The organism is Aquimarina aquimarini (assembly GCF_900299535.1).
In the GTDB taxonomy this organism is placed as follows: domain Bacteria; phylum Bacteroidota; class Bacteroidia; order Flavobacteriales; family Flavobacteriaceae; genus Aquimarina; species Aquimarina aquimarini.
On sequence record NZ_OMKE01000035.1, the window covers coordinates 115,343 to 158,199 of the forward strand.

Here is a 42,857-nt window from a genome sequence, read left to right on the forward strand (position 1 = left end):
CCATCAATCCACCTAATTATCGTTGCTTTATATGTATACATGTGATTAAAAGTACTACATTTTTGGGTGTAAAAATGTAATTTAGTTCAAAAAAGGGTTTAAAAAAGCATTAAAAAATCATTACAACAAACTGTATGCTAGGTAATTATAAAATACAACTACATTTTTAAGGTCAAAAATGCATGGTGATTATATATAGTAATAAAATGAAGTTAAATAGAATGTTTATAAAACTATAAGTTTTGTTATGTAAGTTGTTTTTGTATATCTTTTTGAAATACGAAAGCTTTAAGCATTGCTTTTACACTAGTAATATCTTCATTATTTAATAACTGTACTTTGTGGAATAGTTGTAGTAGTTCTTCATCATTAAGTTTATTATTTACAATTTGCTCATCAGAACCATAAATAAGTGAATCTGTAGACACTTCTAAAGCATCAGCTATCTTTTTAGCTACATCAATGGTTGGTGATGTTAAATTACGCTCATATCTTGATATATGTGTAGCGTGTACATCTATCATCTTGGCAAGATCACCTTGTGATATATCTTTCTCAGCACGTATTCTCTTTAAATTATCGCCAAATGACATAAGTGTAAATATTAATAGATAAAACATCAAAAATGTTATACAAATGTAGATAATTATGAACATAAAATATAACAGAGTTAAAAATAATAACCAAAGTATATATTTTTAAATAAACAAATTATATATATTTGTAGTCAAATATGACTATTAAAATATTTTTAGGCTATGTTAGATACAACCCATCCACACAACTACAGTTATATCACCAAACACTTAGAAATCCATATTCTAGGCGGTATCAAGTTCAATAATCTAGAACGTATGCGAGTTACCTTAAGCATACAAAAACCTAAAAACCATAATGTACTAAGACATAGTATCGATTTATATAATGATAATACCATAGAACGCTTAGTAAGAAAAGTAGCAGAACGTATAGAAATCGGTACATCAGTAGTAAGACAGTGCCTCCAAAATCTCACAAGTGAGTTAGAACAATATCGTATTGATCAGATTGATAAAGAGCGTCAGGAAAATGAAAATTATATACGAGAACTAGACACAAAGGAGAAACAAGTAGCTACCAAATTTTTAAAAAGCAACGATTTACTACAAAAAACCAATGAACTCATTGGTAAAAGTGGAGTTATTGGTGAAGAAACCAACCGATTATTAATGTACCTAATCTTTACCAGTAGAAAAACCAATAACCCCTTACATTGTATCAGTCTTGGTAGTTCAGGAGTTGGTAAAACACATCTACAAAGTAAGGTTGCAGAACTCATCCCCGATGAAGATAAAGTAGAAATCACGGTATTATCAGCAAATGCCTTTTATTATTTTAATCGTACAGAATTACAACATAAGTTAATCTTAATCGAGGACTTAGATGGTGCAGAATCTGTACTGTACCCATTACGGGAACTACAATCTAAAAAGAGGATTACCAAAACGGTAGTTCATAAAGACAGAAAAGGCACTACCAAAACGATACACCTTACTGTAGAAGGCCCTGTAAGCGTATCAGGTTGTACCACACAAGAAAGTATTTATGAAGATAATAGCAACAGGAGTTTTTTATTATATATCGATGAATCTAGTGAGCAAGATAAAAAGATCATGCACTACCAGCGTACCGAGTCGGCAGGACGAATAAATAAACAAGAAGAATGTAGTGCATCCAGATTTTTACGCGATGTACAACGAATGCTAAAACCTATCAAAGTAATCAATCCTTATGCAGAATATTTAGAATTACCAGAATCTGTATTTAAACCCAGAAGAACCAACAGTCACTACTTACAGTTTATAGAAGCCATTACCTTTTACTGCCAATATCAAAGGGAACGTAAATACGATGAACAGACTGGAGAGGAATATATAGAAACTACCGTACAAGATATACAGCAAGCTAACAAGCTGATCAAAGAAACACTCTTGCGTAAAAGTGATGAAATCACAGGAGCATGCCGTAATTATTTAGAGGAACTTAAGAAATATTTACACCAGAATACACAAACCACTTTTACAGCCTTAGAAATCCGTAGACGCTTAAAAGTAAAAAAGACCACCCAATGGCGGTATCACAAACAACTGATAGAGAGTTACTACCTCAAAAAACAACCTAAGAAAAAAGGTCAAACCAGTATCAAGTATGAAATCACCAACCCTAATGAATATAAAGAACTAGAACAACAGATCACCGAAGCATTACAGGAATGTGTATCAAAAATAGATAACCTGTCGGACTCCGACCGTTCCACTGTTCCAACGTGTTCCACTCCGAAAACGGAACAAGCAACTAAAACAAAAAGAGCGAGTTAAACTACTTTTTGCCTCTCGTTCCGCAAAATCCTAAAAAACACATACCGTATAAAAAAATTAGTCGAGAGCCTCGACACGTAGATCTTATGAAAAAACTGAAACTACATAATACATCTTATAAGTGCCTCTTAGAGGCTTTTGAGCAATGGCTGGATATCTTAGGCTATAATGAGCGAACAGTATATTATACCCCCATCTTTATGCGAGAGTTCTTCCACTGGTTAGAAACCCATAATATCCAGCAGTTAGACCATATTACTATCGATACTGTAAAAGCCTATTACAAATATTTAGGAGAACGCAGTAACCAACGTACTAGCGGAGCATTAAGCAAAGCCTATCTCAACAAACATCAAAATGCCCTTAGAAAATTTAGGGAATACCTCAAAAAACACGGAGCAAGAACCTTCAAAATACACCTTCGCCTAGAAAAGAAAGAAAGTGCTATCAAAGATATCCTTACCCAATCAGAGATCAAACAACTCTTTGCAGTAACCAGTTATAGCAGTACATACCAGCGTACCCGATTACGAGACAAAGCCATCCTTGTTATATTATACAGTTGCGGTTTACGTAGAACAGAAGCTGTAAGTCTTGATATTAATGATATCCTTTTTGATGCAGGGCGTGTGTTTGTACGGCAAGGCAAGAATTACAAACAGCGTTACGTACCCATCAACAAACACAACTTACGAATCTTAGAAGATTATATCTACGAAGCACGCCCCCTATATAATGGTAGTCATGGTACAGAAGCACTACTGATTAATAAATACGGAAATCGACTACAAGGTAACTGTCTAGCAAAACGACTACGCCATTTATTAACCCTTGTAGATACTCAAAACTTAAAAGAAAAACACATTACCCCTCATTGTCTCAGGCATAGTATTGCCACCCACCTATTACAACAAGGCATGCATATAGAAGATATACAACAGTTCTTAGGGCATAGCTCTTTAAAATCCACACAGATATACACCCACTTACTCGAATCATTATGAAAGATTATTATACATACCTAGAAGAACTACAACATAGTGAGCGAACCATAAAAACCAATCTCTACAATATTGATAAGCTCAAACAATGGTGCAAATCCAAACGTACCAAACCAACATCATTAACCTACAGGCAAGTACTCAACTATATCAATCACCTAAAAACTACAAATCAACCCCAAACCATTAATAGGCATATCTGGGCGATCAAACATTATTACACCTATCTGATAGAACAAGGGTATCGAACAGATAATATTGCAGAAGGGTTAAAAGTAAGAGGAGAACACAAAAAAGTGTTCCATAACTTACTTAGCAGTGATGAACTAGAAGATCTATTTTACAGCTATCAAACCGATAAGATCTGGAAAGACAATTTTTATTACAAAGCCACGGCAAAGCGTAATAAAGTAGTGGTAGGATTACTAGTCTATCAAGGATTATTATCTAATAATTTTAAATCATTAGAAGTTGAGCATGTAGACCTACGCAGAGGAACCATCTACATCCCAAGTACCCGACGTAATGCATGGCGAAAGTTACCCTTAAAATCGTGGCAGATTATAGAACTCAAAGAATATATAGAAGAAATACGACCAATCATACAAGACCATGTAAATACTGATAATGAAAAGCTGTTTCCACTAAACACCCCACAGTTCAATACCATTTTACACCCGATCTTAAAAAAGCTAAAAACCTACAATCAAAAAGTCATCAATAATACCCATATCAGAGCCAGTGTTATTGTAGGATGGTTAAGGCACTATAATATCAGACAAGTACAGCAAATGGCAGGACATCGCCATATTAGTTCTACAGAATCATACAAACAAGATAATCTAGAAAGTCTGCACGAAGCTATAGATAAGTTCCATCCATTACAGTAAAACAGAATCCATATAAAACCATAACTTTATACCCTCACACAATGAACATCCGAGTGAAGCCAAATACCAAAATAGAAAGTCCCGAAGAATTATACATAATCATGCAACGCATCCTAAAACGGGAGCAAAAAACAGACCGTGACCGAGAACACTTCTGGACAATCAGCCTAAACAATGCCAATACCGTACTCAATATAGAACTCGTTAGTATGGGTAGTGTAAACACTACGATTATAGAACCGATGGAAGTCTACAGCATCCCCTTGCAGAAAAGAGCTACACGAATTATTTTAGTACACAATCATCCTGCGGGCACACTAAAACCATCCGACTCAGATAAAGACATTACCAATAGACTGATACAAGCAGGGAGGATATTACATATAGAAGTTTTAGACCATGTAATCATTACCGAAGCATCCTTTTACAGTTTTACTCAAAGTGGCCTACTCCAAGAATTAGAAAAGAGCCTTGAATATGTTCCAGCCTACGAAATCAAGGCACAAGGAAAAGAAGAAGGGCAACAGGAAAAAGCTAGAGAAATGGCAAAAGCAATGAAAGAAGAAAATGTTGATATAGAAACCATTATGCGCTTTACAGGATTAAGCAACGAAGAAATTACCAAATTACAATAACTTACGTCAATATGAGTGAAGAAATCACCATTCCAAACGAAATAATCACTAGTAAAATATACCTGATTAGAGATCAAAAAGTAATGTTAGATAGGGATTTAGCAGAGCTTTATGGGGTAGAAACAAAACGGTTAAAAGAATCTGTAAGAAGAAATACAGAGCGTTTTCCAGAAGATTTTATGTTTGAAATGACAAAAAATGAGTTCCAAAATTGGAGGACGCAATTTGCGACCTCCAAAACAGATCAAAAAGGTTTACGTTATGCTCCTTTTTGTTTTACGGAGCAAGGAGTAACCATGTTATCTTGTATTTTGAATAGTAAAAAAGCTATTGAAGTGAATATCCGAATTATTAGAGTGTTTACCCAAATAAGACAAACCCTAACCGATACTCTAAATGTACAACTAGAAATCGAAGAAATCAAAAAAAAACTTACCAATCACAGTAAAAATATAGAACTGGTCTTTGATTACCTTGATGAGCTCAATAAAAAATTAGACACACCTGAACCCAATGAGAGAAAGAAAATTGGGTACAAGAAATAACCAACCAATTTATAATCTGATAATTAAATAATTAAAAAGAATTTAAAAGGAAAAAACGTACTGATACACTACAAGCTTTTAAAAGACTGAAATAAATTTAAAAAGAAAAGCTTCGCTACTCCTTACAGTCGTAGCTTGCTAAACATAAAAAATCCCAGATCGACAGGTCTGGTTTTTTAGTTAAAAGTCAGTAACAGATCATTAGTTACGGGCTGTACAAAGGAGTTCGTCTCGTCACTCCGCAAGCTATTTTTTGTTATTCCACAAGTGCTGAAAAAAGCACTTGTTCCATACCGTTACAACTTCCTCACCTCCGGTCGGTAGTCTCCACTACAAACAAATAGCCTTGCTCTATTCCTCTCTCACCCGTAGCTACTCTTTTGCTTAAAAACAATAAGGTACGCTATCGCTGAATAATAAATTAAGCAAAACCGCTACTACATGGGCTACGCCGCTTAGTCGCAACCTAGCCAATTTTTTATGTGGAAGTTAATATCTGATAAAGAAGAAACATAAATAATCGTCTGGCACACAAAACCACTACGTTCCCTTTTGTGTGTCGGTTGCTCCACTACGCTTTGGCTACGCCCTGTCTTTTGCGTACACGCAGTATCTTCAATCGGCAGATTGCCTAAGATCAATCTTGAAGCTGAAGTACAACAGCTTCAGCCGTTGCGCACTCCACCTTCAAGATTAATCGATCACTCATACGGCTAGCAATACGGAAATTACTATTTTAGCATAGCAGACAGATAGATGACCGATAGAACGTTCTTATTTTTTGCTTGATATAAAGGCTGGCCGTGTAAAAAAAGGGTATACCGCTTGTTTTTTTACGTAACTGTATACACAGGTAATTATGTCTATAAAAATGACCAACTCCAGTATTTTAGCACACCCGAAGGATATGCAACACCAAATGGTACAGGATATCGATATGTGTACAATTATAAAGACCATTTAGGGAATACACGTTTAAGTTATACTAAAAATGATGCAGGTACTCCTGAGATTGTAGAAGAAAGTAATTATTACCCCTTTGGATTAACTCATAAAGGATATAACAGTTCTGTATCTTCTTTAGGAAACTCTACAGCGCAATTATTAAAGTTTGGTGGGAAAGAACAACAAGACGAACTTGGACTTGATTGGATAGATATTACAGCGCGTAATTATGATCCTGCACTGGGTAGATGGATGAATATTGATCCGTTAGCAGATCAAATGAGAAGGCACTCATCTTATAATTATGCTTTTGATAATCCAATTTATTTTATTGATCCTGATGGGATGGCGCCTGAAGATGTTATTGTCTTATCTTATGGACAAACTCCAAGAAAAAACCACACATCAGGTCATCAAGCACTTTTAGTTGGGGATGATAAAAATGGTTGGGTATTTATATCAAAAGATAAAGATGGAAGTTATACCGATTCAAAAGGAGAATTAGTGAACGACCAATATACTATTAAGGAATTTGCTTCTGTTGAAGAGTTTGCTAATTCTGAATACAATACTTTTAAAGAAGATTACGATGATGGAGAAGGCTTTAAATATTCTGAAAAAGATAGTGATAATAATATTCGTCAAAGATTTAAAGAAGGTTTTGAAATTGAAACTACTACAAAACAAGATAGAGCTATTATAAACGCAGCAAGTTCAGAAGCTAAAAAACCATTTAGTTTAACAAGTAGTAATTGCACTCACACTTGTAAAAAAGGTTTAGATGCAGGAGGTTTAAAAAACGGAGAAGTTAGCTTAAAAAATGTTAATCTAAAAGGACAATCATTCATACTACAATCACAAAATTATTTCCCTACTGCAAAACAAGCTGAAATAGAAAGAAGCAACAAGGGAAAAGATGTTGATCATAAATTAATTCCAAATAATTAAAATGAAAAAAAGATTAATTATACTATCATTACTTATTATTGCTTTCTTTGGTTTATATTATCTAGTAACAGTTAAATTAAATAATAGTGGGCAGTTTGTAAATTACCATTATTACCCTTCATCTTCTGTTAAGGAATCTATTTCTAGTGAAAATTTTCTAAAAGAATTACCTATAGACTCTATTATTATAGAGGGAGATGAAAATTTTAGAAATATGGTAAGTTCTGATTTATTATTTTGGATTGATAAATTTAAGGTTAATGAATCTTATGGTATATTAAATTTATTTTCACATAATTATATTGATAATGAAAAGAAAATATTAAGAGTTTCTTATAAAGAATCAAGAAAATCACAAGATTTTAATTACGATGATTTAATATGGCTTGAATATGATGGTAAATTAATTGAAAGTATAAACCTTACTAATGGAAAAGGATATGTAAATGGGGATGTTGCAATACTGAATTTTTTTAACAATAAAGATAAAACCGAATATTTAGGAACTGTAAAAATACCAATTAAGTATAATAAAAGATAGTAACTCCGCTACCGCGAAGCCAATGTCATTAAGTTAAGGAATTATTTTATTGATTTTCATATTGTTATAACCCGAAGGATATGCAACACCAAATGGTACAGGATATCGATATGTGTACAATTATAAAGACCATTTAGGGAATACACGTTTAAGTTATACCAAAAATGATGCAGGTACTCCTGAGATTGTAGAAGAAAGTAATTATTACCCCTTTGGATTAACTCATAAAGGATATAATAGTTCTGTATCTTCTTTAGGGAACTCTACTGCTCAATTATTAAAGTTCGGAGGGAAAGAAGAACAACAAGATGAACTTGGACTTGATTGGATAGATATTACTGCAAGAAATTATGATCCTGCACTGGGTAGATGGATGAATATTGATCCTTTAGCAGATCAAATGAGAAGGCACTCACCTTATAATTATGCTTTTGATAGCCCATTAATGTTTGTTGATCCTGATGGAATGGCTGCATACTGGGTTCCAGATCAAAATGGAAATCTCAAAGCTGAAAAAGGAGATAATGCTGCAACTTTGGCTACACATTTGAATATATCTGAAAATGATGCAAGTGATTTAATTGATAACCAGAAATTAGAACGAGAAAATTATGTTGAAACTGATGCTGCTGTAGTTGAAGGACAGACGTTAGATATCGATAATAATATGACAAGATCTGTAGAAAATTCTAATGGCCCTACAACAGAACAAATACAATCAGGAGATACATCAATAAAGCCAGATAGAGTTAATGATTTATATAATTGTGGTGGTTCTTGTATAGCGGGTGTCCAAGGAAAAGAGATTAACCCTGAGAATGCAGGTGTTCAAAATTTCTTTAATCCAATGGCTACTGGAGAAGGTAAAACTGTTAGAGATTCTTTTGAGCAAGTAGATTCTTTAGACGATGCACAATTTGGAACTACTGTAATTGATTGGGGAGGAAAGCACTCAGCAATTTATTATGGATCAAGTAAAGATGGAACACCATATGTGTATTCTAAAAATGGAGTTAATGCCAAACCTGGCGTTTTTAAATTAAGTGAAGTAAATAAGATATACAATGCAGATAATAAGATACAACCAACTTATCATAACTATAACCCTAGTAATTAATTTAATTAGTTGTTCTAAAGCAGGTGATAATAATCATAAGTTAAAGGAGGTGAAATTTCACTCAAAAGGCGAAACAGTTGTTATTAAAAAATACTCTCTACATACCGAAAAAGGGGGATTGTATTTGCTTATTGATAATGATGTTAAGCGAGATAAGATTTTGAAAGTATTGGATATAGATAAAATATCATTGTTTACTAATGATACAATCTATTATGCATTGCCTTATGATGTTTTATCAAGTCAATTGCCAACATCTACTTTTTCTTTTGCTTTAAAAAACAACTCTGAAAAGTTACAATATTATAATGATCCAAAAGGAGAATTAATATTAATTGGTAATGAAGATCAGCTTAACTTGTTAAAATAAAAAATAGATTTAAATATATATAAGCCACTCAGCAATGAGTGGTTTTTTTATTATAGGAAGATTTATTCTTTGTATAGTTTGGCTACCTTTTTATCAATCAGGTAATCAGACATATTAGTGTCATTATAGATCACTTCTGCAATGTATCGAGCATACTGATCTTTGTTTTGTTTGGTGGTGGTAATGGTAACAATCGCTCCCCGCTACCGCGAAGCTGTGCTTCGTGACGTCAAAGATTGGCGAGTAAGAGTAAACAGTACGAGTAAATAAAAGCAAAGAACCAGTTACAGCAATGTAGCTGGTTTTTGTTTTAAAGTATAAATCTATCCTCAATAGGGGATTCTATGAATAAAAAAACAACACATAACCAACAAATTACCCCTCCTTCTTCTTAATAGATCAGAATACAATTCTCATATTTTTTTATTTTTTTTAGCCAGTTTCAAAAAATGGTACTTATCTGCTGTAATATTGCATATCACATCTCTAACAAACCATATATGATAACAGAAAGATATCCGTTTTTACCTGTTTAGCTGATCTAAAGCGAAAGAAATGAAAAAAGCAATGAAAACCAAAGAGTGTACTATAACCGAGATAACAAAACTTACTGAATTAGGTAAAAGATGAAATTACCAAGCTATAATAACTATTTATCAAGCAAAAAAATAGAATGACTCAAAAAAGTATTATACCTAGTGAAACAATAACCAGCAAAATATACCTAATCAGAAACCAAAAAATAATGTTGGATAGGGATTTAGCAACTTTATATGATGTAAAAAACATCAGGTTACGTGAACAAGTCAAACGGAATATAGAGAAGTTCCCTGAACATTTTATGTTTAGGCTAAATGAATCCGAGGTTGAAATTATGGTATCGCAAAATGCGATACCTTCCAAAAAACATCTTGGAGGTTCTTTGCCCTATGTATTTACCGAACACGGAATTTTACAACTAGCCAATGTATTAAAAAGTGATAGAGCCACTCAAATGAGTATTAAAATCATTGAGATTTTTGTAAAAATGCGAGAAATGCTAACTGATAATCTAAGTGTAAAACTAGAAATCGAAGAAATCAAAAAGAAACTTACAAATCACAGTAAAAATATAGAGCTGGTCTTTGATTATCTTGATGAACTCAATAAAAAATTAGACACACCTGAATCCAATGAGAGAAAGAAAATTGGATACAAGAAATAATTAAAAAAATAAAGAATTTAAAAACTTAAAGAATGAGTAACGATATAATTATTCCAAACGAGATAATCACTAGTAAAATATACCTAATTAGAAATCAAAAAATAATCTTAGACAGTGATCTATCAGAACTTTATGAGGTAGAGACTAAACAACTAAAAAGACAAGTAAGAAGGAATATTGAGCGTTTTCCTGAAGATTTTATGTTTGAACTGCCTAAAGAAGAGTTCGAAAACTTGAGGAGCCAATTTGGCACCTCAAATTGGGGAGGAACAAGATATATGCCGATGGCATTTACAGAACAAGGTGTTGCCATGTTATCTAGCGTGCTCAATAGTCCTACAGCCATAAAAGTCAACATACAGATTATTAGAGTGTTTACCCAAATAAGACAAACCCTAACCGATAATCTAAGTGTACAACTAGAAATCGAAGAAATAAAAAAGAAACTTACCAATCACAGTAAAAATATAGAGCTGGTCTTTGATTATCTTGATGAACTCAATAAAAAATTAGACACACCTGAATCCAATGAGAGAAAGAAAATTGGATACAAAAAATAATTAAAAAATAAAGAATTTAAAAGCAAAGCTCATTCATACACTACAAGCTTTTAAAAGACTGAGATAAATTTAAAAAGAAAAGCTTCGTTGTAGATAAAATTCTATAATAGGTAAGTTCAGTTCTATAGAGAAATACATTCGTTATTATAAATCATCTCCTGAATATTAATAATAGCAGTAATAAAACCTTCTTCCCTGCTGCCCCTCAGTACAGGCTAACGCTATAATTTTTCTAGTAGCGATTACCAGTAAATAAATGATAAAAACCGTTACAGCAATGTAGCTGGTTTTTGTTTTAAAGTATAAATCTATCCTTTCCAGAGTTTAGCAACGTTTTTATCAATCAGATAATCAGACACATTAGTATTGTTATAGGTTGCTTTTGCAATGTAGCGTGCATACTGGTCTTTATTCTATATGACAGTAATGGATCTTAACATAACTTAACAATATATTAGCATTTACAACACCAAACACCCCCCTCTTTAGCACAAATATAATATTACATATAAAGTCATTAATCTTCACTTCAATGTTATGCATATATAAAAGTACACCATTCGTATATTTTTTTTTGTCAAAACTATGTGAACATCCAAATTAGATCGCTCAACCAATAAAATTGGTAACGCGTTAACAATTAAATTAATTTTTAAACTCAACTTAATGAACAGAACAACTAAATGTACAATAAAGAAGCCTCTTTACAAGAAGGGCTTAAAACAGCTGGTCATGGTACTAGCCTTTATTCTTGGCTACACCAGTATCGCTCAGATAAACTCTGGAGGAAGCCACACAACAGCCAACCATTCTAAACAAGTAATAGGGTATGTTCCTAATTGGGACGCATGGAAAGACTCTAAATTTGATGTCCTTAAAAAATCGTTGAATCATTATAATATAGATTATTCACAATATACCATTCTTAATTTTTCATTCTTTGGAGTAGCAACAGACGGATCATTACATAGTGGAGATTTAAGAAACAAAAAAATCTATGCCCCTGGAGAAGTACAACAGCCAGGAGATATCTTACATCCTGATGCCAACAGTAGCCATGACAAAGCTTTTGTATTAGGCCAACCAAAAGAATTTTGGGGTTGGGACGAAAAACTAAGAGCTTTAGGTTACGAGCCTCATCCAGAAGGAGCCTATAAAGGATGGGTAAAAACAGCTACAGGAGAACAAGGAACTTGGCCTCTAGAAGAATACCTAGAAGCTAGTATGATTAAAATAGCGCATGAAAATGGTGTAAAAGTAATGGCATCTATCGGTGGATGGAGTATGTGTAAACATTTCCCAGAGATGGCTGCAGATGTTACCAAAAGAGCACGATTTGTTGCAGACTGCAAAAAAATAATCGATGAATACGGATTTGATGGAATTGATTTAGACTGGGAATATCCAGGACCATTTGATGGAATGAACTTTACTGGATCTGTAGCAGATTACAAAAACTTTACAACCCTTGTAAAGGAAATAAGAGCCGCCATCGGACCAGATAAACTGATAACTGCTGCTATGTCTGCCTCTCCTGCTAAATTAAACGGCCTAGAATGGGCTGAGCTAGACAAATACATGGATTATTACAATATGATGACCTATGATTTTAATGGTGGATGGTCTAACAAAGCTGGACATAACTCTCCATTATATGACTACCCAGAAGCAGAATATCAAGATTTTTCATTAGATGCTACTTACAAAAAATTAGCCGCATTAAATGTAAACCTATCAAAGGTAAATCTAGGAGTTGCTTTTTACGGAAGAGCAGTTACTACAGAAGGTAGCCCAGTGTTAGGAGGAAAAACAAAAAAAACTCCTCAGGTATTTGCAGTAGATGGCCCTGTAGATTCGGCCTCTGACCTTGTTAATTTTAAAGACATGGAAGGAACCCCTTACTACACAACAATCTTAAAAGAATTAGCTTCGGGTAACTGGACAGAAAACTGGGATGATACGGCAAAAGTGCCTTACCTAACTCATAAAACATCTAACTCTTTCTTAAGTTATGATAATGAACGCTCTTTATCTTTAAAAGCAGAATATATCAAAAACAAAAAACTAGCAGGATGTATCGTTTGGGAAGTATTTAGTGATTTTGTAGTTGGCCCTGAAACCAAAAAAATAGGAAAGTATCCATACTGCCCTGCAACAAAAGCTCCTTTGGCTAATGTAATCAATAAGGCTTTTGCAACTGGAGTTATTGATACCAATAAAGCTCCTGTTGTAAGTATCGTATCTCCTACTGCCCAGCAAAACATTGAGCAAGATGCTCCAAAAGAGATTACTCTTATTGCAGAAGCTAGTGATGTTGATGGAACAGTAACATCAGTAACTTTTGAAATCGGAACGCAAACACTAGCAAGTACATTAGTAAACAACCAATATACTGCTACATGGACACCTGTAGGCTTTGGTGACTATTCATTGACTGTTACTGCTACTGATGACAAACAGGCAACTACCAAAAAAACAGCAGCTTTTTCTGTTTCTAAAACAGTGGGTACAACCAATCAAGCTCCTGTAGTAAAATTTATAGCTCCTACAGCACAGCAAGATATCAAACAAGCTACAATCAATGCAATTACTCTTATTGCAGAAGCTAGTGATGTTGATGGAACTATTGCTTCTGTAACCTTTAAAATAGGAACGCAAACACTAACAGCAGCTTTAGTCAACAATCAATACACTGCCTCTTGGACACCAACAGCATTTGGTGCGCAAACAGCAACGGTAATTGCTACAGATGACAAAAATGCTACTGCAGAGCAAACAGTAAACTTTACTGTTTCTAAAACTACAACCACTCCAGAAGGAGAACACCCACTAGTATCAAGAGCTCAATGGGATGTTTTATTCCCACACAGATTCGGGTCAAAACTTGTAGGAGATATCTATGTAATCGATCCTAAAGATGATTTCTATAGCTATGATGCATTTATAGAAGCTATTAAAAGAATGAAGAATATCGAAGTAATGTTTGAAAGAAGATGTGGTACCAATGCATACAGAATAACTCGTACAGACAAAACTACTGGAGCCTCTTTATTACTGAGAACCGATGTTGACTTTGACGCACCAAGAAATTTAGAAAAAGAGATCATTATAGATAATGTTGATTATGCTTCATTCTTAGAAGAAGGAACTTTAGAAACTAGAAAAAGAGAGCTTTCTGCCTTTTTTGCAAATATCTCTCACGAAACTACAGGAGGATGGGATACAGCACCAGGAGGAAGATTCTCTTGGGGATTGCATTTTAATGAAGAAAAAACAGATGCTCCTTATGTAGCCGCAAACGATCCTCACTACCCAGCAACACCAGGTCAATCATACAAAGGAAGAGGACCTATCCAACTTTCTTACAATTTTAACTATGGAGCTGCCAGTCATATCATCTTTGGAGATAAACAGATCCTATTAGATAATCCAGGTAAAGTACTTGAAGACTCTGCTTTAGCATTTGAAACAGCTATCTGGTTCTGGATGACACCTCAATACCCAAAACCATCTGCACATTCAGTAATGGCAGACACTTGGGTTCCTAATGAATTAGATATCGAAAAAAACAGAGTTCCTGGACTAGGAATGACTGTAAACATAATCAATGGAGGTATCGAATGTGGACACGGAGGTGCTTCAGAAAAAGGACAAGTAGCAGACAGAATTGGATATTACGAACGTTTTACCAGCATCTATAATATCGGAACAGATATGGACGGCGTAAACGATTTATCAGACTGTGGTTGTAAAGATATGACTAAATATGCGGGTAATTCTGGAGGTGACTTTACCGCTGAGCCATGTGCACAGAAACCTGCAATTACCTTTATATCTCCAACAAACAATCAATTAATTCTACAAAACACCTTTGCTCCTGTTGCTGTAAATATAGAAGTAGATCAGAAAAACTCTGTTCTAAAAACACTTACAACAACTATTGGTACTCAAACATTCAATGGTGCTACTTTTTCATGGACACCTAATGGATACGGAAGTCATATCATGACTTCTAGTGCAACTTTTGAAAATGGAAAAACTGCCACAGCTACCAACAAAGTAATCATTTGGGATGGAACTAATCTTGATTGTAATGAAATCCCAGAATGGATTAATGTTAGAATCTATAAAGACAAGGATAATTATGTAAGATACAATAATGCAATCTACAGAAACAAGTGGTATGCACCAAACGGTAGTACTCCAGGAGTTGATGGGGTTTGGGAACTAGTAAAAGAATGTACTGGATCACCTAGCTCTGCTCCTTCAATAACTGAAGTTTCACCTGCTAATTCAAGTGTTATAGAACAGCCTCAACTAGCTAGTATTGCATTAAAAGCATTAGTAAACGATAATGTATCCGTAAGTAGTGTTTCCTTTATGGTAAACAATACTGCAGTTACTGCTACTCAAAGTTCTTCTGGTGAATATACAGCCAACTGGACTCCTACTGCTTTTGGGCAAGTTACTTTTAAAATAACTGCTACCGATGGTGAAGGTTTATCTTCAGAAAGTAACACTACTTTTACCGTTAAGAAAAAAACTACTGGAGGAACAACCTGTGGTGATGTTACTGCATGGGAAGCTAAAGTATACTCAGCTTCTGGTCAATTTGTAAGTTATGAAGGAAAAGTATACAAAAATAAATGGTATGCTGAGATCACTGATATTCCTGGGGTAAATGCTGTATGGAGCTATGTAAGAAACTGTAATGAAACACCTTCTTATACAGATTATTGTGGATCACAACCATGGATTACTACCCAAGCTTATAGTAAAGATGATAAAGTATATTATTCAGGAAAAATATACCAAGCAAAACATTGGACAAAAGATAGCGCACCAGACACAAGTAACGAATGGAATTTTGTGTCAGATTGTGTTTCTACAGGTTCTATTACAGCTAATCTATACCCTACTGTTGTCTCTGATCAGGTTAATATCAGTGTAAATTCTAAAAAGAATAGCGCTTTAAAAATAGTACTTTATGACTATTCTGGAAAAACAGTACGAACCCTTGTGGATCAAAACATTTCTAAAGGAGATTCTACTTTTACAGAAGATCTATCTTCTTTAAGAAATGGTATATACATCTATAAAATTTACATAGATGGTAATGTCAAAACAGAACGGTTAATCAAAAAATAATTATAACCATAAAGGCAACTAGTTCAATCAATGAATTAGTTGCTTTTTTCCCCTTACTGTTAACTAGTATGAACTATCACTAGAATTTTTCTAGTAGTGATCATCGGTAAGCAGCACAAGTAAATAAATGATAAAACCAGTTACAGAAATGTAGCTGGTTTTTCTTTTAAATCTATTCTTTCTGAAGCTTAACAACTTTTTTGTCAATAAGATCATCAGACTTATTCATGCTATTAAAGTATATAATTATATACTATTATTAGTCTATAATGAGGAACTCAAAAAAATAATGTAACAAAAAAGTCTTATCTGATCTAAAAGAAAACCATGGATATAAGCTAATTATTAAAGTAGAATTAGATATTACTGAAGCTCTTGATTGGTATGAAGAAACAACTACACCACTACCTATGATACTTTGCAGTCAAAATCTATAAAAAGCATGTTTATTTACTCTCTATTTTCTCAATCGTCTTATTTTTTTATCAAAAATAGGTCGTTGCAAGAAATACCATTTTAGCTTAAACCCAAATTCCATATATTCAAAACCTGCAGCAGTAGCAGAAGCAATATTACTATATTTACCATACAAAGTCGTCTTAAAACGATCAGAAAACCGATATCCAAATTTTGCTTCTGCTCTAAAAGTGGAAGATCCAGGATCTTCCTCTACAAACTGCCTTCCTAATGCTGCACTAGCGGTATAAAACCATTTTTTTGTAGGATCGCTTACAACTTCTGCAAAGATTTCACCCAAATTAAACTCTCCAGGGCTGAAATAGATAGTAGGCACTTGATTATCAAAAGAAAGATATTGATAATTAATTCCCGCTTTTAGACCAGGTCTATGTAATACATTATAATATAAGGAAGTAAATAACAAGTTTCTACTATTTGCATCAGTCTGAGAGGTATATATATATTGAGTATACCATCCTAAATTAAAATTGGTACTCAGATTATAATTCAAAAAGTAATTATTCATTATAATCTCCCGATTTAATAAATCTGCATTAAAATTCTGTAGCTCTCTCTTATACCCTACATCTAGGCTATGCAGTTTAAACGGTTTTGTTTTTAGTACTGCTTCTGCAATCAATGCAGTATAATCAGTTGTAAACCCATTAGCATTGGTCACCCCTACTCTGGTTTGCAAAGAAACCCTACCACTATATTTATACAAAAAACCTAAAGAGAGATCATGAGAAGTAGCCTCATTCATACTTATCGTATTTTTTGTAGTTCTATAATCATACTGAACCTCTGGTATAAACTTAACTGATAAAGGAATCTCTGCTCTTACAGTAACATTAATCGCTTCATTATCTCCATTATCAAATGTAAATGCCGTTTTTTCTTCAACAAAAGGAGTATGTGTCTTTTTTAAGGTTTTGATTAATTTTTGTGCATCCTGTTGTTTTGGATAATAATGTAGTGTACGAAACGCATAGGTATATGATTTGATATCATCTCCTACCGCTCTATATGCATTCGCTATCCCTAGGTTACCATCAAATGAACCTATATCTTTTTTCAGAATCTTACGATAATTCTGAAGACTTGTTCCAAAATTACTCGTGTACATACCATGAGTAGCCTGCAAAGCAAGAACTCTAGAGTTATCAGGATATGATTTCTCAAGTTTTTTGATCTCTTTTTTGGCTTCACCAAATTTTCTATTCCACAATAATGCTTGTATATAACGCTCCCAGGCAGATAGGTGGCTATCCTTATCTTCTTTATTTTTCTTTGTCTTTTCATAGGACAACCTTGCAATATCCAACGCCTTTTTCTCTTTGTGCTTTTTATGAGACACCAGAGATAAACCATTTAATGACAAACTACTATCCTCAGGATTTACACCCAAATCAGTATATGTTTTTTCTGCATTTACAAGATCATTGGTCATGAGATACATATTTGCTTTATTGAGCTGTGTATCCTTATCATTAGGAAAATCAATCAGGTTCTCGTCTAATAGCGCCAATGCTTCTTTGTACTTTTTATCCTGAGCTATTGTATTGGCATACCCTAATCGAATATATTTTCTAGACAGCATCGCATTCGGATTTCCTTTTTGTAATGCTAATGCTTTATTTACCATCTCTAAAGCATTCTTATATTTCTTCAAATTAGAAAGTGTATTTGCATAGCCTAATACAGCAGGAAAACTAATTGCATCTTCTGCTATCAACTTTTCATAGAATGTTTCGGCTTTAGCAAACTGCTTATCCCAAAGTAAGGATTCTGCATAATTCAATTTAATCTCAAAATCATTGGTATACTCTTCTCGTAACTTTGTAAAGATAGATACTGCCTCTTTAGAATCTCCTAATAATCCTACTGCTCTACCATAACATAACCGAGCTGTTTTATTATCTGGGTATTCCTTTAGAACTGTATCAAAAAAAGATTTTGCCTTATCATATTTACCTGTTTCCAGATAATTAAATCCTTCTTGCATATCCTGAGCTACCAAAAATGAAAATGAGCCCAAAAACAGAAGACTAAAAAAATATATTTTTAAGTGCATTTGTTTCGTGTAAAAGTTGATTAATAATGTTAAAGTAAGCATTACAAAAAAAACAATAGATAAAAACCAGATAAGTTTTATTAAAAATTGATTTCGCTCATTTTTATTTAACGAATTTTGATTAAAAATTAACATTTATTTGTGTGTCAAAATCAAAATTTAGGGGGAAAAACCCCCTTTTCACGACATGAAAATTGTACGGAAATCATCATTTCCTTTAACATTTGTAGTCCTTTACCTTCATTTTAAAACTTATAAAATGTTAAAATTTGAGTGAAAAATGCCTATTTATCGACGAAATACACTGTTTTTGGGTTGTGCGTAAACATATTGCGGTTTTACCGTATACGGATATTAAATAACTGGTATTACTTTTACATCAAGTTGATAACCAATAATTAGTATCAATTTAAGTTCAAAAGTAAATTCGTCAAAATGTAAAATAGGCTTCAAAAATCCCCAGAAGAATGTTTAACAAAATTTACAAAGATCATAGGTCTACAAAAAAATAAAAAAGACCGCTCTTAATAAACCTTATACTTCTAATACCCCAGAAGTATGTCCCAAAAAAAAATAAAGTATGATGACGAAAACTACTGGAATTATTATCCCTTGCTACAATGAATATGATAGACTGGATCAAAAGAAGTTTTGCAACTTCCTAAGCAACAACTCAAATTACCACTTATGTTTTGTGAATGATGGTAGTTCTGATGACACTTTAAAAATGTTATGTGAACTCAAAAAATTCGACCCAAAAAGAATATCTGTGCTTGACCTAGAGCAAAATCAGGGTAAAGCCACTGCAGTACAAACAGGAGCAAACTACCTAGCAGATATAGACTATATAGAAAACATCGCTTTTCTTGATGCCGATCTTTCTACTTCTCTAGAAGAAATGGATAATTTGGTAAAAAAATTAGACAGCAACCCGCAACTTACAATGGTTTTTGGTTCTAGAAAAGCAGATAACTCAAATAATATAGATAGAAACATTATTAGAAAATTCTTATCAAATTTTGTTGGTTTCTTTATTAGATTCATCTTACAACTTCCTATCAAGGATACGCAATGTGGAGCAAAAGTGTTTAAGAAAAGTATCATCGAGAATGTATACAGCCAAAGATTTATCAGCCGATGGTTATTTGATATAGAAATCTTCTTACGATTAAAAAAGCATATCGGATTAAAAGATCTATTAAATTGTATTAGTGAAGAACCATTAGATAGTTGGATCGAAGTAGAAGGGTCTAAGATTACATTAAAAGATTCTTTTCTTATCCCAATCAATCTTCTTATGATATGGTTTAGCTACTTCAAGCCTAGAACTCATAGCAAAAATGCATCTGATATTTTCAACCTTAAAACAAACTACTATATGGTAAGATAACTACTTTCTTTCTTTAAAAAATACCCCAAACCTATTATACAAAATTTAACCATCAAACAACGCTTGTATCATCCGTATCAAGATACTAGCTACCCATATACTATGAAAAAAACCATTACTCTCCTGGTAATTCTTCTTACAAGTATTACCTATGCCCAACAACCTCTTGATTGTAATGACGGAAAATTCTATCAAGTAATTTCTGGAGCATTACGATCATACGACCCCATAACAGGAACCTATTCAGATCCTCTACATACACATACTGCATACAATGCAGGAGGATACAACCCTGTAGACAATTTTTTATACGCAATCAGAAATAGTGATAAACATTTATTGCGTATAGGTCAAGATATTATAGTAGACCTAGGGGCCGTTGCCGCAAATGGTGGAATCCAATTTGGAGGTGGTTATGCAGCAGATGTAGATAGTGACGGAAACCTATGGGTATTTCAAAACTCTCTAGACAAACAATCATTTCACAAGATTCTTAATCTTCAGGATTACGATGGGTCTACTGCTCCCGTATTTGAGATCGTAGTCTCTAATCAAGCTTCTCCTAGCACATGTGCTGATGTCGTTTTTATAGACGGTAACTTATACGGAGGAAGTAAAGGAAAAGTTTTTAAGTGGGATCTTACTACAGCTACTCCCGCTTTTAGCAGTAAATCAGTTACTGATTTACCTAGCCATACTTTTGGTGCTTGTTATACTGATACTAGCAATAGATTATATGTATCCAGTAATAACGGAGGGCTACACCTAGTAAATGATTATGAAGGTGCTACTCCTTATGCTACATTATTAAACAATACAGAAGTTACAAATTCTAACGACGGATTTAAATGTGCTGTAGGGATCTCTCCTATAGATGCAGATCAAGATGAAGTTCTTGATCCTTTTGATAAAGATACGGATGGTGATGGAATTCCAGATCTTGTAGAAGGTGGAGGAGTTGATCCTTATGGTGATGATGATAGCGATGGTGTTTTTAATTACCTAGATCCAGATTTTGGTAATACCTGTAACAGTGGGGTTTCTCTTGCCTTTGATACTGATAGAGATGGCGTGCCAAATGTATTAGACCTTGATAGTGATAATGATGGAATTTTTGACATTGTAGAAGCAGGATTAGGTGCTTATGACACCAATGGTGATGGACTCTTTAACTCTCAAGATACTGGTTTCTTAGATTCTGATCTTGATGGAATCGCAGATATTGTAGATGTAGATCAAACTGGTATTGCTTTTTTCCCTGCCGATACAGATGGTGACTTAATTTATGATCCCTATGATATCGATTCAGATCAAGATGGTATTATTGACCTTATAGAAGGACAAAACAGCCTTAATTTTATAGCTCTTTCTGGTTCTGACCAAGATAGAGATGGTATGGATGATGCATTTGATCCTGATAATGCAGGAACGCCACAAGGATATATTAATACAGACGGTACTGATAAACCTGATTTTCTTGATACCGATTCTAATAATGATGGCACACTGGATATTGTAGATGGGTATGATACCAATAGTGACGGAACTGCAGATACCCTTGCAGCAGGAAGTGACTTTGATCAAGATGGTCTAGATGATCATTTTGACCTTAAAGAAACTGTATTTGATTCTGATAACGGAAACCAAACTCCTACAAGCTTTCCTGTATCAAGTATTGGTGATCGGTATCATTATCTAGGAACATACATCAGTGATGGTACCCCAGATTATTTAGGAACAAACGAAGTATTGAGTTCTGATTACCTTACTCGTATTAATGGTGCTTTACCAGAAGGAAACTCAGTACCAGATCTTAACCCCAACTATATCTACTCTGGGTATGATACTGATGTTATTATAGAAAACACAACAAATGTTACAGTAACCTTTTTAGGTGAAAACACAACATACAAAAACACACTAGGTTATTATACCTATGATATAAACAGCCCGCTAACAAAAGCTCCTACTCCAGAAGACATAACAGTTATTTTTCCAAATGCTTCTCAAACAGGAAGTGATGGCGGATTAACTCCTGGAAACACGGTAAACATTGGTAGTTTCTCTACTGATACTGGTATCGGATGGGTATTGCTTGCAGATGGTTGGGATAACGGATCTATAGATTCTGGTTTATGGCAAATATATTCTGATCCTGATTATAACCCTGAATGTGATGAAGCTTTACGACCACACAACATTTTATTGGCAGATACTGCAAATGAAACAATTGTATTAGGTTTTGAAGATTTAAGAAGAGATTATCTAGGTGCAGACCATGATTTTAATGATGTTATGTTTCATATCAAAGCAGATACCTATTCATCTCTAAAAACAACAAATATTCCTGAATTGACTGAAGAAGGTGTTGTAACTTCAGGAAACGACGGAGGATTAGAAAGTAATGGTGATTTAGCCAACTTGATCGCCAAAAGAAACTTTTTGAGATCAAAAACTAATAAAGTATACAATCAAAAGAATTTACAACAACGTTTTGCACCAGGGCAAAAATCATATAAGTCTGCTAATGGTCAGGATTTAAGTATCTATTTTCCTACAACAGGTGCTACAGGTACAGAAACATCATTTGTCTCTAGCCCAGATGACCTTCTTGGAATCACTAACGCTACTGCTGTATTCTCTATAGATTACTACAAACAAAATCAAAGAGTTGGTGCTGCACTGGCTATGGCTACCAAAGGTGGTGTATACGATCACTCAAAAACTATATGTGATAGACTTAATGGCTCTGTACTTGAGGATATAAGAACCTTAACTGTACGTAACCATACATTGGTAAACACCAAAATAAGAAGAGCTACTGGTGAGATTGAGCAAGCCTTACATTTTTCTGTAAGAATGGATGAATACCAAAATGAATTATACAGTTTATGGAACATTGATCAGTATCCTGCAGGTGATTATCTTAATTTCCAGATATGGGGTGGATCAATACCACAAGTAGTTAATATGGCAAATACTATTATAGATCAACTAGTAGGTGAAAAATCATTAGGAAAAACTTTTATCCCTAATAATATCCCTTCTGTATTTGTACAAAAAGGATTCTATAAAGACGGAAAACTTGAACTGGATATCATAAACAAAACCAAAGCAAGTCAGTTTTATTTCAGAGGAAATAAAAGAACTACCGAATTATCAGAAGAAAAATTAATGACCAAAACTGTTTCTTTATCTGGTGAGTACCACGAGAAAGTAACAGTAGAAACAGGGTATTTATTTGATATTGGTTTTGCCATTACAGGAGATAATCCTGATAAAATTGATGCTTTATATCTTGCAGATGGCCCTTGGGGAATTGATTTCTCTGAAGAAAATGTAACCATCTCTAATTTTGAAATCATTAAAAACGAAAACAAAGAGGCTCCAAGTAGTCACTATTTGGTAGAACGTGACGCCAAAGTAAGTGGTAACCTTAAAGAAACGGTAAACTTATTTAGAAATATCTTGGGAGGTGATCTTACTTTGAATGTATCTAAATACAAAGCGATAGAGTTTGAATTACTTACTGATAAAGATGTAGAAGTTATTCTAGTAACCAAAGATTTGGTAGACTGGAACAAGAGACTTAGATATACTATAAAAGCTAGTGATAGTATACAAAAGCATTCTATTGCTTTCTCAGACTTTTCTAGTGCTGCAAAACAAGCAATTACTGTAGAAGAATTGAGAAGTGTAGTATTCTCTGTACATGGTGACTATAGTCGTTTTACTCCTTTTAACCTTCAAGTTTCAAAACTTGCTTTTACACCAGAGGTAGCAGTAGATGAAAACGCAATCATAGATAATGATGATATCGCAAGTATCACTACAGATACAACGATAACTAATTCTCCTAATCCATTCTCAACCCAAACAACAATCAAAATGCCTACAAAAAATCAAAAAATTACAATCTCTGTAATTGATATGTTAGGTAGAGTTGTACAACAAGAAGAATTAGGAAATACAGGAACCTCATCAGACACCTTTATTTTTAATGCAAAAAACTTACAACAAGGAGTTTATAAATATATTATTAGAGGTGATGACTTTAAGAAAAAATACAAAGGAAGTTTTTTAATACAGTAGATAGATATGGTTAGTAAAAACTGCTACCTCATGTGATGTGATGTAGCAGTTTTATAAAAAAAGAGCGTATCTTTAAGTTAAGATACGTGAGACAAACAATTAAAAAAGTACTCACACATGAACATGGTTATTAATACTGCACTAAAAAAATTAAGCGCTGAGCAAAAATTTATGATCAGTGTTATTATTGTTAATGGCGGGAACTACCTTTATAATTTGATATTAGGTAGAATCTTGGGACCTGAGCAATTTGCAGATGCTGCATTATTGATCACTTTTTTGTTGGTGTTATCTTTTGTTGCCATGACATTTCAATTATCTACAGCCAAATTTTCTGTACTTTTTGAAGATACTATATTCAAAAGTTTTATCAATATCATTTATAAATACTCCACTGGTATTGGTATTATATTAGGTATTGTATTAATCATTTTTTCAAAACAGCTTCAAATACTTTTTAATACACAATCTTCTAGTATGTTCGTTATTTTTGGAATAGGAGTACCTATTTATTTTATAATGAGTGTAAATAGGGGGATATTTCAGGGTAGTAAAAAGTTTGATAGTCTTGCTATCACATATCAAGGAGAAATGTTAAGTAGACTTGTTATCACTCTAATTCTTATATATACAATTAGTAGTTTACAATCGTCTACTTTGATTGCTTTAGGTATCGCTATTTCATTTTTGTTTGGGGTACTTCCTTTTCGTTCCAAAGATTTAGAAATTACCAAAACACATACATTACCATCATCAGAATCAAGATATATCATTAAGTTTTTTCTATTGACAGCTTTTTATGAGCTTACCCAGATTATCATTAATAATAGTGATATCCTTATGGTAAAGCATTATTTTGAAACCTATGAAGCTGGATTATATGCCTCTCTCGCATTAATTGGTAGAGTTGTTTATTTTGTAGCTTGGATGTTTGTAATGCTATTATTACCCAAAGTAGTAGAAAAACAAAAAGAAGGAGCATCACATGCACCTATCCTTTTTAAGTATGTATTATACATCTCATTACTATCAACAACGATTGTACTTGGGTGCTACATATTTCCTGAACTGGTTATCAATCTTATGTTTGGCAAAGAATATATTAGTATTGCACCATTACTTTGGAAATATGCAATTGCCACATCTCTCTTTGCTATCTCTAATATTTTTGCGTATTACTTTTTATCTCTGGATCAATATATTCCAGTTATACTATCTGCCCTACTAGGAATCTCACAGGTAGTTTTGATTGCACTTTTTCACAATACATTATCAGAAGTTGTCATCATGCAAATCATAGCAATGGCAATTCTTCTCACATTTCAGATCTTCTTTTTTATAGGCTATCAAAAATTAGCTAAAAAGAACTCAACGAACTAATAAATCAATTCATCTAAGGGTTCTTGTGATTAAACGGTTACAAGGCAATGATGTCAAAAAATTGATTCATATTTATATTTTACTCACTAAGTGAGATTTTAATACTCTAAAGCTTGCTTCGAAATTAAAGATTCGTTTTTAAACGAATACTTCGTAAGCTTAATTTATTAATCCATAAAACCACGCACTATGGCCCTAAAAATCACTAAAAACCAAGGAATTTTTGAAATTAGAGGAAGTATTATTGCAGAAAATGCACAGTCTCTTCATCATCATTTTGAAAAACTGTTATTCACCTCTGACAAAGTAATTTTGTGCATGGATAAGGTCAAAAAAATTGATAAATCTGGTGTTTCTGTATTAACCAAGCTATTCAGGAATGCTGTAGAGAACAATAAAATCTTTTATATCATCGGAAAACAAAATAGTAAAGTAAAAAATGCTTTTGGCAATGTAAGCTATATTCTTAGAAATGATTATGTATAAACCAATAACCCCCAAATATAAAACAGATGAAACTACAAATTATAAATACCTCAGGAACCTATGAAGTAATAGGCAATTTTACACTAGATAATACAGAACTAGTAAAAGAACATTTTAACTACTTATTAGATCATTATGAAGAAGTAGTAATGTCATTAAAAAAAGTCAAGAAAATCGATAAAAAGGCGATAAAAGTTCTAAAAGATATTTCTGCAAAAGCCAATAGAAGAAGTAAAATACTCTTTGTTTTGGGTAAAGAAAATAGTGTTATAGCAAAAGCTTTTATAAAGAATAAAGCAAATTATATTTTTAGAGAAGATTACTAATTTCTTTTTTCCACGCTATTTTTTAGATCTCTTTTTCAATGTTTCCTTCTATATACTAGTATTATTCTTATATAAGTTGTTTTTTTTGCTAGGTTATTATAAATTGTAGTTTATAAAAAATAAAGACGTACCCCATTCGTCCTAAAATCTTGAAACCTGTTAACCAACATAATTTCTGCTTGATTTTAATTCGTCTCTGTCTGTTTCTAAAAAAAAGAACACAAAATTTAATAGATGAAACTAGCTATTGTAACTGCATACCCACCTAGTAAGGTAACTTTGAACGAATACGCATACCACTTGGTTAAACATTTCAGACAACATACTGAGGTCACCGAGCTTATTTTATTAACGGATATCTCTCCACAGGATGCTGATACAAATTTTGAAGAAAGCGGATGCCCTATTACTGTAAAACAATGTTGGAAATTCAATAGCTACACCAATTTGTTTTCTGTAATGAAGGCTATCAAGCAAACAAAACCAGATGCTATATTATTCAATCTTCAGTTTATGAAATTTGGAGATAAAAAAATAGCCGCTGCTCTTGGATTGCTATTACCAAAACGTTGCGTTGCTCGCAAGATTCCTACCATAGTCTTGTTACACAATATTATGGAGCAGGTAGATTTGGAAAGTTCTGGATTTACCAAAAACAAAATATTACAAAAGATTTATAATGGTATAGGAACTATGCTTACCCGTTTTATCTTGTCTGCAGATACGGTTACAGTTACCATTGATAAATATGTACATATTCTAAATGCAAAATATAAGTCTAAAAATGTAGTACAGATTCCGCATGGTACTTTTGAGATACCAGACGAACCCTCTTATATATTACCAAAAGGGCCGTTACAAATTATGACCTTTGGAAAATTTGGTACGTATAAAAAAGTAGAGATTATGATTGAGGCAGTAGAAAAAATACGTAAACGCACCGATGCAAATCTCGAAATCGTCATTGCTGGAACCGATAACCCAAATGTCATAGGATATTTGCAATCGGTACAAGAAAAATACACCCACGTACCACAACTTACATTTACAGGATATGTAGAAGAAAGTGATGTACCAAGAATTTTTGGAGAAAGCGCAATGGTTGTTTTTCCTTACACCTCTACTACAGGAAGTTCTGGAGTACTACATCAGGCTGGTAGTTATGGCAAAGCTGTAGTTATGCCAGATTTGGGTGATCTAAGTTTATTGGTAAAAGATGAAGGATATAAAGGAGAATTCTTTGACTCTACTAGTGTAGATAGTCTTGCAGATGCAATAGAAAAAATTGTATTAAATGCTGAATACCGTACCGAATTAGGAAAAACCAACTACCAAGCTGCAACAGCACTACCTATGAGCAAGATAACCAAAATGTATCTCGATCAATTTGAAGCTATTCGCCAAAAACGCAAGTAAATCCGAGGCTTATGATAATAGCTTTATTTGTCTTAATCTATTAGAGGCAAGAGGGTATCATATATTGTTTTTTTAAAATATGTAACATCTAATTAGTTATTAGATTACTGTTCATGTTTTAGCTTTGCATATATATGCTCATCTAGTATCTTTCCGTTTTTTATGATCGCATTTTTACATATTCCTTCTTTTGTATATCCATTTTTTTCAAGGATGCTCATAGAAGCTCTATTGTAGGCAAAAACTCCAGCTTCAATTCTTTCCAGGGCAAGGTCTTTGAATCCATATTCTGTAATTAATTCAACCGCCTTAGTTCCTATTCCTTTTCCCCAGTATTGTTCTCCTATCCAATACCCCATTTCGGCATTTTTTCTATAAATATCAGTTTGTAGGATCAAACTAATGACACCACAAATAGCTCCGTTATATGTTATCCCCAGATTTTGAAGAGGATCCTTAGTTTTTGCAAACTCAATAAATTCCTCAGCATCTTTAAGAGCATATGGATACGGGATATAATCTTTTAGGTTATCCCATATCTTTTTATTGTTTAAAAGATTAGCAATTAACTGAGCATCTTTGGCAATCAAGGGTCGTAATTTAATAGCTGGTTTCATTATAAGTGTATTACAGAATATACAAATCTAGGAGATTTTCTATCTCTGAAAAAGTAGACTAACTGTTATCATTTGATCAAAAAAGTTTATATCACTTCAATGAATAACCTCACAGTTTTTCATTTTCTTTTTTAACTTCTTGATTTCTTTATCAGGAATCTGATTCCCTCTTAAGTTTAACCTTTTTAAAGATTTTAAGTGGTAGATTTTTTTTGGGATTTCACTCAAATAATTATTGGATACATCGATATATTCAATTTGTTGAAGTTGATTTATACTCTCAGGAATTTTTGATATAAAGTTATTAGAAACATTAAGATATTTTAAAGATGTGAAATCCCCTATATTTTGAGGTAATTCAAATAATTTATTTTCGGGTAATTCAATTACTTCTAAAGTGCTAATAGAGGCCAAAGATTCTGGGATTTTATCAATTTCATGTTTCGGAAAACTGATTTTTTTTAAACTCTTAAAATCAATAATACATTCGGGCAAAAAATACATAGCCCCTGTTAAATATCTCCCTCCATATATTCTAGGTAACTTTAGTATTTCTAGTTTAGTACGAGAACAATCAAAATCTCGATGTGATCGTTCCGATATTTTTGTTATTTTAATTTGACCAATAGAGTTAATCTCTTGTTCTTGTTCTTTTGTAAGTTGAATTCCTTTTAATTCAGGGTTTCTAGAAAGCAGATAATCTAATCTCTTTTTTGCTAGTTTTCTTTTCTTCTTTATATATTTAATTGATTCTTCTCCTGAGTTTCTTTCAAATGATAATGAAATTATATCCAACTCCATATCCATTTCCTCCCAGGACAAAGGATAATCAGGCACTTTTCTTTCTTCAAGTTTTTCATCATAATGATCCAGAAAGATTGAATATTTTCTAGGTTTAAATTGATGCGTTCCTATCAGATCTACTATTTTAACTCTCTCTATACTTCCATATTTATCAGGGTCATCATCTGGTAATGTCCCAACTAATCGATAAGTAATTTGAGTAACGATAACATCAGAAATAGGTTGTAAGGTATAATACAGTATTTTGTCATAATCACCTTTAGATTTCACAGGTTTAATCGCAACTATTTTGTCAAAAAAACTTTGCAACGTATTATTATAATGCGTGAAATATAATGCTTCTCTATACTCTTCTTCAATTGTCTGTCCAAACGATAAACTAGTATAAATAAGTACTATTAATTTGAATGTTGTTTTCATAACCAATCGATATTAACCCCCTTTTTTTTGAATGCTATATTATAATAGCTAAGTAATTATATTTTTTTATGTACTAAAAATCAATCATTTTCTCTGTTTAAAAAAAATAACTTTCATTAAACCTACTATAATAAGAGCCGCTACCATACCTATCACAAAATTAATAGCACTAAATACCCACCACGGAATATCTAAACCATGAGAATAGAGGGTTCCTTGAGAAATCCCAGCAACTAAACTTAGTAAAGCAACAGAAATACAGATAAAACGAATATATTTTTTTGAATGAATAAAAGCGTATCGATTATAGACACCTAAAATTATCGTGTAAAAAAAAGTAATCGCTAAAAAAAATATAAATGTCATTATTAATCTTTCTTTCGTTTTATTGTTTTTAGCTTATATATTAATAACCCTAAAACCATCAAACATAACAAATATATAGGAACTCTGATCTGATATTGTCATACTATTTACACTAACTTATGAGCCCCTATCCTTTCATAGCGAGCGGTAAAAGGGTTTCGCTATAAGTTGTCTATTTATTCTTTGCTAATAAATTCAAAAGCAGGTTTCTTATTTCCTTTATGATCGATAAATCCAAAATGTTTTTGCTTATGTTTTCGCCATGGTAATTTACCAACTACAGAACTGGGTACCTTATCAAAATCATATAAGGTCCAGGAGAGGTAATGTATGTTTTCTTGCTTGATAAGTTGCTGGAATTTCTTGTAATAAGCCGCTTGTTCTTTTTCTGATGGCCCAAAAGGACTCCAAAGCCCTCTACTGGATGACAATCCAAACTCTTGTAACACTAGTGGTTTATCTATCTTAGAATTTAATAAGACATATGCATCTGCAAACCTATTGATATCCTGATAGTAGTGGTATGATATGATATCTACTTCTTCCTTGAGCAGACTGGCTGATTCTACATCAGACCATCCTATTGTTACCAAGTGGTTAGAATCAAATTGTTTGACTTGGTAGACCATCTCTTTTAGCCATGCCAATACATTTTCTTTTTTTCTGGTCGTAAAATCCAAATTAGGTTCATTTTTTATATCCCATGCAAGAATAGCCTTGTGATTAGCAAATGGTTTTACTATTTGTTCTGCATGTCGGTGAGTCAATGTCCAATCTAATACAGAATAATCACCATAAAAATCAAATAAGGTCACTACTACTTTTAGATTTTTTACTGCTGCCATATCCAGAGTTTGTTCTAATTTTTGTAGTTTTTGGTAGTCAACTTCTGCTTTTCCAAAAAACTCATAGGGTACAAAAATTCGGATCGTATTTAATCCTGCGGTAGTGATAATATCAAAATCCTGAGCGATGATATCGATATCAAAATCGTCCCCAAACATATCCCAAGGAGTTTTCTGGGGGTAATAATTGATTCCTTTAATCTGGTATTCCTCTCCATCAATATATATTTTATCATCTATAACTTCAGCCAGACCATTGGTTTTGGTAATCTCTTCTTGCAAACTGTTTTTTTCTTTTACCATATGCCGTATACGCCAAAAACCATCTTCTAATAAAAGCATCACTTGATAATCTGATTGCAATTTGGTTTCCAACAGCATCTTATCTCCTTGATATACTCTTTGATATTCTTTTACATCATTATCTGTTAATACTACCAACTGCCCATCTGCACTATAAAAATCTAAGTCGATATTATGAGCTGTGGTGGTGCTATGTATTGCTATTTTTTCTTTTTTATTATGCCTCACTGCCGTATTGATGTTTACTCGCGCACTTTGAGTATAATAATCTTCTACTCCTTCTATTTTATTGGTCTGATATGCTGCATTACGTATATACCAGGCATTGAGGTAGTCTTGTTCTATCTCGAGTAAGGTTTGTTTTTCCATTGGTCGTCCTGGATTGATTGTATCTACCCATTCTACCTTAGGAAAATACACTCGCTCTTTTTGCACTGCAACATGTAACATTGATGTTCTATCTGCTCCAGTATTGAGATAGGATAGCGCCTGGCTGATACCAAAAAGCACCAATATAACCACTCCTATAAAGGATATGATAATAAGTGATCTGTATATATTTTTATTCCAACTTATCATTGTAATGTGATATTGTTATATTCTTTTTTAATGCCCAATGCTTTTATTTTGATATCATACTCACCAGAAACATAAAACCCTTCTTCTAGAATAAATCTAACGACTCCATCTAATGAGGTTTTTACTTTGGTATCTATTTTTTTATCATCTATGAATATATCAAGTTTTACCAATGCTCCATTAGGAATCAATTGCTCCATAAAACTTACTAATGGCCCTACTTTGATTTCTCTATTACCTTTATCAAATACTACCTCAAAATCATCTAAAACAGGGGTGTATTCTAGTTTAATAGTATTACTTTCTGCCATGCCGTACACATATGCTTTGATACGCCATATATCTTTATGGTCTGGGTGTAGTATTTTGGCAACTGCTGTACCATTGATGGTGCTTCCTTGTGTTTGCAATACTGCTCCTTTTGCATCTATAATCTCAAAATCAACTATTGTTCCATCACTTACTACATTATCATATTCATCTTTGATAATCGAAGTAACTAATTCTGTAATCTGATTTCCATCTGCATATTTATGTCTGCGGTCACTCGTAATCTCAAAATTCTCAGGCAATGCAGGGAATACTTCTACAGAAAATTCTTTTGAAACAGTTTCTCCTACTACAGAAAATAGTAGTATTCTCCCCGATTGATCGTAAGAGAATATATTTTTCCATCCCATCATATCTTTTGTATACAGTATATTTTCTTTTTCGGTATTCAAAAACTGATGACCAATTTGTATAGGGGTTTCTTCTGGTAATGGATTATCATATATATCTGTAGGTATTACAACTTGCATGGTATAATCTTCTCCTCCTGCAATAATACTAGGGGGGCCTATATAAGATTCTAAATGTACTTTTGTATTGATATTGGGGTTTATCTGCAATTCTCCTTCATAGACAATGGCTGATTTATGTGACAATATATATTTTATCACTCCGCTTTTATTTGTCATAAAATTGGGGATGCTATACTGAGTATCCTTTTGCTTATTGGGTGTTATCACGGTACTACCATAGGATGAATGTAAAAACAGCTTGGTTGTAACTGGTTTTTCTAACTCAAATTCTAATACAATAGCATCTCCTGCATTAAATACTGTTTGATTGGTCAATAACACTGCAGAAACTTTTTCTGATCTGTTTATAATAGTAGTAAAACCGATACTTAATATACAGATTGCAGAAGTCAATAGTAACAGGGCGATATGTTTTTTATACATAGTCATTAATGTGGTGCTCCTATATAATTGTTAATTTCTAATTTTATATATCTATACCCTTTTCCTTCTACTGGTAAAAATTGTACGGACTGATGCTCATGTTTTCTATCTGGAACCATTTTATCACTAATTTCTATATTTTGTAATCCGTTGACTAACACATTCTCCATATCATCATTAATACATTCTAATGCTGTCAAGTCTAACAATGGATAGCTAAAATACAATTTGCGCTGTGGTCGTATTCCTTCTTGCAAATATTGATGATCTACCCACAATAATTCATGATTCTGATTGTAATATGACACCAATAAAAGGGGGATTGTAACTTCTTCTAGACCCGAATTAAATAACACTCCTTCTATATACTCTTTTTGCAAAGAAAGATCATTTATTGCTACTCCTTTATATAAATCTACAATGGCTACATTACCTGCACTTTGTAGATTGAATTTGGTGGGTATTTCTTCAAACTCCATCGCTGTAAATTGATCGGGGTCAAAAGTTTCGGGTTTACGATCTTCGCTATTCATCCATGCAATTCCTTCAAAATCTATCCTAAAGCTTGTAATCTCCTTGGGCATCAATTTGTGTTTCATTTGATGTTTTGCATTGTATTTGGCTAGTTTTTTATTATCATCATTATACAAGGTACCAGTAATAACAACATCTGCAGGAACATTATCAATATTTTGTATTTCTCCAACAATGGCATATTGATCATTATATTCGATAATTTTTGAGGAAAGGACCTCTAGTACAGGTTGCTTTAATACATCTTCATGATACGTTTGCTCTGAACTAATTCTACGCCTACCATGGTTGTAAAAAGAAGTTATATTTTCTACAAAAAATTGATCAGGAGGAATATCTAAATCATACGGTAATGGTTTTACAAACCATCTATTATTGTTTTTTACTAATTCATGGTAATAGGTTCTATCTATTTTTTCTAATGGAGTAATCCAACGAGTTAATACTTTTACTTTGGCAGTACTATCGGTTTGAACAATAATACCGACTTTGATTTCATCTAATTTGGCATACGAACTTAATAGTCCATCTGTAACAGAAACCTCTAGCATATATTGATCTATACTTTTATTACTATTGGGATCTATATAAGAATGTGCTCTCTCAAACTCTTTAAAATCTAATGCATCATAGTACGCTTCGGTTACATTAATAGGACTTAGTTGTTTGACATTCTTTATATATAATAAATAAAAACCATAGCTCATTACTACCAGTATAAGAAGTACCCATAGATAGGATGCTTTTATAACTTTTTTATTAAATCCATTATATGCGACTCCAAACTTAAAATATACTGGAAAGGTTTTATTCTTTGACTTCAGCGCATGTACCCATATCAATTGTATATTGATTACAAATGCTAATAGCACCGTAAATACAGGGATCAATCCCCACATTAATTTTTGAAACATGGGTACTTCTTCTCTGGGCAAAATACTTGAGAGTGGTGGTACATTTAATTTTTCCCAAACCATAATCCCATTTTCTAACTGCCGCAATCGTTGCCAGCCACAGAAATAGAGGATAGGGTCATAAAATTTATCATTAGAAAACACATATTTGAGGTTATACTTTTCGGGTACTGTGAGAAATTGTTGTAATGACCCGATCCCTTCTACTCCTCTAAATTTTGAGTTTTCTAGTCGTTCTACGGCTCTTGTTGTCAATTCTGGTAATCTTCTTGCCGAGTGATAATTACCATCTACAGTCATGGCATTGGTTTGTGCAGAAAGCCAAGCCATCTGATCTCCAAACCCTAAGGGCAGATATCGCCAATGGTCATGCTGATCTCTACTCAGAAAATTAAGAATAGGTAGCATTTTTATTTTTTGTGGTTGCGAGGGTCTGAAATATCCTAAGCTCATAGTAAATAGCGTAGTAAAAATCATAACTCCTGTGATTAAGCCTCCTATAATCCTATGATATACACCTCCAAATTTTTCACTTATTTTTTGTTTTAGGTCTCCTTCTGCAAACCGATATCCAAACTCACCAAAAATTGGTAATGCCATAATAGATGCCCATAGGGTAAACCTATCCAATGTTAGTATATTAAACGCATTCTCACCAAGCATCATAAGTGGAATTGGTGTTGTACCTCCTGTTCCTAAAATAGTGAGCAGTGTTATTGAAAATCCAAAAAACAAATAGCGTTTACTATAAAATCGATACCATATATATGGAAAAAGAAATAACAAAACTCCCCACGGAATTAAAAAAAACACCAATCCAGAAGAGGTAACTTCTAGAAAATTATCTCGTGATCCATGCGGTATAGGAACTTGGGTTATTGGGTTGTTTTTGGTGTTGATCCAATAGGGCAAGATACATATGATAATCAATAGCAATGATCCAAAACCAAAGCTTACAATTCTTTTGAAGAGAGAGAAAAAGCTTTTGAGAAAATGTTTAAATCTAACCTCTTTATAACTTTCTACTTTCTCTCTAGAAACATCCATAATTACCATTCCTATCAATGGAAAAATAAAAAACACCATTCCAAAAATCGGAGTTACATGGTGAGAAGTTACCGTTACTGCTATCAAACTCAAAGAATTTACCAGATATCTGTATTTTCCTATTTTGAGCCAAAGATAAATTTCGGGTAGTGAGTGTAATAGAATAGAGAGTCCTATAATACTGGGTAATTGCCCAAAAATATGTAGTGTTTCTATAAAAACAGAGGAGAACACTCCAAATATAGCTGTATATCCCGCAACATTTCTATTTGATGTTAATACCAATGCAAAACGGTATATCCCTGTGATAAAGAGTAAAATTGCTATTATAGCTACTGTAAATAGCCCAAATTTTAATCCACCGATATACGAGAATAATCCTATACTCTGATGCACCAATGGAGGGTATCCCATTACGGTAAACCCTGTATACCAGCTATAACTCCAGGGGTCAAACCAGTTATTGGCATAATGATTTCCAAAAAACAAATGGATCAATGCATCATAGGTAGTTTCTAATGTAAAAAAAATAGCGGTACCATGAAAAACTACTCCGATGAGTAATGCACTTATCAAATACTTGTTTGTAGTTTTATCCATAAAGGCTCGCCATAGTTTTCGACTTAAATATACAACAAAGGTTTTAGTTTAAAGCATCTGTAAAAAGAATGTAAACGCCTGAATCTGCTCTATCCTTGATATGATATTTTGGATCAGATTATTAGATTTCAAACAATCTATCTTCTTCCTTTTTTGGTAATTATGTATCGACGAATGGTAATCCTTCGATAAAAACCATTCGCCGTTAGCAATTTTATACTCATCGAAATCCTACTCCTCAAGGCACAGATCATAGCTACTTTTGAATTGTAACCTCAAAAAAATCTATTATGAAAACCGGAATTATCATCCCTTGCTATAACGAAGAAAAGAGATTAAATGTAGCCGCTTTTCTAAATTTTATTCAAAAAGAAAATAACTATCATTTATGTTTTGTAAATGATGGAAGTAAGGATAATACTATCGATGTACTAAAAGAGATACAATATACTAATCCTACCAAGATAAGTATCATTGATATGAAAAAGAATTCTGGTAAAGCTGCTGCCGTAAGAGCTGGTAGCAGATACCTTCATAGTAGAGGTGATATCACATTTATAGGGTTTATTGATGCTGATTTATCTACAGATTTTGAAGATTTTGATGGTTTATTACAAACATTAAAAAGTGATTCTAAATTAAGTTTTGTTTTTGGATCTAGAGCTAAAGAGACGTCGGATGCTATTAAAAAAAACGGAATTCGAAGCTTGATCTCGAAATTAATTAACATTCTGGTGATACTTATATTAGGATTACCCATTCAAGATACACAATGCGGTGCCAAGGTGTTTAGAGCGGATCTGGTTCCTGTTATTTTTAATACTAATTTTTTGAGCAGATGGTTGTTTGACGTAGAAATGTTTATTAAAATGAAAAAACATTTTGGGAAAGAAAAAGTTATGAAAAAGATCGTTGAGCAACCTCTCAAAAAATGGATTCATATGGAGGATTCAAAACTAGGATTAAAAGACTCACTAGAAATCCCTTATCGCTTGATTTCTATATGGTTTAATTATAACATATTACCATTAGTACAATCTTCAATTACAGAAGAAATCACTGAGTCTACAGTAGAAATATACGGGATGCCTTCTAGAATTTTGGCAGCCTGATTACAGTATAAATTTTGAACTCGAAGTTACCCCTTATAATGCCTAAATGACAAGAGAGCACCACTTGATAAGTGATGCTCTCTGTTTTTTGTATTGCCTAAATTTTAATTCTCTATTACAATAAACTCACTTCTTCTATTTTTCTGATGTTGTTTATCAGTACATTTTACACCATTGCTACATTCATTCATCAATAAAGTTTCGCCATAGCCTCTGCTCTTTACTCGGGACGGATCGACTGCCTTACTTATGATATAATTAGCTGTTGCTGTTGCTCTTTTTTGAGATAATTTTAGATTATATCCATCGCTCCCTTTACTATCAGTATGAGAACCTATCTCTATTCTAATACTTGGGTATTTCTTCATATAGGCTACTACTTTATCTAATTCTGTCGCTGTTTTACCTAAAATCAGTGCTTTATTAGATTTAAAATATATTGGTTTTAGTGCTAATAATTTGACTAAATCTACTCCTTTTGAAGGAAGATTACTCTTGATTTTTAAAGTATCAACAACATCTGGAATTTCCCTAGTAACTAGTACCTCCTTTTTGGTCGCAACATATGTATCTTTTTGCACTTTTACCATGTAAGTTTTTGTATTGCAATCTACAAGTTGTATGAATTCTCCTTTTTCATTGGTTTGTCCCGAACTGATAATTTCATCTTCTTCATTTTTGATTTCAACAATTGCATTAGCTACTACTTTATCTCTATCCTTATCAATTACCACTCCATAAATACTCCCATTACATGCGGTAATCAAAGGGGTTGTTTCTAAAAAACTATAAATATCATCTTCTCCTCTTCCTCCAAGTCGATTAGAGGCAAAAAAACCTTTTTTAGTATCTTCATCAATATAAAAAGTAATATCATCTGCACTACTATTTATGGGTTCTCCTACATTATAAATTTTATTTTCTTTCTTGCTTAGGTCAACGGCAAAAATATCCAACCCTCCTAGCCCTTGATGACCATCTGAAGCAAAATATAACATTCCAGTTTTACTTATAAACGGAAAAGTATCTCTTCCTTCTGTATTGATATTGGGCCCAAGATTTACTGGTTGCCCAAAGGAACCGTCTTTATAAATATCAACCATATAAATATCTGACATCCCATACCCCCCTGGCATATCAGAAGCAAAGTATAGTTTTTGCTCATCGATACTTACTGTGGGGTGTGCTACAGAATATTGATCATCATTAAATGAAAGATCTTCTATATATCCCCATTTTAATTTGTCATTGAGGGTAGCCCGAAATATTCGTAATCGATTAATTCCCAAAGAATCTTTAACAAATCTAGATTTATGTATGTTGTTTCTAGTAAAGTATATAGTTTTTCCATCTTTTGTAAATGATGATGTAGATTCATGAAGTCTTGAACTGATTGATTTTGAAAATTCAACAGGAAAAGTAAACTCTAACGTATCATTTTTGCTAATTGTTACATGAAATAGGTCTAAATAAGGTTGCTTTGTCCATTTGTTATCCTTCTCAGCATATTTTCCTTTTCCTCTCGAAGAAGAAAATACCAACTGTTTTTTATATACCGAGGGTGCAAAATCTACATATGCTGAATTTCCTGAAAAATTTTTGATAATATATCTTCCACTTTGCTTTTTGATGTCTTCTATATAATCAAAATTCTCTAATAGCCTTCTTACTCTTGAATCTTGAATATTTGATTTCTCTACATTAAATATCAATGCATGGGCTTCTTCATAATTTTTAAGATATTTAATCGATTGCGCTGCTCTAAAGTAAACGGTTTCGTTAATCGTTATTGTTTCCTTATTTTCTTCTTCTACTTCTTTTTTCTTGGCTAACATGCGCTTATACCATCTTGCCGAATTTTTGAGATCGGAGTTAAAATAGTAAGCATCTGCTAATTTCTGGTATACAGTAACGTTTCCATTTCCTTTAAATATGAAATCTTTATACTGCTCAATGGCTTCGGCATATGCGAATTTTTCAAAATTTTCATTTGCTTTTTTCAACAGCTTATCCTGAGAAAAAATGGGTATAGAAAGTATCAAAAAAACAACTATTATTGGTTTATCATATATTACTTTCATTTTGATAGTCTCGTTTGGTTAAAAGAATCTTGGATATATAATTCGATCGTTTCTTTCAAAGATTTCATATCTTAAAAAGAACTCATATGATCCTGAATTAAATTCTGTATTTCCTAATGCTGTGGTTTCCCAATCGTATGCAAACCCAAGCATGATTGCATCTGATACTTGAAACCCTGCCAATATACTCACAGCTGCATTCCACCGATAAGCAGCCCCTAGGGTAATTTTCTCATTTATGAGTGTATTGGCTGATATATCTACCTGTAATGGTGCTCCTGCTACTCCTTTTAAAAGCATAGCTGGTTTCAATTTAATATTTTCGTTGAGATCAAATACATACCCCCCTATTAGGTAATAATTGATTCGTTCTTCTGCTAAAAAAGAAGAGGCTCTGTTTTCTGTATTTGATTCATCAAAATGTTGTGTTTCCAAGAGATTAGGAGCAGAAATACCTAGATATAATTTTTCTGTATGGTAGTATAACCCTACCCCAAAGTTGGGAGCAAATTTATTATCCACATTGGTATTCAATAATACATCTGTATTTGTATATTGATTAAGGTCATTAAAATTAACATTCAAAAGATGCCCCCCTGCTTTGACTCCAAATGCTAATTGCCCATCAACAGAGGTATCAATGGTATACGAGAAATCAATATCAAAATAGGTTTCTTGTGTGGGACCTATTTTATCATTTATAATAGACATCCCTAATCCGACTTTATTAGATTTCCCTATAGGAGAGTGAACACTAAGTGTCTGTGTAACTGGGGCTCCCCCTATCCCCACCCATTGATTTCTATATACCCCAGTAATATTTATAGCATCTCTTGAGCCTGCATAGGCAGGATTTACACTAATAGTATTATACATATATTGTGTGTATTGTGCATCTTGTTGTGCACATACCTCTGCTACCACAAGGGAAAGTAAAATAACCATTATATAATAGGTTCTCTGCATAGTAATGGGTTTATATTGTATAATCAGAAAGTATATTTTCTGATCAGGTTATTTATCTATTTATATATATGTAATCCGACTTTTTCTTATGTTCTCCTTTTTGATTTGTATAAGTAAGAACATAAAAATAAGTTCCTACAGGTAATTGTTTCTCTTTATTAATGGTAGCTCTACCATTGGATTCACCTCTAAAGAAGTTTCCGTTTTTTCCATATCCTTTTGCCTGATACACCAAAACACCCCAACGATTAAATATCTTAAGTTCATTTTTGGGGAATTTTTCAATATTTACAATAATCAACACATCATGATCTCCATCTCCATTGGGAGTTACTGCATTAAATACTTCAAGATCATCTTCTAGGGATGAATCTGTATTATTAGGTTCGAGATAATCTGGAATTCCGTCATTATCTGCATCAAAGGCATCATCTGGAACACCATCATTATTAGGGTCTGGATTTTCATCTGCTGTTACAATTCCATCGTTATCATCATCTATATCCTGAAAATCATCAACTCCATCTCCATCGGTATCCTGAATCGTATAATTAATCTCTCGACCATTAGCATCATTCTGTACACTATCAGGAATCCCATCATTGCCAAATGGCCCTTCTATTCTGCCATCTCCATCTGTATCTATACTGTTATGCCCTGACTCTATATAATCTAAAACACCATCTCCATCTGCATCTAAATCTCTACTATCTATAATTCCATCACCATCTGTATCAAGAGAGGAATCTCCTTTTTGTTCTACCAGATCAGGGATACCATCATTATCATCATCCAAATCATTGATATTAGGTATTCCGTCTCCATCAGTATCTAAATAACTCACAGTAGGGTCTTCAAAATCACCATCATTGTCGGTATCTATATTTGTAGTATCCTCAGGGTCATCAGAATCTTCTGTGACAATTGTTGTTCTATTTGGTAACAAAGCGGTTACTATTGCTGTATTTACAACAGTCTCATTATCTATATCATCCTGATTTACAACATACCCTCCTGTAACTGTAAATGATTCATTTGGTTCGAGTGTATTAATAGTGTGTATACTTGTAAACGCTATCAAAGGGTCTTCTACATTTACATCAAATACAGAGACATTACCTGTATTTATTATTTCAATAGTATATAGTAATATATCTCCTGGTTCAGTAAAATATCCTACATCAACTACTTTATTTACTTCTAATGTTGCTGATTGTAGTATGGATACTATAGTAACATCATCAGGATCTCCATCTCCATTGGTATCAATATCATCGTCATTACTTGGGTCATCAGATATATCAGATACCAACTGTAAATTAGGATCTCTGCCTTCTACAGTAGCGGAATTACTAACACTTCCTGTATTCAAATCAACTTGTGTTATAGTATGGCTTGCTGTTATCACAAATTGTTCTCCTGGAACAATAACAGGAATTGATGAAGGATTTATACTTCCTGCATCTGCATTTGCATCTGTAATAGTTACATCGGTCAATGTTACATTACCTGTATTTGTAAGAGTTAGATTGTATGTAATTACTTCGCCAACCTCATCCCAATCCCCATCAGTAGGTATATTGGCAACTTTAATCAAACTTAGTTTAGGTATCTGTTGTAATGCTACTATCGTAGGATCGTCTGGTGCAGTTGTATCTGGATCATCTGAAGTATCGGTTACTATTATACCACAAGGGTCTTCTCCTTGAACTGTAAGCGTATTTGTTACTATACCTTGATTCAAATCCTGTTGTGTAATGATATGTGTTGCTGTTATAGTAACAGATGAATTTGCTGATATACCAGGAATAAATGGCATACTTATAGCATCTGCATTTGGATCTGTAACCGAAATATTGGATAATACCACCTCTTTTGGGTTCTGAATATTAATTTCATAAATAATCTCTTCACCTACACTATCATATGCCCCATCGAGAGCTGGTAGTCCTTTTTTGGCAACTACCAATTCAGGGCTAGGAGAAATTAAAACAGTAAAGGTGTAAGAATCCCCAGCACAACTATCTGAACTTGTAGGAACAATAGTATACACAACTGTCTGAACCGAACCACTCGTATTGGTCAGCACATCAGTAATACTGGTTGCTGTACTGGTTGCTGTTGTTTCTCCTGTAATATTCGGGTTATCTGCCGCAGACCAACTAAAGGTAGCTCCACTTAGATTTACATCTCCTGTAAGATCATGAGCTAAGGCAACATCACTACAAACTATATCGGTTGGTGCTGTAGCTACAAAGGGTTCTGGATTTATTGTTACTGTATACGTATAAGAATCCCCAGCACAACTATCTGAACTTGTGGGAACAATAGTATACACAACTGTCTGAACCGAACCACTTGTATTAGTCAACACATCAGTAATACTGGTTGCTGTACTAGTGGCTGTTGTTTCTCCTGTAATATTCGGGTTATCTACCGCGGACCAGCTAAAGGTAGCTCCACTTAGATTTACATCTCCTGTAAGATCATGAGCTAAGGCAACATCACTACAAACTATATCGGTTGGTGCTGTGGCTACAAAAGGTTCTGGATTTATTG

Annotated in this window: 32 protein-coding genes (1 of these 32 cut by a window edge); 19 read left to right on the plus strand and 13 right to left on the minus strand. The window is 33.3% G+C overall.

Annotated features, from left to right (window positions below; translation table 11 throughout):
* On the minus strand, positions 1 to 41 hold the 5' portion of the coding sequence (locus tag DG508_RS14845; protein WP_108868898.1) for a thermonuclease family protein. Its footprint begins 298 nt before the window's first position; 41 of the gene's 339 nt are visible here — the first part of the coding sequence; the start codon lies at positions 39 to 41; its stop codon lies beyond the left edge, outside the window.
* A 204-nt stretch (positions 42 to 245) separates the two neighbouring features.
* Positions 246 to 620: a helix-turn-helix domain-containing protein gene (locus tag DG508_RS14850; protein WP_159090851.1), complete on the minus strand. Its 375-nt coding sequence runs from the start codon at positions 618 to 620 to the stop codon at positions 246 to 248.
* Positions 621 to 758: 138 nt separating this feature from the next.
* On the opposite strand from DG508_RS14850, the gene DG508_RS14855 reads away from it, so the two are divergent.
* The 9 genes from DG508_RS14855 (at position 759) to DG508_RS14895 (ending at position 9,349) form a co-directional block, all read left to right on the plus strand.
* On the plus strand, positions 759 to 2,357 hold the full coding sequence (locus DG508_RS14855) for a hypothetical protein (protein WP_108868899.1): 1,599 nt from the start codon (positions 759 to 761) through the stop codon (positions 2,355 to 2,357).
* Between the two features lie 86 nt (positions 2,358 to 2,443).
* On the plus strand, positions 2,444 to 3,361 hold the full coding sequence (locus DG508_RS14860) for a tyrosine-type recombinase/integrase (protein WP_108868900.1): 918 nt from the start codon (positions 2,444 to 2,446) through the stop codon (positions 3,359 to 3,361).
* Positions 3,358 to 4,248 carry a tyrosine-type recombinase/integrase gene (locus tag DG508_RS14865; protein ID WP_108868901.1) on the plus strand — a complete coding sequence of 297 codons (891 nt, stop codon included), beginning with the start codon at positions 3,358 to 3,360 and terminating at the stop codon, positions 4,246 to 4,248. Before DG508_RS14860 ends, DG508_RS14865 begins: the two co-directional genes overlap by 4 nt.
* Before the next feature lie 41 nt (positions 4,249 to 4,289).
* Positions 4,290 to 4,883 (plus strand): JAB domain-containing protein, encoded by a 594-nt coding sequence (locus DG508_RS14870; RefSeq protein WP_108868902.1) that lies wholly within the window; start codon positions 4,290 to 4,292, stop codon positions 4,881 to 4,883.
* 11 nt (positions 4,884 to 4,894) lie between these two features.
* A complete protein-coding gene (locus DG508_RS14875; RefSeq protein ID WP_108868903.1) occupies positions 4,895 to 5,428 on the plus strand; it encodes an ORF6N domain-containing protein in 534 nt (177 codons plus the stop codon).
* A gap of 825 nt (positions 5,429 to 6,253) precedes the next feature.
* A complete protein-coding gene (locus DG508_RS14880) occupies positions 6,254 to 7,321 on the plus strand; it encodes an RHS repeat domain-containing protein (RefSeq protein ID WP_108868904.1) in 1,068 nt (355 codons plus the stop codon).
* Between the two features lies 1 nt (position 7,322).
* Positions 7,323 to 7,862: a hypothetical protein gene (locus DG508_RS14885; RefSeq protein WP_108868905.1), complete on the plus strand. Its 540-nt coding sequence runs from the start codon at positions 7,323 to 7,325 to the stop codon at positions 7,860 to 7,862.
* Positions 7,863 to 7,974: 112 nt separating this feature from the next.
* Positions 7,975 to 8,979 (plus strand): RHS repeat domain-containing protein, encoded by a 1,005-nt coding sequence (locus DG508_RS14890; RefSeq protein WP_108868906.1) that lies wholly within the window; start codon positions 7,975 to 7,977, stop codon positions 8,977 to 8,979.
* Between the two features lie 49 nt (positions 8,980 to 9,028).
* Positions 9,029 to 9,349 (plus strand): hypothetical protein, encoded by a 321-nt coding sequence (locus DG508_RS14895; RefSeq protein WP_159090852.1) that lies wholly within the window; start codon positions 9,029 to 9,031, stop codon positions 9,347 to 9,349.
* Positions 9,350 to 9,411: 62 nt separating this feature from the next.
* Here the strand turns inward: DG508_RS14895 and DG508_RS21465 are convergent, their stop codons facing one another.
* A complete protein-coding gene (locus tag DG508_RS21465) occupies positions 9,412 to 9,543 on the minus strand; it encodes a thermonuclease family protein (protein WP_108868930.1) in 132 nt (43 codons plus the stop codon).
* Positions 9,544 to 10,022: 479 nt separating this feature from the next.
* Here DG508_RS21465 and DG508_RS14905 point away from each other — a divergent pair, with 479 nt between their 5' ends.
* The 3 genes from DG508_RS14905 to DG508_RS14915 all read left to right on the plus strand — a co-directional run bounded on the left by DG508_RS14905 (position 10,023) and on the right by DG508_RS14915 (position 16,261).
* Positions 10,023 to 10,553 (plus strand): ORF6N domain-containing protein, encoded by a 531-nt coding sequence (locus DG508_RS14905; protein ID WP_108868908.1) that lies wholly within the window; start codon positions 10,023 to 10,025, stop codon positions 10,551 to 10,553.
* Positions 10,554 to 10,585: 32 nt separating this feature from the next.
* Complete coding sequence (locus DG508_RS14910; RefSeq protein ID WP_108868909.1) at positions 10,586 to 11,113, plus strand: ORF6N domain-containing protein; 528 nt, start codon at positions 10,586 to 10,588, stop codon at positions 11,111 to 11,113.
* 732 nt (positions 11,114 to 11,845) lie between these two features.
* The gene (locus DG508_RS14915) at positions 11,846 to 16,261 is read left to right on the plus strand and encodes a glycosyl hydrolase family 18 protein (protein ID WP_159090853.1); all 4,416 of its coding nucleotides are present in this window, start codon (positions 11,846 to 11,848) and stop codon (positions 16,259 to 16,261) included.
* A 457-nt stretch (positions 16,262 to 16,718) separates the two neighbouring features.
* Here DG508_RS14915 and DG508_RS14920 read toward each other — a convergent pair whose 3' ends face one another.
* Positions 16,719 to 18,794 carry a tetratricopeptide repeat protein gene (locus DG508_RS14920; RefSeq protein ID WP_108868931.1) on the minus strand — a complete coding sequence of 692 codons (2,076 nt, stop codon included), beginning with the start codon at positions 18,792 to 18,794 and terminating at the stop codon, positions 16,719 to 16,721.
* A 580-nt stretch (positions 18,795 to 19,374) separates the two neighbouring features.
* Between DG508_RS14920 and DG508_RS14925 the strand changes: the two genes are divergently transcribed.
* The 6 genes from DG508_RS14925 to DG508_RS14950 all read left to right on the plus strand — a co-directional run bounded on the left by DG508_RS14925 (position 19,375) and on the right by DG508_RS14950 (position 27,884).
* Positions 19,375 to 20,184, plus strand: a complete 810-nt coding sequence (locus DG508_RS14925; protein WP_103866688.1) for a glycosyltransferase — start codon at positions 19,375 to 19,377, stop codon at positions 20,182 to 20,184.
* Between the two features lie 102 nt (positions 20,185 to 20,286).
* Positions 20,287 to 24,276: a DUF6923 family protein gene (locus DG508_RS14930; RefSeq protein ID WP_108868911.1), complete on the plus strand. Its 3,990-nt coding sequence runs from the start codon at positions 20,287 to 20,289 to the stop codon at positions 24,274 to 24,276.
* A gap of 117 nt (positions 24,277 to 24,393) precedes the next feature.
* On the plus strand, positions 24,394 to 25,656 hold the full coding sequence (locus tag DG508_RS14935; protein WP_416354250.1) for an oligosaccharide flippase family protein: 1,263 nt from the start codon (positions 24,394 to 24,396) through the stop codon (positions 25,654 to 25,656).
* Positions 25,657 to 25,845: 189 nt separating this feature from the next.
* Positions 25,846 to 26,142: an STAS domain-containing protein gene (locus DG508_RS14940; RefSeq protein WP_108868913.1), complete on the plus strand. Its 297-nt coding sequence runs from the start codon at positions 25,846 to 25,848 to the stop codon at positions 26,140 to 26,142.
* Between the two features lie 26 nt (positions 26,143 to 26,168).
* Complete coding sequence (locus DG508_RS14945) at positions 26,169 to 26,468, plus strand: hypothetical protein (protein WP_108868914.1); 300 nt, start codon at positions 26,169 to 26,171, stop codon at positions 26,466 to 26,468.
* A gap of 234 nt (positions 26,469 to 26,702) precedes the next feature.
* The gene (locus DG508_RS14950) at positions 26,703 to 27,884 is read left to right on the plus strand and encodes a glycosyltransferase (RefSeq protein WP_108868915.1); all 1,182 of its coding nucleotides are present in this window, start codon (positions 26,703 to 26,705) and stop codon (positions 27,882 to 27,884) included.
* Positions 27,885 to 27,988: 104 nt separating this feature from the next.
* On the opposite strand, the gene DG508_RS14955 is transcribed toward DG508_RS14950, so the two are convergent.
* From DG508_RS14955 to DG508_RS14980, 6 genes are all read right to left on the minus strand, one after another.
* On the minus strand, positions 27,989 to 28,501 hold the full coding sequence (locus DG508_RS14955) for a GNAT family N-acetyltransferase (RefSeq protein ID WP_108868916.1): 513 nt from the start codon (positions 28,499 to 28,501) through the stop codon (positions 27,989 to 27,991).
* A 96-nt stretch (positions 28,502 to 28,597) separates the two neighbouring features.
* Positions 28,598 to 29,725 (minus strand): leucine-rich repeat domain-containing protein, encoded by a 1,128-nt coding sequence (locus DG508_RS14960; RefSeq protein WP_108868917.1) that lies wholly within the window; start codon positions 29,723 to 29,725, stop codon positions 28,598 to 28,600.
* Positions 29,726 to 29,809: 84 nt separating this feature from the next.
* On the minus strand, positions 29,810 to 30,091 hold the full coding sequence (locus DG508_RS14965) for a hypothetical protein (RefSeq protein WP_108868918.1): 282 nt from the start codon (positions 30,089 to 30,091) through the stop codon (positions 29,810 to 29,812).
* A gap of 176 nt (positions 30,092 to 30,267) precedes the next feature.
* Positions 30,268 to 31,818, minus strand: a complete 1,551-nt coding sequence (locus DG508_RS14970) for a glycoside hydrolase family 2 TIM barrel-domain containing protein (protein WP_108868919.1) — start codon at positions 31,816 to 31,818, stop codon at positions 30,268 to 30,270.
* A complete protein-coding gene (locus DG508_RS14975; protein ID WP_234418242.1) occupies positions 31,815 to 33,044 on the minus strand; it encodes a hypothetical protein in 1,230 nt (409 codons plus the stop codon). Before DG508_RS14975 ends, DG508_RS14970 begins: the two co-directional genes overlap by 4 nt.
* A gap of 5 nt (positions 33,045 to 33,049) precedes the next feature.
* A complete protein-coding gene (locus DG508_RS14980) occupies positions 33,050 to 36,139 on the minus strand; it encodes a hypothetical protein (RefSeq protein WP_108868920.1) in 3,090 nt (1,029 codons plus the stop codon).
* Positions 36,140 to 36,429: 290 nt separating this feature from the next.
* Between DG508_RS14980 and DG508_RS14985 the strand changes: the two genes are divergently transcribed.
* Positions 36,430 to 37,251 carry a glycosyltransferase gene (locus DG508_RS14985; RefSeq protein ID WP_108868921.1) on the plus strand — a complete coding sequence of 274 codons (822 nt, stop codon included), beginning with the start codon at positions 36,430 to 36,432 and terminating at the stop codon, positions 37,249 to 37,251.
* A 104-nt stretch (positions 37,252 to 37,355) separates the two neighbouring features.
* On the opposite strand, the gene DG508_RS14990 is transcribed toward DG508_RS14985, so the two are convergent.
* The 3 genes from DG508_RS14990 to DG508_RS15000 all read right to left on the minus strand — a co-directional run.
* A complete protein-coding gene (locus DG508_RS14990; RefSeq protein ID WP_108868922.1) occupies positions 37,356 to 39,332 on the minus strand; it encodes an OmpA family protein in 1,977 nt (658 codons plus the stop codon).
* Between the two features lie 18 nt (positions 39,333 to 39,350).
* Positions 39,351 to 40,298 carry a PorP/SprF family type IX secretion system membrane protein gene (locus DG508_RS14995; RefSeq protein WP_108868923.1) on the minus strand — a complete coding sequence of 316 codons (948 nt, stop codon included), beginning with the start codon at positions 40,296 to 40,298 and terminating at the stop codon, positions 39,351 to 39,353.
* A 52-nt stretch (positions 40,299 to 40,350) separates the two neighbouring features.
* Positions 40,351 to 42,857 (minus strand): PKD-like domain-containing protein (locus DG508_RS15000; RefSeq protein WP_108868924.1); only part of this gene is annotated, 2,507 nt, incomplete at its 5' end.

What these genes read in the sequence shown, in the direction of transcription:
- DG508_RS14850 (WP_159090851.1), bottom strand. Translation starts at nt 620, where the DNA reads ATGTTTTATCTATTAATATTTACACTTATGTCATTTGGCGATAATTTA.
- DG508_RS14855 (WP_108868899.1), top strand. Translation starts at nt 759, where the DNA reads ATGTTAGATACAACCCATCCACACAACTACAGTTATATCACCAAACAC.
- DG508_RS14860 (WP_108868900.1), top strand. Translation starts at nt 2,444, where the DNA reads ATGAAAAAACTGAAACTACATAATACATCTTATAAGTGCCTCTTAGAG.
- DG508_RS14865 (WP_108868901.1), top strand. Translation starts at nt 3,358, where the DNA reads ATGAAAGATTATTATACATACCTAGAAGAACTACAACATAGTGAGCGA.
- DG508_RS14870 (WP_108868902.1), top strand. Translation starts at nt 4,290, where the DNA reads ATGAACATCCGAGTGAAGCCAAATACCAAAATAGAAAGTCCCGAAGAA.
- DG508_RS14875 (WP_108868903.1), top strand. Translation starts at nt 4,895, where the DNA reads ATGAGTGAAGAAATCACCATTCCAAACGAAATAATCACTAGTAAAATA.
- DG508_RS14885 (WP_108868905.1), top strand. Translation starts at nt 7,323, where the DNA reads ATGAAAAAAAGATTAATTATACTATCATTACTTATTATTGCTTTCTTT.
- DG508_RS14905 (WP_108868908.1), top strand. Translation starts at nt 10,023, where the DNA reads ATGACTCAAAAAAGTATTATACCTAGTGAAACAATAACCAGCAAAATA.
- DG508_RS14910 (WP_108868909.1), top strand. Translation starts at nt 10,586, where the DNA reads ATGAGTAACGATATAATTATTCCAAACGAGATAATCACTAGTAAAATA.
- DG508_RS14915 (WP_159090853.1), top strand. Translation starts at nt 11,846, where the DNA reads ATGGTACTAGCCTTTATTCTTGGCTACACCAGTATCGCTCAGATAAAC.
- DG508_RS14920 (WP_108868931.1), bottom strand. Translation starts at nt 18,794, where the DNA reads ATGCACTTAAAAATATATTTTTTTAGTCTTCTGTTTTTGGGCTCATTT.
- DG508_RS14925 (WP_103866688.1), top strand. Translation starts at nt 19,375, where the DNA reads ATGATGACGAAAACTACTGGAATTATTATCCCTTGCTACAATGAATAT.
- DG508_RS14930 (WP_108868911.1), top strand. Translation starts at nt 20,287, where the DNA reads ATGAAAAAAACCATTACTCTCCTGGTAATTCTTCTTACAAGTATTACC.
- DG508_RS14935 (WP_416354250.1), top strand. Translation starts at nt 24,394, where the DNA reads ATGAACATGGTTATTAATACTGCACTAAAAAAATTAAGCGCTGAGCAA.
- DG508_RS14940 (WP_108868913.1), top strand. Translation starts at nt 25,846, where the DNA reads ATGGCCCTAAAAATCACTAAAAACCAAGGAATTTTTGAAATTAGAGGA.
- DG508_RS14945 (WP_108868914.1), top strand. Translation starts at nt 26,169, where the DNA reads ATGAAACTACAAATTATAAATACCTCAGGAACCTATGAAGTAATAGGC.
- DG508_RS14950 (WP_108868915.1), top strand. Translation starts at nt 26,703, where the DNA reads ATGAAACTAGCTATTGTAACTGCATACCCACCTAGTAAGGTAACTTTG.
- DG508_RS14955 (WP_108868916.1), bottom strand. Translation starts at nt 28,501, where the DNA reads ATGAAACCAGCTATTAAATTACGACCCTTGATTGCCAAAGATGCTCAG.
- DG508_RS14960 (WP_108868917.1), bottom strand. Translation starts at nt 29,725, where the DNA reads ATGAAAACAACATTCAAATTAATAGTACTTATTTATACTAGTTTATCG.
- DG508_RS14965 (WP_108868918.1), bottom strand. Translation starts at nt 30,091, where the DNA reads ATGACATTTATATTTTTTTTAGCGATTACTTTTTTTTACACGATAATT.
- DG508_RS14970 (WP_108868919.1), bottom strand. Translation starts at nt 31,818, where the DNA reads ATGATAAGTTGGAATAAAAATATATACAGATCACTTATTATCATATCC.
- DG508_RS14975 (WP_234418242.1), bottom strand. Translation starts at nt 33,044, where the DNA reads ATGTATAAAAAACATATCGCCCTGTTACTATTGACTTCTGCAATCTGT.
- DG508_RS14980 (WP_108868920.1), bottom strand. Translation starts at nt 36,139, where the DNA reads ATGGATAAAACTACAAACAAGTATTTGATAAGTGCATTACTCATCGGA.
- DG508_RS14985 (WP_108868921.1), top strand. Translation starts at nt 36,430, where the DNA reads ATGAAAACCGGAATTATCATCCCTTGCTATAACGAAGAAAAGAGATTA.
- DG508_RS14990 (WP_108868922.1), bottom strand. Translation starts at nt 39,332, where the DNA reads ATGAAAGTAATATATGATAAACCAATAATAGTTGTTTTTTTGATACTT.
- DG508_RS14995 (WP_108868923.1), bottom strand. Translation starts at nt 40,298, where the DNA reads ATGCAGAGAACCTATTATATAATGGTTATTTTACTTTCCCTTGTGGTA.